Below are 57,671 nucleotides of genomic sequence, written 5' to 3' on the forward strand. Positions count from 1 at the left end.
GTTTTTGGGGAAAAGGTTTTGCCACAGAAGCCGCAATAGCAGCACGTGATTATGGCTTTAATGAACTTAAACTTGATGAGATTATCGGCATTGCAGATATCAATAACCTTGGTTCCATCCATGTGCTTGAAAAAGTTGGTTTGAAAAAAATCTCTGTTTTCGAACACCATGGCATTACACACCATTGGATGAAGGTTGAAAAACAACCATAGATTATCCATTTTTAATTCTATTTTCGCCGTTAAATCGAAAAAACATGGAAACTAAAGATAGCAACGGCAATATTTTAAACGAAGGAGATTCAGTTACCGTTATCAAAACCTTAAAGGTAAAGGGTATGGCAAGTGATATTAAACAGGGTACTGCCGTTAAAAATATCCGTTTAACCGATGATCCGAAGGCTATCGAAGGTAAAGTAAACGGAACAGTTCTGGTGTTAAAAACCGAATTTCTGAAAAAGAAAAACTAATTATCTTTTAATCAACAGGATATCATTATTTTATTGGTTTAGTTTTTGATGGTAAAAAAGGAAATCATTAAACCTTATCATCATGAAAAAACTGATCCTCTGCGCTGTGCTGCTCTTCTTATTGGGCTCATGTAAAGAAAAATTAGATCCGGCAAGCTTTACCAATACCAAATGGGAGCTGACCGAACTACCGGGCTTAACTTTGCCAGCATCAGCAAAAGCAACCCTTAATTTTGCAGATAGTTTAAAAATCAGCGGAAAATCTTTTTGCAACGGCTATGGTGGCAGGGCCGAAATTGCAGATAATAAAATAACCGTTAAAAATGTTTTCGGCACAAAAATGTTCTGTCAGGAAACCGATGCAGCAGAACGCTCCTATCTTCATGCCTTAAACCAGGTAAATGGTGCCAAATTAACCGACAATAAGCTCTATTTATTAAATGGGGATAAAACATTGCTTGTTTTCACCAAAACGAACTAGAATCTTTACAATCATAAAAAGGCTGAATAAAGTATTTTTACTATTTTCGGCCTTTTGAGTTTAACGCAGGAGCGATGCCATCGATAATAGAAGATCTGAAGTTTTTTTTCTCAACCGTAAGAAAAGCATTTAATTTATTTCAACAGAATGATCCTTTACGCCTGGCCGGTGCAACTGCCTTTTTCACCAATTTTGCCCTACCCCCCATCCTCATTATCCTGATCAGGCTTTTTGGTCTGTTTACCGACAGAAGGTTATTGGCCACACATCTTTTCGAACGTTTAGCCAGTATACTCGACAATCAAAGCATCACGCAGATCAGAACTACATTGAGGAATATCCGCGGGATTGATCAGGCCTGGTATGTTACCTTATTCAGTTTTATATTTTTCCTTTTTGTAGCCACAACCCTGTTTAACGTAATTAAAAATTCGCTGGAACAGATCTGGAACATTGCACAGGACAAAAAAGGCATCATCAGCACACTTAAATCAAGGGCCATATCGGTTACCATCATCTTATTGGCCGGCATATTGTTCTTTATCGGATTATTGGCCGATAGTGTACAGGCATATATTGGTGCCTATTTAAAAAATGGCGCCCCTTCAATCGGCCTGATTTTAACCTCAGTAATCAATCAACTGGTATTTGTGGTAATTGTAACTACATGGTTTACTATCCTTTTCAGGTATTTAACCAACGGAAGGCCAACCTGGCGTGCGGCAATTTCAGGAGGCTTATTAACGGGATGTCTTTTTACTGCAGGTAAATACATTTTAAGGATTTTGTTGCCGCTGAGCAATATCAGTAACATTTACGGATCAGCAGGTTCCATTATCGTAATCATGCTTTTCGTATTCTATTCATCGCTGATATTCTATTTCGGGGCTTCATTTATTAAAGCATTAAGTATTGGCAGGGCAACCCCTATTGTGCCCAAAAACGGATCGTTTGCTTACGAGCTTACAGAAGTTGAGCTTGAGAAATAAGAGTAAATGATTAACTTATTGTCGGATGGTAACATCCGACAGCACAAAAAAGTCTATATCTGATGGCTTAAAGTGGCTCTACTTTAAGTCCGGACAGCGAAAAATCATAATCATCACCCACACTTACCTTTTTCATCAAAATTTCAGTATCATTCCTATTGAGTGATGTTATTCTCACTTTGAAAAATACATTTTTTGGTGAATTGATATTGTACTTTTTCACCACTATGCCTTCAATTTTTAGATCTTTTTTCCCGTCAAAAGTCCAGTTTTCATTGGGGCACATGTAATATACAGCATTCCGCCCATCCTGATCTTCTGGAACAGGCATATAAATTGAAACCTTGTCTCCTTTATTAAATTGTTTAAAAGTCGATAATGCAATTTCACTCTGCTTACTATCACAATCTGAAATGGTTTTCCAGTAATCCAGATATACTTTTATCTGGCCTTCAAGATCAATGTTTTTACCATTTAGTTCACGGTGCAATGATGTTATAATTACCGATGAAATATCATCCGGATGGTTAAGGCCCAGCGATTTGAAATAATTGATCAGAGGAGGATTTCTATTTCCCCAAAGCCATTTATTTCTGATCCACATACCGGTAGAAAAATGCATTTCAGCAACTGCTTTAGTTTCTTCCATCTGTTTAAATTCATCCAGTTGGGCTTTTGGGCTACTTTGTTTCAAATATAATATGGCCTCATTTAAATTTTTAGGAGCTGCCTTTTTTTGCTGCGAACTACATGCCACAGCAATCGCACATAATGTAAATAACAAAATAAATTTAGCGCTCATATTAAATCCCGGGATTTGAAATAAAAAAAAAGGTGTTCATTGTTGAAATGAACACCTCTTTAAAGCTAGAAAATTATATTACAAAATCCTATACTCCAGGCCAACTGTAAATAAATTCAGCTTGGTACCCGGATAGCCAGATTTGTTGATTTTAGATAACCCCAATTCGTAACGGGCATCAAAACTTAACTTTTTAATGTCTAAGCCTGCACCAAACTGCCATGCCAGCGCCTGGTTTTTAAAATCGGCTTTGAAAACACTTCCTGCTGCCTGACCGAAACTCTGGTTTTCATCCAATATCAATGAAAACATTGGTCCGGTGTTTAAGCGAAGACCAACTCCGGCAGCTCCAAACTTTGTACCGATTAATAAAGGCACGTCCAAACTGGTGAAATTCACTCTGTTTACCTCTCCTGTTGCATCGCTTACCAGGTTTGCTTTTTTACCCGAAACATAAAGCTCCGGTTGAAAATGAATTCCTGCAGCACCTATCCTAGCCCAAAGTCCGCCATAAAAACCTGCCCGGTTTTTACTGCTAAAAGTGTTTTCACTATCAAATTTAGATAAATTTGCGCCAGCCTTTATACCCAGCTGGAAAGTAGGTAATACCTGTGCACTTGCGAAAAATGCAACAAGTAAAAATGCAACGGTTAAAGATAAAAATTTCATATACAGTTAATTTAGTTTGTGGCGTTGTTAATGGCTTCCTGCTCTTTTAAAGCATCAACATTATTTTTATCGCCGAAATTTTGTGTTTTACCTGCAAAGTAATCTAAAATTCCCGAAATTGTATCTAAGTTATCGGCTAAATTTTGATGAACATCCGGTAAATCTTTTTCCAAACGGCTATCGCCCAGTTCGATATTATCAACTTCAATTTTACCGATTTTCTGAATAAGTGCCTGCTGAGAGTTTTGCAAATCTTCTAATTCACGCACAATCTTTTCCATTAATTCAAACTTCTTTAGAGTATTCATAGGTTCTTATTTTTAAGTTCAACTTTCTTAATAAACCCCTTAGCCCCTATTTTGTTTTATTCCACCCTGCTTTTAACAAATCGATTTGCAAATTTCAAAAACAACTAATAAATTAGTTTAAAATTATCAGCCATGAAACACCTGCTCGTTTTAATCGCATTATTAGGTTTAAATTTAACGCTTTACGCCCAAAATGGCAATGCATTGGATAAAGAAAAACTTTTCGATTTTTACCAGAGTCAGCGTTATGCCGATGCGGCCCAATATCTAAAAAGTATTTATGGCGAAGAGGTTAACGATTTTAAAATTTTAAGCCAGATCGGCTATTGTTTTTTAATGGCCGGAAATAATGTTGAAGCAGAAAAATTCTACAGCAAGGCCTATGCACTTCAGCCGTTAAACCTACCTATTCTCTTTAGTTTGGGCAGCATCAATACCAAAAGGGGAAATACCGAAAAAGCCAAACGTTATTATGGTGAAGTGGTAAAAATAGACAGCAATAACTTTAATGTATATAAGCTGCTGGCCAATATGTACAGCTCACCGAAAGAAGATTCGGTAAAAATAATCTACCTGTTAAAGGCCAATAAAATTAACCCGTTAGAAGGCGATGTTGCTATTGATCTTGCAGAAGTGCATTCGGATTACCAGCAATATGAAAAAGCTTATGGTGTACTCGATATTGCGATTAAAGGCGATAGCGATAACCTGGTATTGCAAAGGGCGAAACTTCCGATAGCCAACCAGCTAAAAAAATATGCGGAAGTGATTGCCTCTGGCGAAAAATTATTAAAAGATGGTGCAGATGCAGGCGTAATAAAAGATGTAGCAAAGGCTTATTATTATACCAAGAAATACCAGAGGGCAATTGATCTATTTAAAATGCTCGAAGCAGCTGCTATGGAAAATGAAGCTACCTTATACTATACTTCACTTAGTTACCGGGCTTTAAAAAATTATGCACAGGCAGCTTTTTATACTAAAAAAACGATAGATGAGGCCATTTCGCCCAATACTTCGAGTTATTATTCTTTATTGGGATTGGTTTATGAGGAAAACAACCAGTTAACACTTGCAAATGCGGCCTATCAAAAAGGCCTTCAGTTTAAAGTTGTTCCTACTTTGTATTACCGCATGGCGGTATTTTACGATACCAGAATGAAACAACCGGGCAATGCGCTTAAATATTATATGCTCTATTTAAAAAGCAAACCGAGTTTGCTAAACGACAAGGAAGAAATCAAATTTACCAAAGACAGGATCGCGCAGCTCAACCTGACTGATTAAACCAAGTCTTCGAAAACAGGTTTTACATTGTCCCAAAATTCGTCAAGAGCAATAATTCTTGGCTTAAAAAAGGAAATGAGATCTGGCCAGTGCTGCTGGTTAAATATGCTAACCCCGCTTATACTGATGGAAATTAAGGAAATAGTTTTGCCAAATTCGTCTGTTGAATCTTTAATCCAGTCCCACTCTTCGTTTACGGTATTGGTAAACATCAGTTTAAATTCTTCGAACTGCTCAAATATGAGGTGCCTGATATCGGCATCGTGATGCGAGAGCTGAATGCTGATAAAAGCTTTTTTATTATCTACATCCATTTTAAAGAAGATGTTCTTTACTCCTGTTTTATAGTTGGTCCAGTTTACGGTAGAACCACCGGCCGAAGGAACGGGTTTCATATATTGCCCGAAACTGATCCAAAACTGTTGACGTAACCTTGCTGATTCTTCTTTACTGTACATTTATTTTTAAGCTTAATTACCGTCATCTCATCTTGCACAAAATGGCATGAGACTTCGGTGCGCTCCCCATTGTTAACAAAATTCAAAAAAAAGTCGTCATCTCGACCGAAACGCAGTGAAGCGGAGAGATCTAACTCGAGACAGATTTCTCGACTCCGTTGCACTCCGCTCGAAATGACGATCTTTTGTGTCTTTTTACCGAAGCTGCAATGATAAGCGATTAATATTTATATTCAAAATGATAGCTACCCGAACCTATTTCTTCTTTTTTATCGGTTTTTGGCAAAATTACCTTAGCAGTTGTATTGGCCGGAACGGTTACATCGAGTTTAAAAATTCCGTTGACAATCGTCCACGATGATTTTATGGTACCATAAGCGGTTTCGAGTTCTGCCGAGGCATTGGTTAATTTACCGCCCGGCCTTGGTGCAATTAAAATTGCTTTATAGCCTGGCTGTGTAGACACGGGATTAATACCGGCAATATTTTTATACATCCAATCGCCGATTGCGCCATAAGCATAATGGTTAAATGAGTTCATATCAGCCGTTTGGAAAGATCCATCCTGTTTAATACCGTCCCAACGTTCCCAAATGGTGGTTGCGCCCATTTTTACCGGGTAAAGCCATGAAGGGTAACTTTCCTGCAATAATAAATCGTAAGCTACATCCTCATGTCCAAACCGGCTCAATACATGGCAAAGATAAGGCGTACCTAAAAAGCCCGTAGTTAAGTGGTTTCCATAATCGCGCACATTATCAACCAGCCTTTGTGCAGCCTGCGCACGTAAATTTTCGGGCAGCATATCAAACTGCAGGGCCAAAACATAAGCAGTTTGTGTATTCGAAATCAATTTGCCGCTCGGCGTCATGTTTTCTTTAATGTAGGCTTCCTTTATTTTTTCCAAAAGGTCGCTGTACTTGGCCACATCATCTGTTTTGCCGAGCACCCTGGCCGCGTTTAATAGCAATTGTGTAGAATGCGCATAAAATGTTTGTGCAATCATGTATTTATCGGTTACCGCCGCGCGACCATCATTATCATCGATCGGGCGGTAGAATAACCAATCACCAAAATGAAAACCGGTATTCCAAAGGTTATTTTTAGACTTTGAAGAAATGTAATCGACCCATTTTTTCATACTGTCGTATTGTGTTTCCAAAAGGCCTTTATCGCCATACAATATATACATGTCCCATGGGATAATGGTGGCTACATCGGCCCAACCTGCAGAACCTGCATCATTCTGGTTTAATACATTCGGTACAACAAAAGGAACGCTGCCGTTTGGAAGTTGGTCTGCAGAAACATCTTTTAACCATTTGGTGAAAAAGCCCGATACATCCATATTATATGCCGCTGTGGCAGCAAATGCCTGTGCATCGCCCGTCCAGCCTAAACGCTCATCCCGCTGTGGACAATCTGTTGGCACATCAACAAAGTTCCCTTTCTGCCCCCATTGAATATTGTGCTGCAATTGGTTTAACAAAGGATTTGATGTGCTGAATTTCCCACTCGTTTTCATATCCGAATAAACAGCAACAGCAGTAAGATCCGATAATTTCAGTTCTCCCGGATAACCATCAATTTTTACATACCTGAAACCCTGGAAAGAAAAATGCGGTTCGAATACCTGCTCGGCTTCACCTTTTAAAATATAATTGTTCTGCTGTTTTGCGGTGCGGAGATTGGTAGTATAAAAATTCCCTTCTTTCGTTAACACCTCAGCATGGCTGATGGTAATTTTTGTACCCGCAGCTCCTTTTGCTTTTAGCATTACCCAGCCAACCAGGTTCTGCCCAAAATCAACCACAGTTTCGCCCACAGGCGTTTTAAATATTTTTAAAGCTTTAAATTCTTCGTGTTTACGCACCTGCGGACCACTCATGCCCACCAGTTTTTCCGGTCCGTTGGCCAGTTCCTGCACGGGTTTCCAGCTGGCATTTTCTTTAAAGTTCGTGTTGTTCCAACCCAACTGTTCAAACCGGGCATCGTAAGTATCCCCATCGTAAATATTGGATGTCCTAATTGCTCCATAACTGGTTTTCCAGCTGTTATCGCTTACAATGGTTTCTTTGCTGCCATCGGTATATTCAACTTCAAGCTGTAGCAACAACGCCCTTGTATTGCCATAAAATTCTTTTTGAGAACCAAAACCGATCCTTCCTTTATACCAGCCATCGCCCAGTGAAACACCAATTACGTTTGATCCTTTTTTCAGTGTTTTACCCAGTTCGTAAACCTGGTACTGGATATGGTTTTTATAACTCGTCCAGCCGGGAGCAAAATAACTGTCGCTTACCCTTTCGCCATTAATACCCGCTTCATACAAACCTTTTGCGGTAATATAGGCCGTAGCAGAGCGCACATCTTTTTTTAAGCTGAATTCTTTTCTGAATAACGGACTGGCTAGCGAAGTATCTTTCCCTTCAACCGCAATCCATTTCGCTTTCCAATCTTCGGGTTTCAATCCGGTTTGAAAGTATTGCATCGGCGACCATGCGGAGGTATTTCCATGGTTATCTTTTACCTTAACCTGCCAGAAATATTTGGTTTTTGATGATAATTGAGGTCCATCATAGGCGATAAGTACCGACTGATCGTTGTTTACAGTCGTTTTCCATAAAACTTTATCAATTTTTGCAGCTGTACCCAACCTGATTTCATAATTACCCTGTTTGGTATTTTTTACATCTGAGATGATTTTCCAGCTGAACCTGGGTTTCGGATTATCAATACTGAGCGGATTTGTTAAATGCTCTACAGTTAAATCTTTTACCGAAATTTTCTGCGCCGATAACTGGTTAACAAAAGAAAACAGCAGGGCAATGGTTAGCATTGCACCTGTGTTACGGGAAATCTTTTTCATAAATGGTTAGTGTTATATTTTTGGTCTTAACACTACGATAATCAGCAATATAATCCGGCCAACCATCCTGCACTGTCATGAAAAATTAAACGTTAAAACAACGCCTATTAACACGCAAAATATTGATAATTAAACAACTAAAGCAAAATCAACAAAGAAATAAAAATTATCTATTCATTAATCTGGCTACATATTTGCCAATGATATCGAACTCCAGATTTACGGTATCGCCAACTTCTACTTCCTGTAAATTGGTATGTTCGAAGGTATAAGGGATAATAAATACCGAAAATTCATCAGCTTCCGAATTAACTACGGTTAGGCTGATACCATTAACACAGGCAGAACCTTTTTCTACGGTTACATTTCCAGCAGTAGCATCGTATTTAAAACGGTATTCCCAACTGCCGTCAAGCGCTTCGCGTTTAACACAAACCGCAGTTTGATCTACATGCCCCTGTACAATGTGTCCGTCTAAACGGGCATTCATCTGCATACATCGTTCAAGGTTGATTTTACTGCCCACCTTTAAACCATCAAGATTGGTTTTATTCAGGGTTTCATCAATCGCCGTAACCGTATGCGTTCCGTCGTTTAAAGCCACTACAGTCAAGCATACGCCGTTATGTGCCACACTCTGATCGATTTTCAACTCATGGCTAATGGCCGACGAAATGGTAAAATGGATATTGGTATGATCGTTTTTGATGGCGGTAACTTCGCCAAGTGTTTCTATTATTCCTGTGAACATTTTGTTGTTTTTTGTTGGGTCGTCATTTTGCCATTCCTTCGTGATCTCAGCTGCCCTGAATTTCACTTCTTCACAAACTCAGAAGAAAGTCGTCATCTCGACTGGAGCAAAGCGGAATGGAGAGATCTATCTCGAGATAGATTTCTCGGCTACGTTACACTCCGCTCGAAATGACGGTGTGGAGGAGTTTTGTTACCAATGAGGATCGCTCAAATTATCTAATATTTCAATCTATTTTTTCTCCAGTCCGAAGTATTTTTAACCACCTCATCACTCATTTTTATATCCTTTTTCTGGAATAATTTAGCGGCAATTACTGCGGCAATAAGTGCTTCTGTTTCATCCTGTGCCTTTAAACTTTCAGGTTTAAAGTATTTGCCTACAAAGTGGGTATCAAAATTACCACTTTTAAAAGCTTCGTGCTGCATTACAAATTTACCAAAAGCCAGGGTAGTTTCTATCCCCGTAATATCATATTCTTCAATTGCCCTCACCATTCTTTCGATGGCTTCTTCCCTATCTTTACCATAGGTGATCAGTTTGGCAATCATCGGATCGTAATAAATGGGGATTTCCATGCCCTGCTCAAAACCATCGTCAACCCTTACACCATTACCTTTTGGGGTATTGTAGGTTTGTAAAGTACCAATATCAGGGAGGAAATTATTGGCCGGATCTTCTGCATACACCCTTAATTCGATGGCATGTCCGCTTATTTTTAAATCTTCCTGGTTAAAACCTAATTTTTCGCCCGAAGCAATTTTAATCTGTTCTTTTACCAGGTCGATTCCCGTAATCAGTTCGCTTACCGGATGTTCTACCTGTAAACGGGTATTCATTTCGAGAAAAAAGAAATCCAGGTTTTCATCCAGGATAAATTCTACGGTACCAGCGCCGGTATAATTTACCGAACGGGCCACGTCTACTGCGCACTTACCCATCTGCTGCCTGATTTCTTCAGTTAAAACCGATGAAGGTGCTTCCTCTACCACTTTCTGGTGACGGCGCTGCACAGAGCATTCACGTTCGAAAAGGTGTACAATATTACCGTGGTTATCGCCCAAAACCTGTATTTCGATGTGCCTAGGCGAAGTAACATAACGTTCGATAAAAACAGCTCCATCGCCAAATGCAGAGGTAGCTTCGCTTACGGCAAGCTGCATCTGCTCTTCAAAATCATCGGCCTTTTCTACGATGCGCATCCCTTTGCCACCGCCACCTGCTGCCGCTTTAATCAAAATCGGAAAACCAACTTCGATGGCACGTTGTTTGGCTTCGTTCACATCCTGAATGGCCTCTTCCGTTCCGGGCACCATTGGGATGTTATATTTTAATGCGGCAGCTTTTGCAGATAGTTTATTACCCATAGTTTCCATTGCCTGCGGCGAAGGACCAACCAAAATCAAACCTGAATCGGCAACCAATTGTGCAAAACCTGCATTCTCGGATAAGAAACCATAACCCGGATGAATGGCTTCGGCCCCTGTTAATTTACAGGCATCGATAATTTTTTCTCCTACCAGATAACTTTGGTTAGAAGGTGCCGGACCGATAAAAACAGCTTCATCAGCATAACGTACATGCAATGCATTACGGTCGGCCTCAGAAAAAACGGCTACTGTTTTGATCCCCATTTCCTTTGCTGAGCGCATAATACGTAAAGCAATTTCGCCACGGTTGGCAATAAGCAGTTTGGATATTGGGGTTATGGGTTTGGAGTTGTTAGGCATATTTTTATATTTATTTCCACCACTTTTCTGATTCTTTTTTAAAAGCTATCTTAGATTCGGGCGAATTATAGTTATGGGCATAGGCCAACTGATAATTTTCCCAACCATTTTTAAGGTATTTCTCATTTACGCTAAACTCACCGGCACCAATATCCAGATCGCCACAACCAGGTATCCTATAATCACCCCAGTTGCATTTTTTGGTGATTTTGCTTTTATAACCTGTCCAGGCCCCTACAAATTCATTATTCGAAAAACCATCGGCCATCATATTTATCGTATCATAAAACATATTCCCCTTTGCATCCAGGGCAAAGTGGGTTGTCAGCTTTCCTTTTATAGAACCTGCTGAAATACTCTTCTGATCTTCGAAGAATAAAATATCAGCAACAATAAACCCCTGTTTAAATTTAGGTTTGTCGCTTTCTTTATAAAAACCGGCTTCGGTAATTTTAATTTTTCCCTGGAAGGAGCATATATTATTTTTCACCATGGTTTTTCCATAGGCAAAATACTCATTCGGTTTTTCGATGTCTTTAATAACGGAGATCAGGTGGATATAAAACCTTTGATAATTGTCGCCAATAAAACCAATGGCTTCCGCAGCTTTTATCTTTTTATTTTCGATTTCTTCATCCAGATCGGCTATACTATCCGAAACCCAGATTTTAGAAAAATCATATTTTGCCGTGCTGGCTACAAAATCTGTATGAGCAACCTGTTGTGCTTTAATCTTAATTGAACACACCAGCAACAAAAAGAGCGCGGAAAGTTTTATTGCTTTCATAGTGATTTTACATTTGGTTATAGCGGGCAAAATATAAGTTTCTGCTTAAAGGTGCAAAATTATTTCGATAGCTTGATCGATCATTTCTGCACTTAAATCCAAATGCGTAACCAAACGTACGGTGCTTGCACTGGTGGTGTTGCAATGCAATCCTTTTTCCTTTAACTGGTTTACAATTTTCTCTGCCGATCCCTTTTCCACCTCAAAAATCACAATATTGGTTTCTACCGGCATTACCGATTTTACATATTTTGCAGTGGCTAAAGCATTGGCCAAAGCCTGCGCATGGGCATGATCTTCTTTTAAACGCGTTACATGGTTATCGAGCGCATAAATACCTGCAGCTGCCAAAAACCCTGCCTGGCGCATCCCCCCACCAAAGGCTTTCCTTATTTTACGCGCTTTGCTGATCATCTGTTTGCTACCCAAAAGCACAGAGCCAACCGGTGCCCCCAACCCTTTGGATAAACAAACCGAAATACCATCGAAATATTTACCATATTCGCCGGCCTGATCACCCGTTGCGGTTAGTGCATTAAAAATACGTGCACCATCCAGATGCAATTTCAATCCTTTTATATTACAAAGATGATGAATTGGTGCAATCTGCGATAAGGTATAACAGCTTCCACCGCCCTTATTCACTGTATTTTCTAAAACTACCAAACTGGAATTCGGGTAGTGGATATTATCTTCATTAATTTCGGGCTCAATCAGCTCCGGAGTTAAGATACCGCGCTCGCCATGTAGCAACCTTACCGATGCTGCCGAGTGGAAGGCGATGCCCCCGATTTCGTAACGGTAAACGTGTGCCGTTTGGTCGCAGATCACCTCATCCATGGGTTGGGTAAAACACTTGATCGCAATCTGGTTGGTCATCGTTCCGGATGGGCAAAATAATCCGGCTTCCATATTAAAAGTTGAAGCCAGTTTTGTCTCCAGGGCATGCACCGTTTCGTCTTCACCAAAAACGTCATCCCCCACTTTTGCACTCATCATGGCATCCAGCATTCCGGCTGTTGGTTTGGTTACGGTATCACTCCTGAAATCTAAAAATCTGCTATTCATTTCGCTATTGGATTGTAAAATATTCTTGATGTTAAAAAAAAAGACCAATGCCTTTTCTGGTATAATTTTAAGGTTTTTCGGCGATTAAACGCCCTATATAGTGTATTTTTTACACACTTAATTTCCGACAACAACAAATTGTTAAAAAATTATTAAAAAAAAGGATACAAAATATAAGACTTTTTATACTTTTATCGTGCTAAAACCAAAAATAAATAAAATGATAGTAATTGCAGACGGCGGATCTACCAAAACAAATTGGTGCTTGATTAACGAGGCCGGCAGAAAAATTTACTTTAACACCGAAGGTTACAATCCATATTTCTCAAAAGGAGATTACATTGTGAAGTCTTTGAATGAGACTCTTCCAGACCACTTGGAAAGAGAGAAATTAACAGCGGTTTATTATTACGGTGCCGGCTGTTCTACACCTGCAAATGTTAAGATTGTTGCTGATGCGATGCAATTGATTTTTACCAATGCAACCATTTTTGTTGGTCATGATTTACTTGCCTCTTCTAGGGCGCTTCTTGGAAACGAGCCGGGATTTGCTGCTATTTTAGGTACAGGAACCAACTCATGCCTTTATGATGGATCAGAAATCACCATGAACATCGATTCTTTGGGTTATTTCCTGGGTGATGAAGGTAGCGGTTCGTACATCGGTAAACGTATTTTAAGCGATTACATGAAAGGTTATATGCCAAAAGGTTTACGTGAAGCTTTTTACGATAACTACGCTTTAACCAACGAAGATATTTTCGATAACATTTACAACAAGCCATTGCCAAACCGTTTCTGCGCAAGCTTTAGTAAATTCTTATACGATTTTAAAGATAGCTACGAGGACTATACTTTTGCAACCATCGATTATGCTTTCACTGCATTTTTCGAAGCTTTGGTAATCCACTATCCTAACTATAAAGACCACAAATTGAACTGTGTAGGTTCGGTAGGTTATAGTTTCCGCGATATTTTAAGTATTGTTGCCGACCGTTACGAAATGGGCGTGGGTAAGATTATCCGCTCACCTATAGATGACCTGGTTCACTATCACTTAGAGTTAGCGCCTAAAGTTTAGTCTTTAGTCCTAAGTCTGGAGTCTTTAGTCCAGAGTCCATATACCATAAAAAAATCCCGGTTTGAAATCAAACCGGGATTTTTCTTTTTATGTAGATTCAATTGCTTTGGTCTTTCAGCTTTAGTCTTTGGTCTTACAAACGCTCCATGCTAAAACGAAATCTCCTTACCAAACAACTTCGCGTATTTACGTTTATCAAAACGGTACAAGGTGGCTGCACGGTACGATACGCCTTTCTGTTTCTCATCAAGTTCTTTTAATACTCCGAAACTAACGATCTTCTTCCTGAAATTCCGTTTATCCAGTTTTTTACCTAAAACCAGTTCGTACACATGCTGTAATTGCGTTAAGGTAAACTTCTCTGGCAGAAGTTCGAAGGCAATCGGCTGGTGTTTGATACGGCGTTTTATCTTCTCTAAACCTTTATCGTATATTTTCTGGTGATCGAAAGCCAGTTTGGGCAGATCGGTAATCGGCAACCAGTTGGCACGTTTTGCGTAGGTACTTATCGGACGGAGTTCCTTATCACCGCCCAAACGGATCAGGGCATAATAGGCAAGCGTAATTACCCTACCCTGCGGGTGCCTGTTCGGGTCGCCGAAAGCATAATACTGCTCCATATAAATGCCGCGTAAACCGGTAAGTTCGTAAAGGATCCGCGCAGCGGATTGATCTAAACTCTCATCAGGCCCAACAATATTACCGGGCAACGCCCACCAATCTTTAAACGGTTCTTCATTCCTTTCGATAAGCAGGATTTTTAGCTCCTTACCATCAAATCCAAACAAAACGCAATCTATCGAGAATACAGAATCTAAATGAGGTAAAATTTGTTCCAAAGTAAAATTTAGTTATTTTAAGCAGATAAAGGTATAACTTTCAATAATAAGTAAAAAAAATAAAATAAATTACTTAGTGTAAAAAATACACACTATATTCGTATTATAAAGATGGAGCCAAATATAAAAAATATAGCTGTATTAACTTCTGGAGGCGACGCCCCAGGAATGAATGCTGCAATTAGAGCTGTTGTTCGTACCGGAATTTATCACGGCATTAATATGTTCGGGGTAATGCAGGGTTACCAGGGTTTAATAACCGACAACATAAAACCAATGGACGCCCGTTCGGTAAGTAATATTTTACACTTGGGTGGTACCATATTAAAAACTGCTCGCTGTTTAGAATTTAAAACAGACGAAGGTCAGCAGATTGCCTATAACAATTTAAAGAAAAACGATATCGACGGACTAGTGGTTATTGGTGGCGATGGAACCTTTACAGGTGCCAAACGCTTTTCTGAAACTTTTGGTGTTAAGGTAATCGGTATACCGGGCACAATTGATAACGACTTGGTAGGATCTGATTTTACCCTGGGTTACGATACAGCCATTAATACGGTGATCGAAGCGATCGATAAAATCAGGGATACTGCAGATGCGCACGACCGTTTGTTCTTTATTGAAGTAATGGGACGCGATTCGGGCTGTATTGCTTTAAGGAGTTCGATTGCCAGCGGTGCCGAAGCAGTATTGTTACCCGAAAAAGAAACCAGTGTAAACGAACTGATTGAAAAACTGGCCTTAGGTGCTGCAACCAAAAAATCGTCGAGTATTGTAATTGTTGCCGAAGGGCACAAACAGGGCGGTGCTTACGATATTGCAAAAAGGGTAAAGGAAACTTTCGATCATTACGACACCAAAGTAACCATCCTTGGCCACCTGCAACGTGGCGGTAGCCCGAGCAGTTTCGACAGAATTTTGGGCAGCCGTTTAGGTTTTGCGGCAGTAAATGCGTTAATTGCAGGCGAAACGGAACAAATGGTCGGTTTAAAAGGAAATGAAATAAAATTAACCAGCATAAGAGAGGCTTTAACGGCTCACTCCTTCAAATTAGAATCTGATTTATTGGAAATGACCGAAGTACTTTCGATATAATATGATAGCAGTTGTTTACAGCGGATCTAAGACGGCGTTTTGGAAAATCACCCAAAACGGACAGGTAGTGGCACACTGCAATACTACCGGCTTAAACCCCTGCTTTGTTGATCCGAAAACGATCTTACAGATTTTAAACAAAAAAGTTGCCCTGGTAAACAATGCCGAAAACATCAAAAAGATTTATTTCTTCGCCGCCGGGGCATCATCAGCAGACAGAAAAGAGGAACTGGCCAAAACCCTTTCATCATTTTTTAAATACAGCAAAGTTGTAGTAGAAAATGACCTTTTCGGTGCAGCCATTGCTGCCTGTTATAACCAGCCTGGTATTGTAGGCATGCTGGGCAGCGGTGCACATTGCGCCTATTTCGATGGAAAAAAACCGCTGAACAATAACTTCGGATTAGGCTATATCCTCGGAGACGAAGGTTCATCAAATTATTTCGGAAAAATACTCCTGAAAGAATTTTTAAGCCAAAAAATGCCAAAGGATATCGAAGCCAAATTTACGTTAACGCACAATCTAGACCGCCCTCAGATATTAGAACGTATTTACAATAAGCCACAGGCAAATATATTTCTGACCTCGTTTTTCGATTTCATTACCCAGAACAGCAAACACGAATATATCCGTAGGTTGATTGATGAGGGATTTGAAAAATATTTCGAAACCTACATTCTGCCAACCTCTCAAAAACATAAAGGCAGCGAGCTGCATATTGTAGGCAAGGTAGCTGCCGAACTGGAAGACAGGTTAAGGCTTACTGCAGGTAAATACGGACTAGAAATTAAAAGCATTATTAAAGAACCAATACAAAATTTACTAAAACATTACACTAATTAACAAAAACAATGAGCAAAATTGGAATAAACGGCTTTGGCCGTATTGGCCGACTGGTTTTCAGAGCCGCATTAAAAAGAGGATTGGATATTGTAGCGATCAATGATTTGATCGAGCCAGATTATATGGCATACATGTTAAAATATGATACTACCCACGGTAAATTTGATGGTACCATCGAAGTTGTTGACGGTAACTTAGTTGTTAATGGTAAAACAATCCGTGTAACCGCTGAAAGAAACCCAGCAGATTTAAAATGGGACGCTGTAGGTGTTGAAGTGGTAATCGAATCAACAGGTTTATTCTTAACCCGCGTTGATGCTGAGAAACACATCGCTGCAGGTGCTAAAAAAGTAGTTTTCTCTGCTCCTGCAAAAGATAGCGATATCCCTACTTATGTAATGGGTGTTAACCACGATAAATTAACTGCAGATCAAACTATCGTTTCTAATGCATCTTGTACAACCAACTGTTTAGCGCCTATTGCTAAAGTATTAAACGATAACTTCGGTATTGTTGAAGGTTTAATGAGTACTATCCACGCAGTAACTGCAACACAAAAAACAGTTGATGGTCCTTCGGCTAAAGACTGGAGAGGTGGCCGTGGTGGTTTCTCTAACATCATCCCTTCTTCTACAGGTGCTGCTAAGGCAGTAGGTATGGTTTTACCTGAATTAAAAGGTAAATTAACCGGTATGTCGTTCCGCGTTCCTGTTGCTGATGTTTCTGTTGTAGATTTAACTGCACGTTTAGAAAAACCAGCTACTTATGAGCAGATCAAAGCAGCTATGAAAGCAGCTTCTGAAGGCGAATTAAAAGGTGTGCTTGCCTACACTGAAGACGAAGTTGTTTCTTCTGACTTCATTGGTGATGACCACGCTTCTATTTTTGATGCAAAAGCTGGTATCTCATTGAACGATAATTTCGTTAAAGTGGTATCTTGGTACGATAACGAGTGGGGATATTCTTCTGCTTTAGCTAAATTCGTAGAATATTACGCTAGTTTATAATAAAAAAGCGCTTAAAGCGCTTTTTTAAATGCGATAAAAGGCAACATTATTCAATTAATGTTGCCTTTTTGTTTTAAACATAATTTTCATCTATAAATTATATTTTATTTTAAGCCTAAAAAATCATTTTCACACAAACACACACTTAAAAAACATCATAAAAAATAAAAAATAGTAAAAAATCATATAAAAAATTGATAAAAGTCATTTTTAAATAGAATTTTGAGACAATTTGACTATACAACATCATAATTTGATAATATTTAACAATTATTTAACATATTTTTGAGCTATATTTGCAATACAGTCGTTTTTAAAAGCAAAATCCACGAGAAAAAGATTAGTAAATAAAAAATGACAGAAAAAAAACTTAAATTTTTCTTAGTGTATTTTTTACACTATCAAATTTTTTCCTATATTTGTAGAGTAATAAACGGAACGATGTTTATTCACATTAAAAAAGATAAATCATTTTCTTGAAAAACTCCGGTTTAGATAGAAGATTAAAGACAAAGCCTGGCTCATAACAGGTTTATATTTGGTTAGAAAAAAGAGATACGTCTGGATGGAGTATCTCTTTTCTTATTTTAGGGGAAACGAAGTATACCGGATATAACTACATCCACCAATCTTTTTTCTTTGCAGCACCTTTAGTTTTAATAATAGCAGGATTAGGAGCCATATTTTTAAGTCTTATATCAACCCAACCATTTTTCATATACTTTTCCGAAACATTAAACTCACCAGCACCGATATCGAAATCACAATTAGAATTTGGTACGCGATAATCTCCCCAGTTACATTTTTTCGACAGCCCGTTATCATAAATTTTCCAGGCACCCACAAACGCATTATTAAAGTACCCGTCAGAATTTATATTGATGTTATCATATTTCAAGCTGTTATTTTTATCCAGGTACCATTTCGTTTTCAGGATTCCGGAAAAAACGCCAGCATATTTCTGCACTTTATCCTCAAACAATTCGTATTTGGCAATCAGTAAGCCCTGCGTTTTGGCAATACCTTTAAATTCATCGTCAACTCCAAAGTTTACACGCTTTGATTCCTTGATTTCCTGAATGGTTATCTTTCCTTTAAAACTACAGACATTCCCTTTTACGCTAGATTTTCCTTTAACCACGTACTGTGCCGGATTAACAGGATCTTTAACAATTTCCAAAAACTTAATCAAGATCCTTTGATGTTCATTCCCAATTATCCCATAAATCAAATCATTTTCGGTATGCAACCATAAATCTGAAAAGTTATATTTTACAAACTGCTTAGTTTTATCGACAGGAATTAGCGGTTCTCCATTCATAATATCCGTATGGCAGATCGACTGGGCATATAATTGAACAGAGCAGAGAAATAAAATGGCAAATTTTATATATTTCATAGTTTGATATGATTTATTAAGATATTTCTATTATCAATTCTTTAGTATAACCATTATATTTTTCACTGATATATCCATGTGGATTACAGATTACTTCAGTTTCAGCGATTTTATACCTTACAGGCGTATGGATATGCCCATGTATCCAATACATAGGCTTGTATTCTGCAATCATATCTTCAAGGTTTGAAGCATATGCAGAAGATATGGGATCAGCTTTACACAATGCAGGAAGCGATTTTATACTCGGTGCATGATGTGTGATGACCACATTTTTATAGCCTTTTGATTCGGCAAGACTATTTTGCAGCCAGTTTGTAGAAATCTGATGGATTTTATAGGTATCGATTGTCCTCAACTTAGAATAAGATGGATCACGCCTGATTAATTTATAATCATTCATCTTGCCCTGGCAAATGATCCCATACTCTACCGGACTACCAAACAGGGAAAAATCGGTCCATAAAGTTGCTCCATGAAACCTGATGCCTTCAAATTCCATAAAATTATTTTCCAATACATGAACATTTGAATCCTTAGACAGTTCTATTATTTTACGTAAGGTATTTGGGTAAGTACCTTTATAATATTCATGGTTACCTAAAACATAAATTACGGGTTTATCAGGAATATTTTCTTTGATCCACACAATACCTTTCGTACCAAGGTTAATATCGCCAGCCAGAATAACCAGATCCGCATTTTGGAAACTCAATTCCGAAATACCAAATTCGTGATGCAGATCGCTGATTACCTGTATTTTCATTTATTCTGATTTTTGCCTTTATGTTTTAAATTATTTACATTCTGCATCGATTCTTTTTTGCGCATCTGTTTCTCCAAGCGATTTCGCTTTTGTCCAATCCATGCAGGCGCCACTTTTATCGCCAAGATTAAATTTCGTATTTCCCCTGTTGTAATATGCAAGGCCATTATCAGGCTCCAACTCTATAACACGATTATAATCTATTAATGCCACGTCGTATTCACCGGCATCATCTTTATTGGTGGCTCTGATCAACAATGCATCAGTATAATCAGGATCTATTTCTAAAGCTTTGTCATAATCTCTCCGAGCAGCTTTATAACTATAAATCATCTCTTTACAATAACCCCTGGCCTGCCAGGCTTCTTTCATTTTAGGTGATGATTTTATTGCCACCGAAAAATAGATGATCGCTTTACCAAAGTTTCTTTTGTTAATTTCGTTAAGACCTTCATTATAAAAATCAACAGGAACTTCGGGGTCGGCTTCGAGATAACTTAAACTGCCTGGATCCGATAATGCACCATAACCATCCAACCTACAATCAAACTCATAACCTTTACAATATAAATCGATCACCCAAAACATTAAATCCTCTTCGGTGTAGGGCAAGGCGGTGGCTGTACCCGTTAAAATCCAGTGATCATCATCCTGAACGGGTTTTTCGAATTTAAAATCATAATTCTCCTGCAAAAAAGTACTTAATGTATCCAGCTTTTGCGAGCTGTCTGAAATAAAGTCTATATCAAACTTTGCTAGGGCGTAATCTTTAAAACCATCCTTCAGCATTCTTTTATAAACATTAGTGGCAACATACTTTTCTTCAGAATAACCACTATTAAACTCTTTTTTGGTAAAAAATCTACTATCCATTCCTTTATCTGATTGACTATAAACTGTTAATGATAAAAATAACAACAATAACCATATACCTATTTTTTTCATTTTAAATGATTACCTATAACCAGCAAAGAAAGCCTACTCATGTTACTTCATAATTAAACAATCGATAATTCAATTAATTTTTCTGGTGATAAAATAACCCAACCCTATTACCAAACAAAATACAACAACCGATTCGATATGTAAAGGTGACGATTGAAGAGAAACGGCCCATGATGAAAGGATAATATCTTTTCCTAAACCACTAAATAACAATAATAGCTCATTTATTAAGTTTGCGGTTAATATTAATAGCCCAAAAGCTAAACGCCAAAATCTCGCTTTCCGGAAATAGACGAACCAAAGGCTTTGTGTGGAAAACAGATATACCAATAGAAAAAATAAAATTTCGAACAAAAACAGGCTAAAGTTGTGACCTATAAAAGCGTATGATTCATATTCACTACCTGACAACCAGCCCAGTATTAAAATTAGAGGAAACTGCAAAAAATAGGCGATTCCTACTATCCTGATCAGCCAGGTAACAGCCACATCGGCTTTGCAAATGAATTCGTTTTTCCTAAAAAAGAAGAATCCAATACTCCAGCAAGCGTAAATTAATATGAGTTCGTGAAGGATACGGTATGGCAAAAAACTATTTAACATTGATGAGCATTAAAATTTAGAGTATGCAAATTACCAATTAATTACTTTTTCACCTAACCAGTTTATCTTCCGATTATTTTATGCCTCCAAACTGCAATTACATTGGTATCTGCATGATGCTCTTCTGGATTATTTTCAATAAGCAGTTTTTTAATCTCATAAGCTTTTTCAAAATTATCGATCAAGCCTTTAGCATTTAAATCAGAGGGCAAAAATGATTCATCAAAACCACCACAATTGGTTAGGGCACTGATACTAAAATCCTGATCCAATAATTCATAACCAACAAACTCGTATCCATCCACCGGAATATCGTTACATGGTTTATCTGGCTCTACAACCACAGCAAGCAAATTAAATTTACCACCTGGTATCATCCGTTTAAAAACATAATCAACCGTTGTAAACAGATCTGTTTGATAGAGATCAGAGATATGAATAAAATCCCAATCCGTTGCGTCATTGTAATCCGGCTTCACCAATACCTCATTCAACATTCCATCAAGCGAAACGAGCTCGGTTAAATGCGGTAACCTGGCCCATTGGATATAATCATTCCACAACATACCCTCCTGATTATAATACTGATCATAAGTACCGCGGGCAGTATATAAAAATGTCATTATTTTTTGTTTTTAATCCCATCAGCAAATTAACACATCGCAAAGATGTAATCATTGCCATAAAATATAATTGATACTACAAAGAAATTACTTTTGATGCACTTACCATTAACATCAGGCTTTCATCAGGAAAACCAACATCCGTTACTTCTACATTAATAAAAAGCCATATTTTCATTTACGGTATTTATTTGTTTACAAGTTCCCAGATTCCCAATTTTTCCAGCTGTTATTGGGCTTCTGGGTCGGTTTCCAATTCGCAGTATCCCTTGTTACAAGAATCTTGGCAATCAATTTATAAAGCTCCTGCCCACTCGGTAATACTTTATCATCGTAATGGCTTGAGTAGTGAAATTTGTCTATTGTCATTAATTTGGGAATATCTTTTGGGATATGCTGACGGATATCATTGTCTGTTGCACTGATCAATTCGGGGTCCGTTTCGTGCAGGTACCTTATAAAATCTGGGAAACCGATCAATTTATTAGGATTATCATATTCTTTAACCTTAATGCCCAGCTTTTCATAGTCGAGGTAATTATTGTTAAATGGCACAATTTTATCGCGGACCTTAATTTCCTTTATATCCCTGGCAATTATTTCGAAGCTTTCTTTACCTTCCTTGTCTTCAATTCTTGCAAATTCATCGGAATCAATGAGTGTTATGTCTGCCGTATTGCTGATATAGGTTGTTTCCTCAAATTTTTCAACAGAATAATTGATGCAGTTCCCAATGTAATCGAGTTCTATCGAAGCAGCAGTTGCGCGATTTTGATAACCGCTTTTTTCAAAAACTACCGCCCAACGTTTGTCATCGGCAAATAAATGGATCCTGTTGCCTGCCGTATTGAAATAACCGTGTTCAAGATCAAGGAAAAAGTTATATTTAATATCACCATGTTTTCCTGCAGGATAATATTTATCCGGAATGTCTTTAAATGACAGATCGAGTTGTTCCAATATTTCTTTTTCTGTAAACCTTACTACGCTACTTTTTGTGGGGTCGTGTGTTATTTCCCCGAAACAAGCGCATAATAGTAGCATTGTTGCGATTAGCAATCGATCCATTCTATACAATTAATTAAATATGTTTTTTTTTGAATAAAAAAAATGCAAACATCATTGCCACAAAATACAATTGATACTGCAGAGAAAAGTACTTTTAATCGCTTTACCATTAACAACCGGCGCTTTCCAGCCTTTTAATTTAAAAAATTTAGCTTTTATTTTAGCTTCACAGGCTTTGGTGAGGCTTTCGTCAGGAAAACCAACATCAGTGATGTTTCCCTGTTCGTTGATAAGCAACAGCATTTTTAATTTAGTTGGCGGATAACCACTGTTTTTAAAACCCTCCTTGCTCATCAAAGGCGTTACTTCAGCACTTAAATATCTATAAAATCCCCTAAGCCCATCTTTTGTATAGCTGGGCAAAGTACTTTCGTAATCAGGTTGAGGAACAGCTACTGTGGATATGCTGGTTTTAATCTGCGTATAGCCCTTATATGAGCATAGGGCAATTAAAACCAAAAGAATGAGCGGAGCATTTTTCATTTAATGAAGGTATAAAAAAAATCATCAAACCACTTCAATACCCAAATGCCTGTAAGGTGCCAATGCGACATCTGCAGGGTCGGTTTCGGTGATGATTACATCTACATCGGTAACCGGACAAACATAATAAGGTTCAACGGTATTTATTTTTTCGAGCGCCGAGAGCGCAATGGTTTTCTGTGCCTGCATGATCATGGCGTTATTCAGCTGGGCATCTTCATAGATAATGGAGGTAATGCCCATGCTATGATGCAAACTGCAGATGCCGAGCACACAGATATCGGCCCTCACTTTTCTAAAGGTATCAACAGTATCCTGCCCCATGGTGGTAAATGCAGTTTTATGCAATCTTCCACCGGCAAATATCACTTCGGCGCTCGGATGGTCTTCCAAAATGTTAGCCACCGGAAAACTATTCGTAATGATGGTAATTTTTAAATCTTTTGGCAATGCAGCAGCAAGGGCAACAACGGAAGTACCTCCATCAAAAAACACCACCTGGCCATCTTTCAAAAACTGTAAAGCTTTATTTGCGATAACCTGCTTATGCTGCTGATTGTATTTTTCGCGCTCCCTGTAGTGCTGCGGAACAGGCGAATGGGAAATTGCACCACCCCTAACGGCACGCAGCAGTCCTTGCGAATCGAGTTCCTTAATATCGCGCCGTACGGTATCTTCCGATACATTCAGCAATGTACTCAATTCATCCAGCCTTACCTTACTGTCTTTTTCGATGTTATCTATTATGATCTGTAAACGCTCTTCCTTTACCATAAAAATGCAATATATTGCAAATATAAGAATTTATTCGAATTTAAATTTGCAATATATTGCAATATTAAATACTTTTGTTGCAAAATATAGCAAACCATGAAAAAGACAATAGGCATTGATATGGATGGCGTACTGGCCGACATTGAAGATCACATATTACAAACCTACTATACAGAAACAGGCATTTTACTTACACGTAATGATATTAAAGGCAAACAGGAAGAAGAACTTTTTCCGGATAGGGCCGTAGTAATGAATATCTGCAACAGGGTAGGTTTTTTCAGAAATTTACCGGTTATGGAGGGCGCAATTGAAACGGTGAAACAGCTAATGGAAGATTATGAGATCTACATCGTTTCGGCCGCAATGGAATTCCCCTTATCACTTTTCGAAAAACACGAATGGCTGGCCGAACATTTCCCTTTTATCGGCTGGAGAAATATTATCTTCTGTGGCGATAAAAGTATTATAGATACCGATTATTTAATCGACGATCATTGTAAAAACCTCGATTTCTGTAAAGGAAAGCCCTTAATGTTTACTGCGTTCCACAATGTGGATAAAGATCACCACCAACGCATCAACCATTGGAATGAGGTACCGGCTTTGTTAAAACAACTGGAAGAGGAAAACCTGACATTGGCATAATGAAACCCACCAAATAAAAAAAGGATGTAGCCGCTGGCTACACCCTCTATCTAAATTAACGCTCTCAACTATGAAGTTGATATAAGGCTCTCACCCCTTATGCCTACAATATTACGGCAGAAAGATTAAGATTTGATGAAGATTTTAATTTACTGCAAATATTTTTTGGTTAATCGCCACCACAGCCGCCACAGCTACCGCACGAACTTCCACATGATGAACCGCAGGAACTGGCCCCTCCTCCGCTATCGCCGCCCCTATTTCTTTCAGCGTTAGCCAAAGGAATCAAACTGACTGATAATACGGCCGAACCATATAGAAAATAGTCCCAACGCCAATCGCGGTTTTCTTTTATTGCCGGTAGAATAGTTTGTTTATAAAGATTTGGGATGGCAAGACTAAAAAACTGCTGATTGAGTTTATAGAGGTAGTTTATTGTAAAAATGAGCAGAAGCCCCAGTAAAATTGCGATTTCAACAACAGGCTTATCCCTCGAAATACCTGTAATAAGACGAATCAACGAAAACATGATTAGGGCAGCAAAAACTGTAAAATTAAGATAAAACAGCTTTGCAAATGGCTGTGATTGATTCAAATACCACTTCAATTGGTCCATGCTCCTTGCGGTATTAGTAAAAATAGATTTAGCCCGCAATCTCTGGAGCAGCTCGCGATAAAAAATATTGCCATGGTCTTTTAAAACCGTAATTACCTGAAGTTGTTCACCGGAAAGACGATCGTTTCCATTTGAAATACGCACCCGCTGATCTGATCCAACACTTATTATACCATCGTTTATCAGTTCGCTTATTGTTCCATTGATAACATCATCCAATTTTCCGCTTTTAAGATAAACCAGTTCGAATGGTTGAAGATGGTAAATAAAGGCCTCCTTATTAAAACTGCCGGCCAGCTGTTTAAACCTATTCTTTGTATATAAATTAAGAATAACATAAGCAGGAAGTATTAATCCAAGCAAACCCAAAATAAAATATGGATTATCGATATGGATATAAAGCGGTTTGAGCAGGTAATAAAAAGGGACAATCAGTAAAATAAAAGCTACTACACCATAAAGCGCAAAAAGGTCCGCGGTAATTTTAGCCGGTTTAAGTTTTAAACTGCCCAGCATGGTATCGTTCTGCCAAATATCTCCGGGTTGTTCGCCAAAATTGGCACCATAAAGTTTTTGGGTTTGATCTGCTGCTCTTTTAAACCGCTCAAATTCTGCTTTATTGTGCGTAGAGGGAACATGTTGGATAACTTTACCGAGCAGGGAACAGAAATCGTGGTAAGATTGGCTAAAAATGAGGTGCTGGTGCCAAACGATATCAACAATTGCAGCAGGCGAAACCATCACGTCAGAAGTGGCCGCGAGGTACATAAATTTTTTATACTCCAGAATGGCCTTTTCGGTAAAATCTCTTGTCCAGCGGTTCTCACTGGCCAATCTGACCGAAAAAGAATATTCGCCCGATGGATGATCGGGATTAAATTGAATGATCTTATCCCAGAGCGCCTCGTTCATAACAGTTTGTGTTATTTCTCAAATTCAAGCCATTTCCCCATCTTTTTCCATGGGAGGCAAAGTAAAATAAACAATAGTTCAAGTAGTATTTCCATACTATAAATATAATACAAATAAGGTTTAAATACATAACCCGCATGAGTTACCTTCATTTAGAGGGATAGTTTTGGATAAAAATCGATATGAACACAGAGGAATTAATGCGTTCGATATCAAAAAATACTGTCATTTCCAGCGGCCCAGATAACTATCGGGGGTAAAGCAGTCGAGAAACGAATTGCTCAGCGAAGCTAAATCTATTTCGAGATAGATCTCTCCGCTACACTGCGTTTCGGTCGAGATGACGCCAGATAATAGATCATTAAATAATGTCAAATGTAGCGATGTGCAGCGTAGACCAAACAATGATATTAACCTCACACCAATTCCTTTACCAATTTACTGCGTATGCGACTCAGTGTTTCGAGGCGCATACCCAGATAACTGGCAATACAGCGCAACGGAACTTTTGACACATCAAAAGAATTTAATTCCAGAAATTTTTCATAGCGACGTTCTGCAGAAGGAATACGGGCGAGTATCGATCTTTCTGATGCAGCGTGGTATTGCAATGCCAGGATTTTCCGCCCGATTACATTGGTTTCGGGATGGATAGCGTATAACTTATCAATCAAAGCACGGGGAATGGGTACGAGTTCGGAATTTTCGAGCGCCTGCAAATATTCAATAGATGGCTGAATACTCTCATCCGGATGCTGTATAGCCCCGATAAATTCGTTTCCCAAACTAATCCAGGTAGTGATTTCTTTACCATCATCTTTGATAAAACCTCTTACCAGACTGTTTACCACAAAAAAAACATCGTCGTTATTATCAATCGGCGAAAGAATATACTTGTTCTTTTTAACCTGTATAGGCTGAACATTTTTTTCGATTTCCTGAATAAAACCCGGCGTTATCGGGCTCAAACTGCTGAAATAATTCAATACAGCATTCACTAAAAATACCTTTCGGGATTCAAGCATACAATATAGGGATAGACTTTAGACCTTTAATTATAGCAAATCCAACTGAAACTTGAAAATAAAGTAGATTATTGAGACGATTGTGCTGTTAAAAACTTATTAAACGGTAGTTTTCCTGATGTTTTGGAGCGTGATCTGATAAATCCAGCTAAAAATACGCAACTTTGTTGCATCATAAAGATCGAAAGATTTCCATACTTCGCAAAAGGTCTGATCCAAAATCAATTTTGCCTTTTCCTCGTCATTTACTTTCCTGATAATCGCACCATAAATGGCCGCAGCGTATTGTTTGTACAGCAATTTGAATGCTTTGCCATCCTGATTTCTCAGCTGATCAAAAAAGATTTCCTCGTTTGATAACCAAACTTTTAGACTGGAATCCTGATCTACAATCCGGTTAACTGGCACATTCATAATAAATTGATATTATAAACTGAACCATGGATACCGTTGATTTGTTTAGTTCACACTGATTAATCAAACAACCACACAGAGTACCCCTAAAAGTGCTAAATTAAAAGTAACATTTCGGCCGCCTGCTTTTTTTGGTAACCAGGTAATAACCAACCGAAACCTCATGCGAACCGTAATCATAATTAGCCAGTTTATTTAAACTATAATCATAAGCATAACCGATACGCAGGTTCTGCCGGATAAATAATTCGCTGATAAAACCAATGGCTGCACGATCGCGCAGGTTGTTATCCAGGTTTCGCTTTGGATATATTTTAACAGAAGTACGGTAAACAGCTCCGAGCCAAAAACGTTCCTTTACCAGTAAAAAAGCATTCAGATCCAATGAAGTAGGTCCGTGCAGGTCATCTTTGATCAAAAAAGTTGGCTTAAAAACAAATTCATCATTCAATGGCAGCGCAAAACCAGAGGTTAAATAAAAATGTGGCTGCACTTTAACATTAAGCAGGCTATAATCGTTAAAAACCGACAAGGATTTAGACAAAAGATTATCGGCAGAAAAACCAATAAAAAATTTCTCATTAGAGTAATGGATGCCGGCCCGGATATCAGGCATCACTTGGCTTACATTCCCTGTTGGAATACGGCTATCGCCCTGTTCAATCGGGTCGAGCAGGTTGCCATTTAAACTGGTTTGTATTACTCCCACGCCCAGACCAAAGGCGAGGATATTTGTCTCAGTACGATCTAACTTTATGCGGTAGGCAAAATTCGCTGAGGCATTTAAAGCACTCTGCGCCCCGATTTTATCTTTGGTAATGATGGCGCCTATACCCAAACTTTCGTCATTAATGGCTTCATCAGCCGAAATAGACAGGGTTTGCGGTGCACCTTTAACGCCGGTCCATTGTGCCCGTGCGAAGGCCTGCAGATAAAGCTCCTCTTTGTAGCCGGTATATGCGGGATTGATATACATCCCGTTAAAAACATACTGACCAAACTGCGCATTCTGTTGGGCATGAAGTTTAAAAAACGCCATGCAGACCATAAAAACAAGAACGACTTTTTTTAAGCTCATCATATCAGTTTAATTGTATTTACCTAATAATGGTGATATAACCTTTATATTCAAGCCAATCGGTATTACCATTTTTCACCTTAACCACATAGAAATAAGTCCCATCACTTAATCCAGGCGCGGTCCAGTTATTGAGGTATTTGTTTGATTGATATACCGTACTTCCCCACCTATTGATTACCGTTACTTCATTAAACTCAAAAGATTCGAGGTTTTCGAGATAAAATGTATCGTTTTTCCCATCCCCATTGGGTGTAAATACATTTGGTATCCTTAAACCCGAAATCTCTTTCAAATCGGTTGAAGTATTATTTGATAACACGGGATCATTTTCGGTTGCCGTTACAGTTGCGGTATTGCTTACCATGCCAGGTTGTTTTGCCCTTACATGCACCACAAGCTCTGCAAATTTTCCATTGCCCAAAAGATCTATCCCCCATTGAATAGTTCTTGTAGCCGGATCGTAAATGGCAGTTCCATCTGTTGGCTGGGCCAAACTTTCGAAAATGAGGTTATCTGGTAAAACATCCTTCACTTTTACGAATGTGGCATCATCTGTACCGTTATTCCGTACATCCAGGTAGTAATCAAACACCTGGTTACTCAGTACATTTTTGGTTTCCGAGCGCTTGGTGATGGCTACATCAGCCACAGGTGTACTGATTACCTCTACTTCTATCTCATCAGAAGATTCAGACTCGCAGTCTAAACGGTTTATTGCGGTAACCTTATAAATTCCTGCTGTTGCGGTAACGAGTTCCTGTTTGGTCTGGCCGGGCACACGCTTCCCATCCTTGTACCAGATGTACGAGGAAGCCCCCACCGAATTTGCGCGCAACGAAACCGCCGATCCTTTTTTGATCGTGATTTTCGGCCGCCCATTGGGTACGGTCTGGCTAAATCCTATTATAGATGAAAATAATAGAAAAGCCATAAACAGGAAGGTATAAAACCTAAGCCTCATTTACAGATTTACAAACAGGAAAAATGGATTAAACGATATTAAAAAGTAACCGGGGTAGCTTTTCCAGAAATCAACGCAGGTGTAATGGTTGGTTTGGTTGGTTTAGGCGTTACCGTTACATCATGATCTACCGTTTGTGCACAATATTTATTGCCGTTAATTTCGTAACCTACTTTTAAGCGGTATTTTGTAGTACCCACTGTAGGCGAAACCGGTGTATAATCTTTTTGGGTTGCACCGGCAATTGCGGTTTCGGCTGTACCAACAACAGTATACCATTGATAAGCTAAACTGGTAATGGTAGGATCTTCGGGATTGGTAATTGTTCCAATCTGGGCAATCGGTGTTTCCACACAAAAATCGGCCGCGGCAAAATTGGGCACCAATGGCTGAAGTACATAAACCGGGATTTCCTGCATGTCTGACTCGCAGGATCCTGCGGCAGTAGCTTTCGAGCTTAAATAATAAAATCCATTTTTTAAAATGGCAGCGGGAATCTGGTTCCCACCGGTTAAAGTAATTAAGTCTGGTGGTGTTGTGGTTTGTGTAGCACTGTATCTTACAATCCAGTTTTGGCCTGGGGCTGGTGCAGGCAAGGTAAGATCGGAACCTTTACAGAATAAGTTAACGCCTGTAGTGGTTGGTGTAACGGTAACCTGTGCCGAAACGCGTAAGAAGTTACATATCAGCAATAATGCGATTACGAATAAGCTCTTTTTAATTGTACTGTTCATGGGGAATTGTTTTTTAGTTTGTTTAATTTTTTAATATTGAGATGTTATGGGCAACAGCACATGTGGCGCTGCCGGTTTTGGGTTTATTTTAATTGTGAAATTGATCTGGGTACTGCAACCATCGGCATTTTTGATGGTTAGGATACCTGAATGCGTTCCTGTTGCGGCATCAAAAGGAACCGTAAAAGGTATATTTCCAGGCGGTAAAGCCTGATTATTTATTGCTGTAAATCCGGCAGTGTTCCAACTGATGCTGTAAGTTGTTGGATTATTTAAAGGATTGTTATAACTTAATGATGAACTGGTAAAACCTGAGCAGATTTCGGGCGCTGCCCCTAATGTTAAACCTGGAGGTGCTGCAACGGTTAAATTAAAATCGGTAGAATTTGTACAAACAGCTGGTCCATCGGGAATAGTATACCTAATTACTGTTGTTCCGGCAGCAACTCCAGTTACTTCTCCTGTACCTGCATTTACCATCGCAATAAGCGGATTGGTACTTAACCATGTGCCGCCAGGATTTACATTATTTAAAGTAGTGGAAGAACCAATACAGATTTTATTGATGCCTGTTGTTGTGCCTACAGTGGCAATCGGCTTTACCTGGATGGCAAGCGCTGCACGGCTGGCACTTACGCAGCCTGTGATTTGGTTTACCGCCTCAACATAATAAGTTGTGTTTGCAGTAAGCGCAGGTGTTGTATAAGTGGTACCGGTTTGTTTTAAGTTCCCGCCGGTAACCGCATCGTACCATTTATAAGTGATACCCGGAAGTGGATTATCGACCGAAAGATTTACAGCTGAGCCACTGCACGAAATTACATTGGTAACCGAAACAGTTGGCAGAGGATTAACCTTTAACGTTACTTTTACCCGTTCGGAAATAGAGGAAATACAATTATTACGCCTCGATTCTACATAATAAACGTAATCGCCAACAGGTAATACACCCAAATTATAAGAACTGCCGGTAAATAGTGGCGTGGGAGTATTTTTATCAGCGTACCATTTATAGGTAGTACAATCCTGCAGGTTATCAATAGATAGAATAGTGCCCTGGCCCGAACATACATTACCGGCATAAAGCTGTTGCCCGTTAATCAACGGTATGGGCTTGGGGATTACCTTGGTTACATTATAAATATGGAGTTCGGCACCAATCGCCAATACACCTCCCCATGATATTTTTACACGGTCGAAAACTGCCGATACCGGAAAAGAAACCTCATACTTAGTGGTACCAGCAATCGGTTTAACCGTTACATTACCATTATTAAAAGCGCCACCCGCTGTAGCATTTCCCAGGTAAGGCTGAATGGTGAAACCACTGAACAAGCTTAGGCCTCCGCCACCATCGTAAACAATTTTAATAGAGTCGAGCGGTTGACTTTCTTTAGCAAATATTGCTGTTATAAATGCCTCATTGGCAGCCTGAAGCCCGGTGTTAATGGTTGCATAAGTGGCGTAAGCAGGATCAGCATCTATAGCAGCATACGGATTACTTACCGAAGCTGTAGCATTGAGAATGCCGGCACCGTTTACCCCTGCCAATACATCAATACCTTTATCACATTCGATATCCAAAGGGTTATCTTCTAAAATATAGGCTCCGTATATCTCTGCCGATACCCCCAGAGAAGCCGCTGCCGTAACCTTAATATAAACACCATTATAGGCCTGGGCAGGAGTTAAAAAAAGTTCGATTGCTCTTCCACCGCCCAATACACCTGCTATTGGATTGGAATATAATGCTGTACGCGTAGCTGCTTTGGTATTCGTATCAAAATTGGTAAAAGTTCCGATTTCGATTGTTCCTGACAGACTTAAAGCAGCTGCAGGACTGGATACTTTTACTATCACAGTTTTATTTGCAGGAATCAGACGTTTACCCAAATCGGTACCATCTGTACTAAACTCCAGAAACTGTGTAACGGATGATGTACTCAACAAACTATTGATAGAAGATGTAGAAGCTGTTGACGGATCTGAATCAGCTGCTTTTGATCCATTGGTTAGGCTGGCAGATGCTCCCAATCCCCGGATAATCTGCGAATCCTGAAAACTAGCGTATACGCGGCTTTGATTCGTACACAACTGTGCATACAAAGGCCCTGAGAGGACCAAAAACAGTCCCAAGAATAAGAATAGACAAAAAAACCGCTTCAATTTGTTTGGGAGAGCAAAAATTCAGGGTTATGTTTGGTTACGTAAAAATGGAACGAACGGTTTTTCGAACATTCATTTTATTCATTTTTCAACCAACACAAAACTAATCAACGCTCATGTAATCCATGTTAAGAAAACATGCAACCACAAACAAAAAGCAAACAAATTAGGAATATTTATACGATTTTCAGGAGACTACCGTTAGAAGTAGCATTTAGGTCTTCTGCTTTTAGCTGTTTGCAGGTAATATCCTATTGATATTTCGTGCGAACCATAATCATAGCTACCCAATTTATTTAAACTATAATCGTAACCATAGCCAATCCTCAGGTTTTCGCGCACAAAGAATTCAGCAATTAAACCAATAGCGCTCCTCGCCCTTAAATCAGCCTGCAGATCGGGTTTTGGATAGAGCTTAACAGATGTTCTGTACACTCCGCCCAACCAGAGCTTTTCTTTGATCATTAAAAAAGCATTCAGGTCTAACGATGTTGGTCCGTTCAGGTCATCTTTGATCAGAAACGTTGGTTTGAACATAAAATCGTTATTCACCGGAAATACCATACCCGCAGTGAGGTAAAAATGCGGTTTCGCGGTAATGCTGAGTAAATTATTATCCCTAAAAACAGGAAGATATTGCGTAAGCAGGTTATTGGCTGAAAAACCTACAAAAAATTTTTCGTTGGAGTAATGTACTCCTGCCCTTATATCGGGAACAATCCGGCTTTCGTAACCCGTAGGGATCCGGTTGTCGTTTATTTCGCTTGGGTCTAATAAGCTGCCGTTAAGCCCCATCTGCAATACGCCTAGTCCGATCCCAAATGCAAGTACATTGGTTTCGGTACGGTCGAGTTTAATTCGGTAAGCAAAATTACCGGATAAATTGAGCGAGGTTTGCGCACCGATCTTATCTTTAGTTACCAAAAGGCCCAAACCGAGACTTTCTTCTTTAACGGCCTCATCAACAGATATAGAAAGCGTTTGCGGTGCACCCTGTATACCGGCCCACTGTGCCCTAACAAAAGCCTGCATGTAAAGTTCTTCTTTATAACCTGCATAGGCCGGATTAATATATAAACCATTGAACACATATTGCCCGAACTGTGCGTTTTGCTGGGCGAACAAACACAAACAGATTAAATTAAATAATGCCGTTAAAATTATCTTTTTCATATCCTCACCTTTTAACTTTCATCTATCTGATCACGGTAACATAACCTTTAAATTCCTGCCACTGCCCATTGGTAGCTTTTACCTTAAGTATGTAGAAATACGTTCCATCTACCAGGCCGTTGGCGGTCCAATCGTTTAAATAACCATTTTTCTCATATACCGTACTCCCCCAGCGGTTAATAATGGTTAGCTGGTTTTCGATGTAACGATCGAGGCGTTCGATAGAAAAAGTTTCGTTTTTACCATCGCCGTTCGGCGTAAATACGTTCGGGATTTTAAGTCCGGTAATTTCCTTGGTATCAACCGAGGTATTGTTCGATAGATCAGGATCGGGTTCATTGATGGTAACCGTGGCACTATTCACTACATTACCAGGTTTCATGGCCCTAACGTTAACAACCAGCTCAACAAAACTGCCATTGGCCAACGAAGGTATGGCCCACGAAACCGTTCGGGTTTGTTCGTTATAACTTGCAGTACCTACAATGGTGGGATCAACGCTTACAAATGTCAGGTTTTCAGGAAGATCATCCTTCACCTGTACATTGGTGGCCATCCCGAGGCCATTATTGCGCACCAATAAATTATATTTAAAAACTTCGGTATTGATTACCTGTCTGTTCTCTGATCTTTTTAGGATGGAAACATCAGCTGAGATAACCGATTCCATAATCACCTCCATTTCTTCTGAAAGATCGGAACTGCAGCCGCCAAGGCTAAAAGTAATCACGGTATATTTTCCTGCGGTGCTTACCACATAATCCTGTTGGGTAGCACCAAAAATAGCATCACCATTCCTGAACCACTGGTAAGAGGTTGCCCCTGTACCGTTGGCCCTGAGTTTAACCGTAACGCCCGGTTTGAGGTTAAGCACATTGGGATTGTTAGATTGCGCAAAGCATGCTACCGCTGGGAGCAGCAGCACGCTAAACACAATTATCCCTAACCTGCTAAACACCATGGCGGTTAAACTTTATAACTTAAGGTGCTACAGCAATTGTTGCTTTGCCTGGTTTAACAGTAACCGTAATGGCTTTTGAAGCTGTAGCGGTACAACTTGTAGAAGGCACAATAAGCGCAGAACCAACTGCATATTTACCCTCTGCAGTAAATACATAGGCTTCTGGTGCAACTCCTGCTTTTAAAGTAAATAGTTCGTTATTGGTTCCCGAAACGGCTCCTAAGGTTGTAGGATCGCTCACCGCTACACCACCTTTGGTTGCTGTCCAGGTGTAAACCAAAGAAACGCCAGCCGGCAAAGTAAGACCTGCATCTTTACTTGCTGTAATTACAGTAGAAGCGGTTTGATCGGTACAGTAAACACTTCCTGGGGCATTCACTGTAATGGCAGGAGGAGGAAGCTTTTCTACAACAGTATTATCCGATGCATCACTCGGACAAAGATTTGCATCAGCCGGTATTACCTGAACGGAGTACGTGTGCGTTCCGGCAGTTAATGTGGCAGGCACATTAAAAATGGCATCTGCTGCTACATTGTAAGTTACAGGGCCTTGAGCAGTACCATCAACCGTCCAGATAATTTTATCACCGGCCACTGGTGTATATCCGGTAAATGCTGGCGTAAGTTTTACCGTACCTGTTCCGCACAGGTATACATTTGGTGTGGTTTGTGCAAATGCACCAATCGGCAATAAGAACATCAGGAATGCAAAGATCCTTAAATAGTTTTTTGTAGTTTTTTTTGTCATGGCTTTAATTTGTTAGGGATGAATGATTTATTTCTTTTTTAATTAATAGATACTGTTGGTTTGTGCGGTACAAGCTTTACCCTAAAACTGAAAGGGATGGTGCGCTCGCAGCCATTTGCATTTTTAATGGTTAAATTCCCCTGGTACACGCCAACGGGTGTAGTAGCGGGTATATTGATGGTAATTTCGTTTGCCGGCAAAGTTTGGTTCGAAACAGCGGGAAGTACTCCCCCAAGCCACGAAATGCTGTAGCTAATGGGATCGAAAACCGGATTGGTATAGGTAAGCTTTGTTGAGCTCAGGCCCTCGCATATTCCCGGATCGGGGCCAAGGGTTAAATTGGGTTGCGGATTTACGGTTAAATTAAAATCAACCTTTTGCCCGCAGTAAGTAGCGTCGTCGGCAACTGTGTAGCTGATTACCGCATTACCTGCAGCAGCGGCTGTAACCAAACCCGCAGCATTTACTGTTGCAATAGCCGCATCACTACTGCTCCATGTACCACCCGGATAGGCATTGGTAAAGGTTAAACTTGTTCCAGCACACATGGTTGCCGAACCAACAATAGCAGGTACAGGTGCATATTGTTTTACTTTAACCTCTACAGCCTTAGCGCCACCTGCATTTTTACATCCCGTTAGGGTATTTACAGCTTCAACATAATAAGTTGTGGTAGCGATAAGGGCTGGCGTGGTATAAGTTGTACCCACATTAAATGGCGTACCACCGGAAGACGATACATACCAGTTGTAGGTAAAACCCGCATCAGGACTGGTAACCGCAAGCGTTGTTGCAGAACCGCTACAGATTGTTGCTCCCGGAACAGCAAGTGTTGGCAAAGGATTAACTTTTAGCTTTACCCTCAATCTTTCTGATACAGCAGTGATACAATATGTTCTGCTTGCCTGAACGTAATAATTATATTCGCCGGCAGCAAGGGTTGATGGCGGCGTATAGGTTAACCCTGTACTTAATAATGTACCTCCTGTTTCGGCATCGTACCATTTATATTCGGTACAGGCTTGTGCATTTTGAACAGAAAAACTTGCCGTTCCACCCTCACAGATGGTTTTCTCATCTGTTGTTGAGGGATCTACCAATGTTCTCGGCTTTGCAAGTTTACGTTTGATATCATAAATCCTTAAACGGCTAAATGCACCCGTAAGCCCACCCATCGAAATTTCTAAACGATCGTACACATCTGTTACAGGAAAAGTTAAGGTGTATTTGCTGGATGACCCGGGGAATAAATTTAGGCTCAAAAAAGTTCCGGTATTATCAAAAGCAGGTCCTGCTTTTGCTCCATTTAAATAGGGCTGTATGGTAAAACCTGTTAAAAGGCTAAGATTTAAAAGTCCCCCGCCCGGATTTTCGAGCACAATGGTTACAGAATCTGCAGGTTGCGAAGGTTTGTTGAAAACGGTTGTCAGATAAACCTGATTCAGGATAGAAGCCCCCACATCAATCAGGGCAAAACTATTGGGATCTGCATCAATTGCATTAAACGGATTGCTCACCGTACCCGTTAAGTTAGCAATCCCCCCAAGCGGTGTTGGTTTTACCCCCGAAAGCACATCAATGGTTTCATCACAGTTAATCGAACCTGTGCTTAGCTCCATGATATAGGCATGGAATACTTTCATCGATAAAGCTGTAGAGAGTACCGCCCCGGCAATTTTGACATAGATTCCGTTAAAATCCTGTGTAGGTGTTACCGTAATTTCTACTTCTCCCCCTCCGCCTATTACGCCGGCAATGTTTGCTGAGGTATAAATCGGATTCCTTGTTGCGTCGTAACCCGGATCGTATCCGTAACCGATTAAGGGCTTGCTCCCAGCAACGGCATGCAGATCAGTAAAACTCCCAATCTCAAAGCTGCTCAAAAGCCCCAACAATTCTTTTGGTAATGCCAGTTTAACCGTTACAGGCGTATTTGCAGCAATGGTTCGTTTGCCTGCATTGGTACCATCAGTAGTAAATTCGAGAAACTGTGTGGCCGAACCTGTAAGGTTCAAAAGTCCTATCGGAACCGATAGTGTTGACGCATCTTTAACCTGCCCATTAACAGCATTTGGCGCATCAGCAATACTACCATATAAATTTGCACCTAAAATGCCCAGCCCATCAATATATGAACCTTGAAAGTTAGCATAAGTCCGTGCTGTATTTTCACACTGTGCATATAAATATACAGGCATACAGCAAAACACAAATACCAGGAAGGATAGACAAGAGCGCCTTTTCAATACTTTCGGGATGTGACGTAAAACGGTTTGTTTGTTGACACAAAAGTATGTCGGGCTGCGGCCATATTAGCCGTTCACTTTATTCATTAAACCCTTTAAAAATACGTAAAATGCTGTTTTGTTGACATTTATCAACAACCTGAAGTTTTAGGGTCAAAAGCTAAGACAAATTACCCTTTGCAAAAAATTTCCTGATACAGGCTTGATTTATGATTATTTGGAAGCTCATAATCCCAATTAACCGGCACAAAATTTATTTAGCAAATAATACTTGCAAGAGAAAAGAGTTATCGTATCTTTGCACCCTCTCTGGAAGCTTCCACTCCAGGGTTTAAGAAAGCTTTCCAGCAATGGGAGGCTTTTCTTATTTTAAGCAAACAGAATATCCATGGTAATCTCTTTTTGTACCAAACCCGGATAGCTTATATCATTCTTTACGCCATAAGTTGTAATCATGGTTAAAAACAACGCTTTTCTTGTTCCGGTTTGCGATTGGAATACCATTAGCTTGTTATTCAACTCTTTTTCGTAAGACTTACTGATTTCAAAAGGTGCAACCGAAAACTTCATCTCGCAGATATTGATACAGGAATCGTTACGGTCGATGAGGAGATCGATCTGCGCACCCTGCTCCTCTTTATTTTTGGGTAGATAACGCCATACCGAAATTTCGGCATAAACATTTTCTATCCCTATTGCTTTTTTTATCTGTACGATATGTTTCATGCAGATACTTTCGAAAGCGTAGCCGCTCCAGCTTTTCCACGAAGTACCCGAATAAAATTTTAGCCAGGTACCCGCCCCTGTTGCTTTATTGCCATCTATAAATTTCAGGTAAAAAATAGAATACTCGTCGGTAAGTTTATATAAAGCATCTTTAGTGCTTTTACCAAAAGGAATATATGGTGTAATGAAACCGGATTCGGCCAGTTCGGCAAGCAATTGCGTGGCATAGCCACCACTGCTTAATTTACAGGCATTGATAATTTCGGTACGTGTTAAACCTTTGCTCTTTTTAGCCAGGGCCTGTACAATATCGATATGGTTTTCGGCTTTATCGAATAAGGAATAGTATAGGTTCTTAAATTCTTCGAGCAGCAATCCATCCTTCGTAAAAAATAACCGGTCTATAATCTGCGCAACACTTTCGCCCGGTTCTATTTCTTTAAGGTATTGGGGTATGCCGCCCATGGCCATATAAACCTGTAAGAGCTGGTATTTATCGAGTTTTATTTTCCTATGTTTAAGGTATGCTGCTGTTTCGCCAACTGTAAAAGGCAACAGCCTGATCCTTCTGGTAACGCGGTTATGCAGACCGCCGCGGTTATTGATTACTTTATTGATCATCCAGGAGGCAGCCGAGCCACAGATCACCACAATAAGTTTTTTTTCTTTGGAGGCCCAACTGTTCCAGAAGTTTTCGAAAGCAGGCAAAAAACCTGAACGGGCGGTATTGATCCAGGGAAATTCGTCGATAAAAATGATTGTTCTTTCCTTTTTAACTAAAGGCGTAAGGTATTGGGTAAGCATCTGGAAAGCTGCAATCCAACTCTCGGGTTTGGCAAGCGGAAGCCCACCGGTTACTTTGGTTAGTGCCAAACCAAAGTTTTCCAATTGCTGGTTTAACGTTGCATGGTGGATCCCAGAAAATTCGAATGCAATATCCTTACTAAAGCCATTCCTGATCAGATAAGTTTTTCCAACCCGCCTGCGCCCATACATTGCAATCAGTTCGGCCTCGCCTGATTTTTCAATCTTGCTTAACAGCAATTTTTCATCAGTTCTACCTACAACCTGTTCCATAAACCATTAATTTATAACAACAAAGGTAATAAATTAATGAGTTTTGGCGCAATATAAAAAGCTATATCACGCCAAAACTATGTTTTTTATGGTAGTTTTGGCGCAATATAAAAAGCTATATCACGCCAAAACTATGTTTTTTATGGTAGTTTTGGCGCGATATAAAATTAAAAAGGGTTATTTGCTTTTGAAAATTACCACAGCTAGAGGTGGTAGATCTACGATGATTGAGTATTCCTGACCATTATAACCTTCGAGATTTGGCACAATATCGCCACGGTTATTAATACCTCCACCGTAATAAACAATATCGTCGGTATTGAAAATTTCTGTCCACTTGGTTTTAAACGGAACGCCGATTTTATAATTCTCGCGTACTACAGGCGTTAGGTTAATGGCAATTACCAAAGTATCTTTTGCCTTTAGTCCTTTACGCATGTAAACAAAAACCGATTCGTTTGCATTATCGGCATCAATCCATTGGAAACCTTCGTAACTAAAATTAAAATGATACAATGCAGGCTCTTTGCGATACAGGAAGTTTAAAGCTTTAACCGTTTCCTGCATGCCTTTATGCGGCGCGTATTGTAATAAATGCCAATCGAGCGATTGGGTAAAGTTCCATTCGCTGGTTTGGCCAAATTCGTTCCCCATAAACAGCAGTTTTGCTCCAGGGTGGGTAAACATATAACCATAAAGTGCCCTTAAATTGGCAAATTTCTGCCAATCGTCGCCAGGCATTTTATATAACATAGGCGATTTACCATGCACCACTTCATCATGCGAAAAAGGCAGCATAAAGTTTTCGGTAAAGGCATAAGTCATACTAAAGCTTAACTGGTGGTGATGGTGTTTCCGGCCAAGGGTATCAACTTTAAAGTACTTCAGCGTATCGTTCATCCAGCCCATCATCCATTTCATGCCAAAACCCAAACCGCCATTATGCACCGGATGGGTTACCCCCGGATAAGTGCTGCTTTCTTCGGCAATGGTCTGCACACCTTCAAAATTGCCATAAACCGCTACATTTAAGTCCTGAAGAAACTGGATGGCGCCAATATTTTCGCTTCCTCCATATTCGTTGGTTGCAGCATCGGCATCTTCCCTTGAGAAATTAAAATATAACATCGAGGCCACGGCATCAACCCTCAAACCATCGGCATGGTATTGATCCAGCCAGAATATGGCATTACTGATGAGGAAAGAACGTACCTCATTACGATCGTAGTTAAAGATGTATGATTTCCAATCGGGATGGAAACCTTTACGCATATCGGCGTGCTCGTACAGGTGCGTACCATCAAATTCATATAAACCATGCCTATCGCCCGGAAAATGCGAAGGTACCCAATCCAATATTACGGCGATATTGGCCTTATGTAATTCATCGATCAGGTACATTAAATCCTGCGGGGAACCATAACGCGAACTTGCCCCAAAATATCCGGTAATCTGGTATCCCCAGCTCGGGAAAAATGGAAATTCCATTACAGGCATTAGTTCTACGTGCGTAAAACCCATTTCCTTAACATAAGGCACAAGCCTTCCGGCCACTTCCCTACAGTTTAATACGCGCTCGGGATTATCAGGATCGCGCTCCCACGAACCCAGATGTATCTCGTAAACAGAAATCGGCTGGTCTAAAGCATTTAACTTTGCCCTTTTATTAAGCCAGGCTTTATCTTTCCAGGTATAATCGGTATCCCAAACAATACAAGCCGTTTGCGGCGGATGCTCCCATCTGCGCGCATAAGGATCGCCCTTTAAATGTTCAGACTCATCAAAACCCTTAACAAAATATTTATATACCTCGCCTTTGGCAATACCCGGTATAAAACCCTCCCAGATACCCGATTTATCCCAGCGTTTGTACAGCAGATGTGATCCGTTGTTCCAATCGTTAAAATTACCAACCACACTTACCTTAGTGGCGTTTGGTGCCCAAACAGAAAAATAAGTTCCGGTTGTAGCCTCAACAGTAATTAAATGAGAGCCCATTTTTTCGTACAGCCTAAAATGTTTTCCAACAAGAAAAAGATCAATGTCGTAATCGGTAAATAAACTGTGTGCCCAAACGGATTTCTTCTTATCGATTTTAGGTAACGCTGCTTTTTTTGCAGGAACTTTTTTTGCTGACATAGATATTTTGGCTAGATAAATGAAGCCCCAAACACTAAACAGCATTTGGGGCTAAATGTTACAGACTTAAAATCTGAATTTCCAAGAAATTTTTATTGCACTTGAAATGCAGGATATTCTGATCGTCGGTATAAAAATCTTTCACCTCTTTATTATCGATGATGATCTTTTTAACCTGGAATTTTACGCCGATAATATTGCAAACATAAAACTCATAGTTAGGTGTATATAAACCTTCGCTACGCTGATTAACCTTAATGGTCTGGTTATCGCCTTTAACGGTAAATTTCTTTTCAAGGTAAATATCCTGTTCGTAGGCAAAAGTATCGCCATGATCTTCGTACATGTACGAATTCACTTCGTAATCGCTGTGGTAGATATTCAGGATTACTTCGGTAATTGATTTTTCATCCACATATTGCATTACCGGATACTCAGGCAAAACAGAACCTGCACGCACAAACATCGGCATACTGTCTATCTTGGCATCAACGGTATATTCGTTACCGCCATCCAAAATTTCGTTGGTCCAGAAATTGTACCAGGTACCTTTTGGCAGGTAAACCCTTCTTGATATGGCGCCCTGTTCTAAAACCGGACAGATCAGCAATTTATCGCCATAGCAAAATTCATCCTGGCGGAAACTGTTGCTGATATTTTCCTGCTCGAGCATTACCAATGGCCTTAAAATTGGAAAGCCATAACGGTGGTGTTCCCAGAAAACAGAATACAGGTAAGGCATTAAACGGTACCTTAATTCGATAAACTTACGGTTAATATCTTCGAAAAACTGACCAAAGCTCCAGGGTTCGCGTTCGGCTGTATCGCCGGCAGAGTGTGCACGCATAAACGGAGAAAATGTACCCAACTGGATCCAGCGGGTAAATAATTCGCCATCCGGCTCGCCGCTAAATCCGCCGATATCAGTTCCACAGAAAGGAACACCCGAAACAGATAAACGCTGGCATTGGATATTGCCGATCTTTAAATGCTCCCAGGTAGCAATGTTATCACCTGTCCATACACTGGCATAACGCTGCATACCCGAATAACCAGCCCTTGTAATGGTAAACGGGCGTTTATTGCGCATCAGTTTTTTAAGCCCTTCGTAAGTAGAACGCACCATCTGCATACCGTAAACATTGTGTGCTTTACGGTGCGAACCGCGGTAACCATCGTAATTATGGCGTACATCGTTAGGGAAAGTACCCGAACCGAATACAGCAGGCTCGTTCATATCATTCCAGAAACCTGCAACGCCCATATCTACCAGTTCCTTGTACAGGTTGCCCCACCAGGCACGTACTTTAGGGTTGGTGAAATCCGGAAACTGGCAACGGCCCGGCCAAACGTGCCCTTCCATATAATAATCGTCGCTGCGGCGACAGAAAAATCTTTTCTCTTTACCTTCCTTAAAAACCCAGTAATCGTCATCTACCTTAATTCCCGGATCGATCATCACCACGGTTTTAAAACCATCATCAGAAAGTTCTTTGATCATCCTCCTCGGATCAGGAAAGTATTTTTTGTTCCAGGTAAAACAGCGGTAGCCATCCATATAATCGATATCCAGATAAATGGCATCGCATGGGATTTTACGCTCCCTGAACTGTTTGGCTATTTCTTTAACTTTTGTTTCAGGATAATAACTCCAACGGCACTGCTGGTACCCCAAAGTCCATTTTGGAGGCATCGGGTGCGTTCCGGTTAGGGTTGCATACCGTTTTACCACGTCCATAATGTGCGGTCCGTGGATATAATAGTACTGCAGTTCGCCCCCATCGGCCCAGAAACTGGTTTTGTTTACATCCTCGCCCCCGAAATCGAAATACGATTTAAAAGTATTATCGAAAAATATACCATAAGCGGCCTGGTTATGCAAACCGATGTAAAAAGGTATGGTACGGTATAAAGGATCCTGGTTCCAGCCGAAAGAGTAGGCATCGGTATTCCAGTTTTCGAAACGGCGGCCTCGCAGGTTAAAATTGCCCGATTTATCGCCTAAACCAAAGAAATTTTCTTCGGGATGGCATTTTTTTGTGGCATAAATATAATAACCGCCAAAATCTACATTCTCTTCCCAGTGCATGGAATTGGCTTCATCAACCATCATTACATTGGTAATATTATCGTGGAAAGAGATGTGGAAATTTGCTTTTTCTATTTTACAGGTTACGGCGTGCGTAGAAATAGTATAGTGATCTTCCTGTTCCTGCATCTTAAAAACAGAAACTTTCTGGTCTACTTCCGGTACGGCATAAGAGAAATCATCCAGAAAAACACCGTGTGGTGCCAGGCGTACCCTGATGATATCATCGCTTACCACCCTTACTTCTACCCTGGCATCGCCATCAGAAAAATAAAAGCGGTTGCCTTCTTTTTTTACTTTTTTAACTGCCCCAAGGTACTGTTTAACAATTGGTTTTACCGATATATCAACCGGATTGTTTAAATGCTGTATTTCCTGTTCTTTCTCGATCAGTTCTCCGGCATCATTCGGTTTGTCGTTTTGCGCTTCCATCCTTATATTCAAATTTTAAATTCATACCTCTTAAACTGGGATGTGCTTAAGAAAGTACTATAATACAAATATTTTATAAAAGGGATGTAGCTTTTTTATAAAAGATAAATTTAGTAGTGTAAAATTAACACTAACCTGTGGTATATTAACATTAAATTGAATTCTTTAATAAAGGGAAAAAGTTTATTTGCAGTAAAATTTTTAAGCTCCTTGCCTGACGCGATCGTCATGTTGAACTTTTTTCTTATTACTCGTTTTTATATTTTTCAAAAGTTTAATAGCTAATCGTGGTCAGCATCTTTCCCACTAGATAGACCCTGAAATAAATTCAGGGTGACGACTATAAGTAAAAAAGCCCTTCATACTTAAAGTAAGAAGGGCTTTTAAGCGTAATCAGATTCTTATGGATTAAAGGTAAGGGCCAGGTAATAAATTGCCCCTGCCGATGGATTTCCGTAAGAAGTGAAATAATACTTGTTGAGTACATTAGAACCGCCCAGTTTAATTACCGATTGTACCGAAGGTATCCTTAAACTAACCTGTGCATCCAATGAGCTGTACGCAGGCACCTGACCTGATGCAAAAGAAGAATTCCAGTAGAACTGATCCTGCCAGCGGTAGGCAAGGTTAAAGCCAAAGTTTTTAATGATTTCCTTATTTCCAAAACCCAGGTTATAACGGATTTTTGGTGTATTGAAATCGTTGATATAATTAACAGGAAGATCGCCGATTTTATTATAAGAAACGTTACCGCTGATGGTGTATTTACCTACCAGGTAATCTAAACCCAAAGCAGCACCATAAGAAGTTACTTTACCTTCTGCATTTACCGGAACACCGAATTTCACAAAACTTCCGCCGCCAACATTCTGATAAACATCAACCGCAGTGATAAAATCTTTATAGATATTGTAATAACCATAAGCATCAACCAGTAAATTAGGAAGTACCAAACCTTTATACCCCAGTTCGTAAGATTGAACACTCTCCGGACGTACCCCTCTCGAATCGAAATTATACTGTTGTAAAAGTGCCGAATTAGGTGTGCCGGTTGCAGCTGCAGAAGCCAGATAAGCCCTATAACTTACATCAGTATAAGGTTTATTGGTATCCAGATGATATTTGTTAAACATAATTTCAGGCAAACCACCGATCAATCTTTGCGAACCGCCACCTACTGAAAGGTCGATGTATTGGTTCTGTGTAGTTGGATTACGGTAACCGGTTTGGTAAGAAACCCTGATATTGTTGTTTTTTGCTACCGTAAATACACCTGTTATCCTTGGAGTAAACCTACCCTCAAAATTCTGGCTTTTATCGTAACGGCCAGCAAAAGTAAATTTAACCTTATCGTTAAAAAGTTTTTTACCGATCTGTCCGAATGCGCCGTATTCTTTAATATCGATAGAATTGGTTAAATCATTAAAAATTGTACCTGCTGAGTTTAAATCATATAAACGGTACGATGCACCAACCTGAAACTCTATCACTTTATTAAAGAGGTTGGTAAAGTTATACATCCCCTCATAATGGTATAAATTTGACTTATCATCGAATTTCGCACCATAAATACCCTTGCTAGGATCAGAATTACTGATGGTGGTGTTCATGATATTATTTTTTGCCACTTCAAACTGCGGACTGCCCGGTGCAAAACGTCCCTGATCGGCAACACTTCTCGCAAAGGCCTGTGCCTGTGCATCTGTTTGCCCTGCCGCTCTTGCACCTACATAATTACCGATATACTGCGGGAACCAGGTAGTTGATGGTTTTGATAACTCATTGATATAACTACCCAAAATAGAAGAAATATAAGAATCGCCCGAACGCTCTTGAGTAGTATATGCTTTAAGGAAGAAATCTTCGCCTTTTAATTCCAATTTGTATTGGCCGATATTAAAATTACGTAGCGAATAACGGTCGGATCCGGTATATACCGAAGTTCCTGTACCCCAATTGGCCTGTCCAACGACCTGTACTGTATTGCTGATGTTATAATATAACGCACCCGATGCCTTTAGCGATTTGGTACCATAATCAACCAGATTTTCTTCGTTATAACCTGTTCTTGAAATATTCTGATTTGGGATCAATCCTGCATTTAATCCAGCATAAAAAGGTTGTGTTTGAGCATTTGTAGCAAGAAAATTCGTAATCTGCGCTGGTGTTGGTATTTGCCCCCCTGTTGCTAATCCGTAATTTTTAATAAATGTTGCAGTTCCTGCTGCCAATACGTTCTGAGCCACATTACGCATATTCTGGCTCACCTCATCACCGTAAACATTGATACCATCGTAATTTGGATCGCTGTTCCTATCCCCTGATTTTGCAGTTCTTGATACCCTGTCGAAATTTGAATAATTGTTTCCATACCAATCTTTGGCCTGTACAAAAGAAAATGCCGCTTTTACCCCAAATTTATTGTTCCATGATTTTGCCATGCGTACATCCAGTTGGTTAAAAGGCTGCACAGTACTATTATCGTCGTTAACATGGTTTATTCCTGTTTTATACTGAAAACTAGCGCCAGGATATTTAAAAGGGTCTTTTGAGGTCATTAATAAGGTACCATTAATACCACCCGCACCATAAAGGGCTGATGAAGCACCAGGTAACAACTCTACATTATCAACGTCAAGTTCGGTAATCCCCACAATGTTACCTACAGAGAAATTCAATCCCGGTGCCTGGTTATCCATTCCATCAATATACTGGTTAAAACGGGTATTACCGTTAGAATTAAAACCACGCGTATTGATCGATTTGAAAGTTAAACTCTGCATGCTGCTTTCTACACCTTTCATATTGTTCAATGCATCGTAAAACGATGGTGCAGCAATCTCCCTGATGGTAGCAGCGCTCATACGCTCAATTGAAACAGGCGATTCCAGGATCCGTTCTGGTGTACGCGAGGCCGAAACCACCACATCTCCACCCAGTACAACAGCCGTTTCCAACTCCAGGTTAATACCGGTTGTATTACCCGTTATCTGCTGTTCTACCGTACCAAAGCCTACGTAAGAGGCAACCAAAGTAAAGGGTACTTTTGCTGTTGTGCTAAAACTGAAACTACCGTTGCTTGTGGATGCCGTACCGCCCGATTGGCCTTTGATGGTTAAACTTACGCCTGCGAGGCCTTCTTTCGATTGCTTATCTTTTACGGTACCGCTCACCGTAATGCTCTGTGCCTGTGCCACAATATTAATTGTGCACATCAATAATAACACGTAGAAGATCTGTGTAAAAATTCTGCTCATAAAAGATTGTTAATTTGGTTACCTAACTAGTTAGTTGAACTGTTGATTTGTATGATTAGTTACATAAACTTAAACTCTTTTTTTGAATTAAACAAATTATGTTAGCATAATAATATCAATTCAAATTATAATTTTGATTGATATACAGTTTGTTGTATTTTGCATTAAACATAAACCGTCATTTTGCGCTATCTTAGTAAACTGACTTGTTAGCTAACCATTATGAATAAAATTAAGGCCTTACTCTGCATCATCATCCCGATAGCATTAGCTTTTTTATTTAATACCAAACTAGGGAGTACGCCTCCGCTGTTAAAATTCCTAAATCCTTTTATGGGTTTCTGGCAAAATGCAGAGAACAATCATTTTATGTTTAACCATAAAGCGAAGATTAAAGGTGCGATAGATAAAATTGAAATTGTGTTCGACGACCGTATGATCCCTCATATTTTTGCACAGAACGATCATGATCTTTATCTGGCGCAGGGTTATGTAACGGCTATGCACCGTTTGTGGCAGATGGATTTCCAGACCCGTTTCGCTGCCGGAAGGATTAGTGAAGTAGTGGGCAGCAAAGCCATTGAGGTAGACCGTTACCAGCGCAGGATGGGCATGGTTTATGGCGCCGAAAACTCATTAAAAGGTATGATGGCCGACCCTAAGGCCAAGGAAATGATTTTGGCCTATACCGAAGGGATTAATGCCTACATTAAAACATTATCACATGCCAATTATCCCTTAGAATATAAAATACTCGATTTTAAACCGGAAAACTGGACACCTATAAAATGTGCGCTGTTGCTTAAACAGATGTCGGCGGTTTTAGCCATGGGATCAGACGAGTTTTACATGACCAATATCCTTAAAAAATTCGGTCCGGATATTACCAAAGATCTCTTCCCTGATTATCCTTTCCGTGAAGATCCGATTATCCCTGTTGGCACTAAGTGGAATTTCTCACCGCTGCCTATACCTAAAACTCCTGAAAGCTTTACGCAGGCCCAAACCGGCGAAGTAAAAACAAAAGAAAAAGTAGAGGGCATCGGCAGTAATAACTGGGCATTATCAGGTGCTAAAACAGCTTCCGGCTACCCGATTTTGGCAAACGATCCGCATCTTGATTTAACACTTCCTTCTATCTGGTACCAGATCCAGTTGCATGCGCCTGGAGTTAATACCTATGGTGTTTCGTTACCTGGTGCACCCGGTGTAATTATCGGTTTTAACCAGAAAATTGCCTGGGGTGTAACCAACGTGGCAGCTGATATTTTAGACTTTTATCAGATCAAGTTTAAAGATTCGACACACAACCAATATTGGTACAACAACCAATGGAAAGCGACTTCAAAGCGCTTAGAAACCATTAAAATCCGCGGTGGAAAAGATGAGATAGATACGGTTTATTATACCCATCACGGACCGGTTGTTTATTTCCAGAAGCCCAAATATGGCCGCGCAGATAATGTACCTGTTGGCGACGCTTTAAGGTGGATTGCCCATGAGCAATCGAACGAGTTAATGACATTTTATTACCTCAACCGTGGAAAAAATTATAACGATTACCGCAAGGCTTTAACTTTTTATACTGCACCGGCACAGAATTTCGTTTTTGCCAGCGTTGATAATGATATTGCCATCACACCGAACGGTAAATTCCCGTTAAAATGGAAAGATCAGGGTAAATTTATCCTTGATGGTACCGATCCGGCATACGATTGGCAGGGCTGGATCCCAAATGCACAGAATCCAACGGTAAAAAATCCGCCACGCGGTTTTGTGAGCTCCGCCAACCAATCATCAACCGATACCACTTATCCTTATTACATTAACTGGGAATTTGCTCCTTACGAACGTGGCAAAAGGATTAACGACAGGTTAACAGCCATGAACAAAGCCACTTTGGATAGCATCCGCTTAATGCAGACAGATAATTACAGCATTTTAGCACAGAACCTTGTCCCTGCTTTATTACCATTGTTAAATAACGAACAGTTAAATGCTACGCAAAAGGAAGCATTATCTTATGTAAGCAAGTGGAACAAACGTTATGATGCGAATGAAATTGCAGCCAGTGTTTTCGAAATATGGGCAAAACGTTTGTCATACGATATCTGGGCCGATGAGTTTGAGGTAAAAGGAATCCCGATGCGTTACCCATCCCGCGACCGCACAGTTGAAATGATCCTGAAAGAGCCCAATGCCACATGGTACGACAACATCCATACGGCTAAAAAAGAAACATTAGCTGATCTGGTAAACGAATCGTTTAAATATAGCTGCGATAGTTTGGAAAGGCGTTTTGGTCCGATCAACAAAGACTGGGACTGGGCAAATGTAAAACAGAGCAACGTACCCCATCTGGCCAAAATACCTGGATTTGGATCGAAGATTTTACAGATCGGTGGTGCAAAATCGACCATTAATGCCCTTGGCGAAAGCAACGGACCATCGTGGAGAATGGTAATCGAATTGGGCAAAACACCAAAAGGACATGGCGTTTATCCCGGCGGACAATCGGGCAATCCTGGAAGCAAATTCTACGATAACATGCTCGATACCTGGGCAAATGGCAAATTATACGACCTGTTCTACATGCAAACACCTGATGATAAATCGGGTACAATTATTTCTCGTTTAAAAATTTCTAAATAAGCTAAAATGGTTTTCATCGTTATCGCAATAATCTGTTTTTTTCTGCAAATGATTGCCCCTTGGTGGGTTATCATCGTCATTTCTTTTGCTACCTGTGGCATTATTGGCAAAACGGGTAAAATTGCCTTCTGGCAATCGTTCCTTGCCATTTTCTTATTATGGATCGGTTACGCCCTGTTTAAAAGTTTACCTAACGATAACCTGCTTGCTGGCCGCGTAGCCGTAATGACGGGCATAAAACTATGGTGGGCATTAGTATTGGTTACCGGCTTTTTAAGCGGTTTGGTTGCGGGCATCAGCGGTTATTGTGGTTACCAGTTCCGTATGGCGATGTTAGCGAAAAAAACTGACGAGAAAATAGCATAATGCTTTGTACTTTTGCAGCGTGAATTTAACAGCTGAAGATATATTTTCGATAAAAAGTGCCAATGAGTTTAACTCAATTGCTTTAAATATTTTTAAGTTACAGGCCCAAAACTGCAACGTATACCGCGAATATATTTTTCATTTGGGCATTGATGCCGATGAAATAACAGAAGTAGCACAGATTCCATTTTTACCGATCAGCTTTTTTAAAAGCCATTCGGTTTTAAGCAGTACCGGCCCTATTGAGGTTACTTTTAGCAGTTCGGGCACAACGGGTATGGTACAGAGTAGCCATCATGTAACCGAGGTAAAACTTTACGAACAAAGTTACCTGCAGGCTTTCACCGAGTTTTATGGACCTGTTAACGATTATTGCTTTTTAGCCTTGTTACCCTCTTACCAACAGCGCTCAGGCTCATCATTGATTTACATGGTGAATGATCTGATCGAAAAAAGTAAACATCTACAAAGTGGTTATTTTCTATACAACCACGATGAGTTATTGCAAACCCTGCTCGATTTAAAATCTAAAAAACAGAAAACAGTTTTAATCGGGGTTACTTATGCCCTGCTCGATTTTATCGAAAATTTTGATATCGATTTCCCTGAACTGATTGTGATGGAAACCGGCGGTATGAAAGGAAAACGTAAGGAAATGGTCCGCGAAGAACTCCATGAGCAGTTAACCAAAGGTTTTGGCGTAAAAACCATTCATAGCGAATATGGGATGACAGAATTGCTATCTCAGGCTTATTCCTTAGGCGAAGGCATTTTCAATTGCCCTAACTGGATGAAAGTAGTGATCCGCGATACCAACGACCCATTAAGTTTAATGCCAAATGGCAGAACAGGCGGTATCAATGTAATCGATCTGGCCAATATTAATTCCTGCTCTTTTATTGCTACGCAGGATCTGGGCAGGATCAATCCCGATCAAAGCTTTGAGGTGCTGGGCAGGTTTGATAATGCCGATATCAGGGGCTGTAACCTATTGGTACAGTAATTAGTTTACCTTATCCGAACAGTTTGCGCAAAGGCCGGTAGCAATCAGGTTTAAATGTTCTACTTTAAAACCTGTAGGCACTTTTAATGCCGGAATTTTAACGCTATCCAAACAGTAAATTTTGTGGCAGTTATCGCAGTTAAAATGCACATGTTCATCATGATGCTCGTGCGCACTGCATCCATCAGAGCAGATGGCGTAATTAGCCGTTCCCTGTTGATCTAAAACCTTATGGATAATTCCTTTTTCTTCAAAAGCCTGCAATACACGGTATAAAGTAACGCGATCGGCATCTTTGCCCATTACCTGCTCTAAATAAGGCTGCGAAGTTGCAGAATCACGCCCACTCAAAATTTCCAGCACCTGCAAACGCGGTGCGGTCCTTTTTAATCCGTTCTTAACCAAAAGTTTTTCGAAACGCTCTGTTTTATTTTCCATAGCAATACAAAAATAAGCAATTAATTAATGAGTTTGGCATTTTTGATGGTGATTGGTGGTGCATAGCTCGCATCTTTCTGCTCCAGCTTCAAAATCCCCTTTACATGTATCGGTTTTTCGCTGTAAGCTGTAGCGCTTTCCATTTCGATCATGATCATTACCGGAACGCCGTTCTGTCCGCAAAAGTAACATTGATTGATCGGCAGTGTGGCCAATAAGAATTTCTGTTGTTTCTGCCCGCTTTTTATCGGGATCAGATAACCTGTAAGATCAAATTCACGGTTATCAAAACGTTTAATCGATTCAGAAAACATTGGGAAGAGTTCATTTTTTTCGGTCAGTTCAAATTTTACAGAACCGATTACGTCCCAGTTTAGCGAACGCAACTGATCGTTCGGATTATGCTTTTGCGTTTGCGCCAAAGCAACATTTCCAAATAACAACAGCAAAATAAAATATAGTTTTTTCATTTTTTCACGGCATCTAATAGAAAAAAGGTAGACCGGCTATCGCCCGAATCATTGATTACGAACTTTCCCTTTAAGGTAATAGGTTCTTCTGTCCAGGTAACCGATTTTAATGTTTTGACTTCAATCATTGATGGAATATCGCCTGTACCACAATACGGGCAGGAAGCAACAGGCACGATCGAAAACATAAACTCGGTAAAACTATTGCCCACCTTGGTTGGGATAATAAAACCGGGCAGTTCGATCACTTTATTATTGATCGCCTTTAATGCCGGTGGAAAAATGGCCTGCCATACCAGTGGTTTAACCTGTTTATCGTATTTCAGGCCGATCAGGTTCCAGGTGGGCGTACGCATATCGGTGTGTACATTTTCCTGCGCAACAACAGAAAAAGAAATCAACATCAATAAAACCGTTATATATTTTTTCGTCATAACTGTTTTGCATTTAAAAGAAAAAACTCACTCCTGTCATCGCCCGAATCATTGATAATGAAGATCCCTTTCAGTTTAATCGGTTTTTCGGTAATCGGGATTGCGGTTAACATTTTTACCTGGATCATCGATGGGATATCGCCTGCGCCGCAATAAGGGCAGGAGGCAATCGGCACGATAGAGAACATGAATTCGTTAAATTTCGAACCTACTTTTGTGGGGATAATATAACCTGGCAGTTCGATAACCTTATTGTTTAAAGCTTTCAACTTTGGGGGAAAAATGCTTCCCCATTTACCGGGTGCAAGTTCTGCATCGTACCTTAGGCCAATTATATTCCAGGTTGGCGTGCGCATGTCGGTATGTACCCGAACCTGCGCTGCCAATACCTGAACACCTAAACATAAAACAACCCAAAAAACTAATTTCTTCATTATATTAACGGTCTTTCGTTAAAGTTGCAGCAATATCAACCTTATAAATCTGCATGGCCGGAATAAGCGAAGCCAAAGAGCCGATAAACAGGCCGATCCAGATTAAATAAATTTCCTGCGGAACAGCGGTAAGGCCCGTTAATTTTGCTTGCGACGATTCCTGATAAGCACCAATTACCTCTAACGCCGCATGGCCGATCAATAAACCAAAGCAAGCCCCTACCACCGTAACCAAAATACCTTCGAACATGACCAGAAAAAAGAGTTTCGATCTGGATGCCCCAAGGCAACGCATAATGGCCAGGTCGTACTTACGCTCTTTCATTGCATTATAAAGACTGATGAAGATACTTAACGCCGCAATAGCCATAATAAATACCGCAAACCACTGTAAAGTATCAATACCAACCCCGATCAACGAAAACAACCGGGCACTTTCCATCGCGGGCGAGGCGGCCTGCATATTGGTACTCTGATTTACCATTCTTGGAAAAAGGATGACCGACATGGGCGATTTATACTGGATCAACAGCGCAGTAATCTGTTTATCGTTAATCTCTTTGGCTTCTGCGGCCGAAGAGTGATGCTGCACTTGCTCGTGTTTTTCTTCATGCATTTTGTACACACTGCCAATATTGGTCAGGATCAGGTTATCGGTAATGTTTCCCTCTGGCTTTAAAATTCCTTTCACCACATAAGCATGCTGTTTATGGATGTCGCCATTGCCGGTTAAACCATGCGCTCCGAAAAAAGAATCGCCGATTTTAAGTTTCGATGATGAAGCTACCGTACTGCCGATGGTTACTTCTAAATCCTTTTGCCAAAAATTGCCCTTCAAGATAGATAAACCATAGAGGTGACTGAAAGAAGTATCAGTTCCTACAATGCGGTAACCGTTATAATTATCGCCCAGTGCCAATGGAACAGCGCGTTTAACCATAGGATTGTGGGCTAATTTATAGGCATCAGTAGCCGGAATATTTCCTGTTGGGTAATCGATATGATAAATACTGCTTAATATTAACTGTAACGGACTCCCTTTTGCCCCTACAACGAGATCGATGTCTTTTGCATTTTTTTCGAGTTTATTGCCGATCTGATTGGAGGCAAGAAAAAGAATGGATAAGATACCCACACCAAAGGCGACCAGAATAATATTCAGTATGGTGGTCAGTTTATTCCTTACGAGGTTTTTGCTGCTGATTTTAAAAATATTCATTAGAGTAGATAGGTTTTAGCAATATGTTCGCGAACCCTTTGATCGTGCGTAGCAATAATCAGCGCAGCCCCATTATCTTTCGCCTGGGTAGTGAGCATCTCTATCACCTGTGCCGCATTTTCATCATCGAGGCTCGAGGTAGGCTCATCGGCAATCAACAGATCGGGTTTATTTACCAGCGCCCTAGCCACCGATACCCTTTGCAACTGCCCCTGGCTTAATTCATCAGGATATCTTTTGGCCAATGCCTCAATACCAAGGTCTTTTAATAGCAAAAGGTTGCGTTCATGATCAATGGGCATAGCTGCCATTACCGCAGCAAGCTCGAGGTTATCGAGTACATTAAGGGAACGGATTAAATGCGGCCTTTGAAAAATAATGCCGATATGCCTTCCTCTAAAACGGTCCATTCCCCGGGCAGATAAACTGTATAAATCAGTATCATTGATCAGGATTTCACCCTGGGTAGGCTTTAAAAGGCCCGAAATAATATGCAACAGGGTACTTTTCCCGCAACCCGAGGCACCGAGTAAAAGCCATTGGTCCATATCCTCAATCCGCCAATCCGGGAATTTTATCTTTCTCCCTTTCTCATAAACATGGGATAACGACCTGATATTAATCATGATGCAATACTTTTTGTACTTTTTTAACGGTGATGTTTTTAATGGCGTAGCGGCGGTAAAGTTCTATACCATCATTTGTACCATGCTTACATGCCGGATTAAGCATGGTGATGAACAGCAGGGCAGGGATAAAAAGGATTTTATAATTCTTATGCATATAAGATATTTTTTAGTGCTGGTGGTTTATAGGACAACTTTTAAGCATCCGAAGGTTGATAAAATGGGCAAGGGTAATGGTAAAGCCACCTAAAGGAACCAGAATAGGCTCCAGGAATCCGATCCCCGAAAAGTGTCCGAATGCAATGCAGGCGAATCCGGCAATAAGTATCAAAATAGGTGTTATGCGGTGGTGCTGTTTGCGGTAAGCTGAACTTAAACTCCATATCCCAAGGAATAACGAAATCACAATCATCGTAATTTCAACAGCATTATTGGCCAGAAATCCCATTCCCCACATTGGCAGTACGGTAATTAAAAAAGGTAAAGCTGCGCAGTGTATGGCACAAAGTGTTGAGGCAGTGATGCCGATCCGGTCGAGGTTGATTTTGTAGCTTCGTAATTTCATTAAAATGTATTTATTGCACAAATATAAAAGCAATGTTGTTGCAATTAAAATATTCAACGCTATATTTGCAACATAATTGCATTAACATGATAAAGAAATTACCCGTTACCGTATTAAGCGGTTTCCTGGGCAGTGGTAAAACCACTTTACTAAACGCTATTTTAAGGAACAAACAGGATTTAAAAGTAGCCGTAATTGTGAATGATATGAGCGAGGTGAACATCGATGCTGCGCTGGTTAAAAACCAAAATACCTTATCCAAAACCGAAGAGCGGCTGGTTGAAATGAGCAATGGCTGTATCTGCTGTACTTTGCGCGAAGACCTGATGATTGAAGTAGAGAAACTGGCAAAAGAAAACCGTTTTGATTATTTATTGATTGAAAGTACGGGAATATCAGAACCTATTCCTGTTGCACAGACCTTTTCGTTTATTGATGAAGCCTCGGGCATAGATTTGAGCAGGTTTAGCAACCTGGATACCATGGTAACCGTGGTTGATGCCTACAATTTCTACAAGGATTTTGGCTCGGCCGAAAAGCTGGCTGATAGGAATATGGTTGATGATGAGACCGATAGGCGCACCATTGTAAACCTGCTTACCGACCAGATTGAATTTGCCAATGTAATTTTACTGAATAAAACCGACCTGGTTAGCGATGCGGATATTAAGGTATTAAGGGCTTTGATCACAAAATTAAACCCAGGGGCAAAAATTTACCAAACGCGTTTTGGCGAAATAGATCCTACCCTGATTTTAAATACAGGATTGTTCGATTTCGATTCCGCATCTGAAGGTGCCGGCTGGAAAAAAGAACTGGAAGAAATACACCTACCCGAAACAGAAGAGTATGGCATCAGCTCTACGGTTTTCCGTTCTAAAAAACCCTTTCACCCTGAAAGATTATGGAATTACATCAACAAGGAGTTTCCCCAGCATGTAATCCGCTCAAAAGGTATATTTTATCTTGCAGCCATGCCCGAACAGGCCATTAATTTTTCGCAGGCAGGCGGTTCGTTACGCATCGATCCGGCCGGTGTTTGGTGGGCAAGCATGGATCTGCAGGAACGCGAACAGTATAGCGATTATTTAGAGAACAGGGCAGAAATACATGCCGATTGGGATGGTGATTTTGGCGACCGTAAAAACGAACTGGTTTTTATAGGTCAGGATATGGACAATGAGGAGTTGAAAAAATCTTTAGAAGCCTGTTTATTGACACCCACTGAAATACAACAATATAAGTCGAAAATGAGCTTTAACAACCCATTTGGGCAGGTGATAAGTTAAATTGGGCATAATAGTAGATAAAATGAACAAAATGGTAGTTTTTGTACTACAATATTAACTTTTATTTTGTTTAAATTTGGTTTATCCCAACAAGCCAACTTATTATGATCCCATCCGAAGAATTAACCCTGGTTAAAAGCCGCTTATCCTGTCCGAAGTGCAAAAACTTCGAAACTTACAGGGTACCGAGAGGTTTTATCTTTAAAACACTTATGCCATTTATCTCAGTAAAGAGATATAAGTGTTATAAGTGCTTTAACAAGTTTTACGTATTCAATTAACCTCTATAAATATTGCAAACTCATTTAAGCCACTCATAGTGGCTTTTTTGGCTATGGGCAAAACCTATTACTTTAATAATACTGCTTGCTGCAATTTTTTAAATACGTATTCCTTATAACTCGCCCCTATCGGCAGTTCCTTTGTGCCAATTTCTATATCATAATTGGTAAAAGCACTTATTTTTTTCATGTTAACGATAAACGAGCGATGGATCCGCAAAAATTCTTTACCGCTAAGTTCTGTTTCCAGATCGCCGATTTTGTACTTCGCGGTAATCTTTCTATCCGCAC

55 protein-coding genes (1 of these 55 running past the window's edge) are annotated in these 57,671 nt (G+C 40.0%); 14 read left to right on the forward strand and 41 right to left on the reverse strand.

The features are described 5' to 3' along the window. The 4 genes from B2V92_RS20720 to B2V92_RS20735 form a co-directional block, all read left to right on the forward strand. Positions 1-212, forward strand: a 212-nt coding sequence (locus B2V92_RS20720) for a GNAT family N-acetyltransferase (RefSeq protein ID WP_293311844.1), incomplete at its 5' end; no start/stop codon positions are given. Positions 213-256: 44 nt separating this feature from the next. Beyond that, entirely contained in the window at positions 257-469 is a 213-nt protein-coding gene (locus tag B2V92_RS20725; protein ID WP_025144571.1) for an alkylphosphonate utilization protein, read from the forward strand. Between the two features lie 82 nt (positions 470-551). Further along, on the forward strand, positions 552-950 hold the full coding sequence (locus tag B2V92_RS20730; RefSeq protein ID WP_293311847.1) for an META domain-containing protein: 399 nt from the start codon (positions 552-554) through the stop codon (positions 948-950). A 74-nt stretch (positions 951-1,024) separates the two neighbouring features. Next, complete coding sequence (locus B2V92_RS20735; protein ID WP_293311849.1) at positions 1,025-1,939, forward strand: YihY/virulence factor BrkB family protein; 915 nt, start codon at positions 1,025-1,027, stop codon at positions 1,937-1,939. A gap of 67 nt (positions 1,940-2,006) precedes the next feature. Here B2V92_RS20735 and B2V92_RS20740 read toward each other — a convergent pair whose 3' ends face one another. From B2V92_RS20740 to B2V92_RS20750, 3 genes are all read right to left on the reverse strand, one after another. Beyond that, positions 2,007-2,741, reverse strand: coding sequence for a DUF6794 domain-containing protein (locus B2V92_RS20740; protein WP_349681444.1), 735 nt, complete (start codon positions 2,739-2,741; stop codon positions 2,007-2,009). Positions 2,742-2,819: 78 nt separating this feature from the next. Beyond that, entirely contained in the window at positions 2,820-3,410 is a 591-nt protein-coding gene (locus B2V92_RS20745) for a porin family protein (RefSeq protein ID WP_293311853.1), read from the reverse strand. Positions 3,411-3,421: 11 nt separating this feature from the next. Continuing rightward, the gene (locus tag B2V92_RS20750) at positions 3,422-3,718 is read right to left on the reverse strand and encodes a hypothetical protein (RefSeq protein ID WP_293311855.1); all 297 of its coding nucleotides are present in this window, start codon (positions 3,716-3,718) and stop codon (positions 3,422-3,424) included. A 132-nt stretch (positions 3,719-3,850) separates the two neighbouring features. On the opposite strand from B2V92_RS20750, the gene B2V92_RS20755 reads away from it, so the two are divergent. Then, the gene (locus B2V92_RS20755; RefSeq protein WP_293311857.1) at positions 3,851-5,005 is read left to right on the forward strand and encodes a tetratricopeptide repeat protein; all 1,155 of its coding nucleotides are present in this window, start codon (positions 3,851-3,853) and stop codon (positions 5,003-5,005) included. Here B2V92_RS20755 and B2V92_RS20760 read toward each other — a convergent pair. The 6 genes from B2V92_RS20760 to B2V92_RS20785 form a co-directional block, all read right to left on the reverse strand. Continuing rightward, positions 5,002-5,463 (reverse strand): DUF4268 domain-containing protein, encoded by a 462-nt coding sequence (locus B2V92_RS20760; protein ID WP_293311859.1) that lies wholly within the window; start codon positions 5,461-5,463, stop codon positions 5,002-5,004. The genes B2V92_RS20755 and B2V92_RS20760 overlap by 4 nt on opposite strands. A 220-nt stretch (positions 5,464-5,683) precedes the next feature. After that, the gene (locus B2V92_RS20765) at positions 5,684-8,332 is read right to left on the reverse strand and encodes a glycoside hydrolase family 78 protein (RefSeq protein WP_293311861.1); all 2,649 of its coding nucleotides are present in this window, start codon (positions 8,330-8,332) and stop codon (positions 5,684-5,686) included. 166 nt (positions 8,333-8,498) lie between these two features. After that, on the reverse strand, positions 8,499-9,083 hold the full coding sequence (locus B2V92_RS20770) for a riboflavin synthase (RefSeq protein ID WP_293311863.1): 585 nt from the start codon (positions 9,081-9,083) through the stop codon (positions 8,499-8,501). Between the two features lie 218 nt (positions 9,084-9,301). Then, on the reverse strand, positions 9,302-10,813 hold the full coding sequence (gene accC / locus B2V92_RS20775; RefSeq protein WP_293311865.1) for an acetyl-CoA carboxylase biotin carboxylase subunit: 1,512 nt from the start codon (positions 10,811-10,813) through the stop codon (positions 9,302-9,304). Positions 10,814-10,823: 10 nt separating this feature from the next. Beyond that, positions 10,824-11,600 (reverse strand): hypothetical protein, encoded by a 777-nt coding sequence (locus B2V92_RS20780; protein ID WP_293311867.1) that lies wholly within the window; start codon positions 11,598-11,600, stop codon positions 10,824-10,826. A 45-nt stretch (positions 11,601-11,645) separates the two neighbouring features. Next, the gene (locus tag B2V92_RS20785; RefSeq protein WP_293311869.1) at positions 11,646-12,668 is read right to left on the reverse strand and encodes a threonine aldolase family protein; all 1,023 of its coding nucleotides are present in this window, start codon (positions 12,666-12,668) and stop codon (positions 11,646-11,648) included. A 220-nt stretch (positions 12,669-12,888) separates the two neighbouring features. Here B2V92_RS20785 and B2V92_RS20790 point away from each other — a divergent pair, with 220 nt between their 5' ends. Further along, positions 12,889-13,749, forward strand: a complete 861-nt coding sequence (locus B2V92_RS20790) for an N-acetylglucosamine kinase (RefSeq protein ID WP_293311871.1) — start codon at positions 12,889-12,891, stop codon at positions 13,747-13,749. Between the two features lie 149 nt (positions 13,750-13,898). On the opposite strand, the gene B2V92_RS20795 is transcribed toward B2V92_RS20790, so the two are convergent. Then, entirely contained in the window at positions 13,899-14,588 is a 690-nt protein-coding gene (locus B2V92_RS20795; RefSeq protein WP_293311873.1) for an NUDIX hydrolase, read from the reverse strand. Between the two features lie 111 nt (positions 14,589-14,699). On the opposite strand from B2V92_RS20795, the gene pfkA reads away from it, so the two are divergent. From pfkA to gap, 3 genes are read left to right on the forward strand one after another with little or no spacing between them, the layout of a single operon-like run. Further along, positions 14,700-15,686 (forward strand): 6-phosphofructokinase, encoded by a 987-nt coding sequence (gene pfkA / locus B2V92_RS20800; RefSeq protein ID WP_293311875.1) that lies wholly within the window; start codon positions 14,700-14,702, stop codon positions 15,684-15,686. Between the two features lies 1 nt (position 15,687). Continuing rightward, positions 15,688-16,530, forward strand: a complete 843-nt coding sequence (locus B2V92_RS20805) for a hypothetical protein (RefSeq protein ID WP_293311877.1) — start codon at positions 15,688-15,690, stop codon at positions 16,528-16,530. 8 nt (positions 16,531-16,538) lie between these two features. Beyond that, complete coding sequence (gene gap / locus B2V92_RS20810; protein WP_090499152.1) at positions 16,539-17,537, forward strand: type I glyceraldehyde-3-phosphate dehydrogenase; 999 nt, start codon at positions 16,539-16,541, stop codon at positions 17,535-17,537. A 616-nt stretch (positions 17,538-18,153) separates the two neighbouring features. On the opposite strand, the gene B2V92_RS20815 is transcribed toward gap, so the two are convergent. The 7 genes from B2V92_RS20815 to B2V92_RS20845 all read right to left on the reverse strand — a co-directional run bounded on the left by B2V92_RS20815 (position 18,154) and on the right by B2V92_RS20845 (position 24,198). Continuing rightward, entirely contained in the window at positions 18,154-18,936 is a 783-nt protein-coding gene (locus tag B2V92_RS20815; protein WP_293311881.1) for a hypothetical protein, read from the reverse strand. A gap of 16 nt (positions 18,937-18,952) precedes the next feature. Then, the gene (locus tag B2V92_RS20820) at positions 18,953-19,702 is read right to left on the reverse strand and encodes a metallophosphoesterase (RefSeq protein ID WP_293311883.1); all 750 of its coding nucleotides are present in this window, start codon (positions 19,700-19,702) and stop codon (positions 18,953-18,955) included. Between the two features lie 30 nt (positions 19,703-19,732). Continuing rightward, positions 19,733-20,647, reverse strand: coding sequence for a tetratricopeptide repeat protein (locus B2V92_RS20825; RefSeq protein ID WP_293311885.1), 915 nt, complete (start codon positions 20,645-20,647; stop codon positions 19,733-19,735). A gap of 665 nt (positions 20,648-21,312) precedes the next feature. Beyond that, positions 21,313-21,873 (reverse strand): hypothetical protein, encoded by a 561-nt coding sequence (locus B2V92_RS20830; RefSeq protein ID WP_293311887.1) that lies wholly within the window; start codon positions 21,871-21,873, stop codon positions 21,313-21,315. 195 nt (positions 21,874-22,068) lie between these two features. Then, positions 22,069-22,917: a DUF7003 family protein gene (locus tag B2V92_RS20835; protein WP_293311889.1), complete on the reverse strand. Its 849-nt coding sequence runs from the start codon at positions 22,915-22,917 to the stop codon at positions 22,069-22,071. A 75-nt stretch (positions 22,918-22,992) separates the two neighbouring features. Next, the gene (locus B2V92_RS20840) at positions 22,993-23,424 is read right to left on the reverse strand and encodes a hypothetical protein (RefSeq protein ID WP_293311891.1); all 432 of its coding nucleotides are present in this window, start codon (positions 23,422-23,424) and stop codon (positions 22,993-22,995) included. A gap of 24 nt (positions 23,425-23,448) precedes the next feature. Continuing rightward, entirely contained in the window at positions 23,449-24,198 is a 750-nt protein-coding gene (locus B2V92_RS20845) for a DeoR/GlpR family DNA-binding transcription regulator (RefSeq protein WP_293311893.1), read from the reverse strand. A gap of 96 nt (positions 24,199-24,294) precedes the next feature. Here B2V92_RS20845 and B2V92_RS20850 point away from each other — a divergent pair, with 96 nt between their 5' ends. Further along, on the forward strand, positions 24,295-24,846 hold the full coding sequence (locus B2V92_RS20850; protein WP_293311895.1) for a 5' nucleotidase, NT5C type: 552 nt from the start codon (positions 24,295-24,297) through the stop codon (positions 24,844-24,846). Positions 24,847-25,015: 169 nt separating this feature from the next. On the opposite strand, the gene B2V92_RS20855 is transcribed toward B2V92_RS20850, so the two are convergent. From B2V92_RS20855 to B2V92_RS20925, 15 genes are all read right to left on the reverse strand, one after another. Then, on the reverse strand, positions 25,016-26,374 hold the full coding sequence (locus B2V92_RS20855; protein ID WP_293311897.1) for a glycine-rich domain-containing protein: 1,359 nt from the start codon (positions 26,372-26,374) through the stop codon (positions 25,016-25,018). A 416-nt stretch (positions 26,375-26,790) separates the two neighbouring features. Next, positions 26,791-27,399, reverse strand: coding sequence for a Crp/Fnr family transcriptional regulator (locus B2V92_RS20860; RefSeq protein ID WP_293311899.1), 609 nt, complete (start codon positions 27,397-27,399; stop codon positions 26,791-26,793). 99 nt (positions 27,400-27,498) lie between these two features. Next, entirely contained in the window at positions 27,499-27,813 is a 315-nt protein-coding gene (locus B2V92_RS20865; RefSeq protein ID WP_293311901.1) for an RNA polymerase sigma factor, read from the reverse strand. 100 nt (positions 27,814-27,913) lie between these two features. Continuing rightward, positions 27,914-28,894, reverse strand: a complete 981-nt coding sequence (locus tag B2V92_RS20870) for a type IX secretion system membrane protein PorP/SprF (protein ID WP_349681445.1) — start codon at positions 28,892-28,894, stop codon at positions 27,914-27,916. Between the two features lie 16 nt (positions 28,895-28,910). Continuing rightward, positions 28,911-29,825, reverse strand: a complete 915-nt coding sequence (locus B2V92_RS20875; protein ID WP_293311903.1) for a gliding motility-associated C-terminal domain-containing protein — start codon at positions 29,823-29,825, stop codon at positions 28,911-28,913. Between the two features lie 68 nt (positions 29,826-29,893). Next, a complete protein-coding gene (locus tag B2V92_RS20880) occupies positions 29,894-30,589 on the reverse strand; it encodes a hypothetical protein (RefSeq protein ID WP_293311905.1) in 696 nt (231 codons plus the stop codon). 30 nt (positions 30,590-30,619) lie between these two features. After that, positions 30,620-32,683 carry an immunoglobulin domain-containing protein gene (locus B2V92_RS20885; protein ID WP_293311907.1) on the reverse strand — a complete coding sequence of 688 codons (2,064 nt, stop codon included), beginning with the start codon at positions 32,681-32,683 and terminating at the stop codon, positions 30,620-30,622. Between the two features lie 273 nt (positions 32,684-32,956). Further along, on the reverse strand, positions 32,957-33,928 hold the full coding sequence (locus B2V92_RS20890) for a PorP/SprF family type IX secretion system membrane protein (protein ID WP_293311909.1): 972 nt from the start codon (positions 33,926-33,928) through the stop codon (positions 32,957-32,959). A 22-nt stretch (positions 33,929-33,950) separates the two neighbouring features. Next, positions 33,951-34,802: a gliding motility-associated C-terminal domain-containing protein gene (locus tag B2V92_RS20895; RefSeq protein ID WP_293311911.1), complete on the reverse strand. Its 852-nt coding sequence runs from the start codon at positions 34,800-34,802 to the stop codon at positions 33,951-33,953. A 106-nt stretch (positions 34,803-34,908) separates the two neighbouring features. Further along, positions 34,909-35,637: a hypothetical protein gene (locus B2V92_RS20900; protein ID WP_293311913.1), complete on the reverse strand. Its 729-nt coding sequence runs from the start codon at positions 35,635-35,637 to the stop codon at positions 34,909-34,911. Positions 35,638-35,675: 38 nt separating this feature from the next. After that, positions 35,676-37,835: an immunoglobulin domain-containing protein gene (locus B2V92_RS20905; protein WP_293311915.1), complete on the reverse strand. Its 2,160-nt coding sequence runs from the start codon at positions 37,833-37,835 to the stop codon at positions 35,676-35,678. Positions 37,836-38,252: 417 nt separating this feature from the next. After that, positions 38,253-39,686 (reverse strand): AAA family ATPase, encoded by a 1,434-nt coding sequence (locus tag B2V92_RS20910; protein WP_293311917.1) that lies wholly within the window; start codon positions 39,684-39,686, stop codon positions 38,253-38,255. Positions 39,687-39,863: 177 nt separating this feature from the next. Then, positions 39,864-41,825: a 1,4-alpha-glucan branching protein GlgB gene (glgB, locus tag B2V92_RS20915; protein WP_293311919.1), complete on the reverse strand. Its 1,962-nt coding sequence runs from the start codon at positions 41,823-41,825 to the stop codon at positions 39,864-39,866. A gap of 58 nt (positions 41,826-41,883) precedes the next feature. Further along, positions 41,884-44,346, reverse strand: coding sequence for a glycoside hydrolase family 31 protein (locus B2V92_RS20920; protein WP_293311921.1), 2,463 nt, complete (start codon positions 44,344-44,346; stop codon positions 41,884-41,886). Between the two features lie 401 nt (positions 44,347-44,747). Beyond that, a complete protein-coding gene (locus tag B2V92_RS20925) occupies positions 44,748-47,603 on the reverse strand; it encodes a TonB-dependent receptor (RefSeq protein WP_293311923.1) in 2,856 nt (951 codons plus the stop codon). A gap of 222 nt (positions 47,604-47,825) precedes the next feature. Between B2V92_RS20925 and B2V92_RS20930 the strand changes: the two genes are divergently transcribed. From B2V92_RS20930 to B2V92_RS20940, 3 genes are read left to right on the forward strand one after another with little or no spacing between them, the layout of a single operon-like run. After that, entirely contained in the window at positions 47,826-50,255 is a 2,430-nt protein-coding gene (locus B2V92_RS20930; protein WP_293311925.1) for a penicillin acylase family protein, read from the forward strand. Between the two features lie 6 nt (positions 50,256-50,261). Beyond that, the gene (locus B2V92_RS20935) at positions 50,262-50,621 is read left to right on the forward strand and encodes a hypothetical protein (protein WP_293311927.1); all 360 of its coding nucleotides are present in this window, start codon (positions 50,262-50,264) and stop codon (positions 50,619-50,621) included. A 19-nt stretch (positions 50,622-50,640) separates the two neighbouring features. Further along, positions 50,641-51,624, forward strand: a complete 984-nt coding sequence (locus B2V92_RS20940; RefSeq protein WP_293311929.1) for an acyl transferase — start codon at positions 50,641-50,643, stop codon at positions 51,622-51,624. Here the strand turns inward: B2V92_RS20940 and B2V92_RS20945 are convergent, their stop codons facing one another. Genes B2V92_RS20945 through B2V92_RS20980 form a run of 8 tightly spaced genes read right to left on the reverse strand, consistent with a single transcriptional unit; the run spans position 51,625 to position 55,810 of the window. Beyond that, positions 51,625-52,062, reverse strand: a complete 438-nt coding sequence (locus tag B2V92_RS20945) for a Fur family transcriptional regulator (protein WP_293311931.1) — start codon at positions 52,060-52,062, stop codon at positions 51,625-51,627. Positions 52,063-52,082: 20 nt separating this feature from the next. Beyond that, a complete protein-coding gene (locus B2V92_RS20950; protein ID WP_293311933.1) occupies positions 52,083-52,532 on the reverse strand; it encodes a hypothetical protein in 450 nt (149 codons plus the stop codon). Beyond that, the gene (locus tag B2V92_RS20955; RefSeq protein ID WP_293311935.1) at positions 52,529-52,966 is read right to left on the reverse strand and encodes a hypothetical protein; all 438 of its coding nucleotides are present in this window, start codon (positions 52,964-52,966) and stop codon (positions 52,529-52,531) included. The genes B2V92_RS20950 and B2V92_RS20955 overlap by 4 nt, the downstream gene beginning before the upstream one ends. After that, positions 52,963-53,400 carry a hypothetical protein gene (locus tag B2V92_RS20960; RefSeq protein WP_293311937.1) on the reverse strand — a complete coding sequence of 146 codons (438 nt, stop codon included), beginning with the start codon at positions 53,398-53,400 and terminating at the stop codon, positions 52,963-52,965. Before B2V92_RS20960 ends, B2V92_RS20955 begins: the two co-directional genes overlap by 4 nt. Positions 53,401-53,404: 4 nt before the next feature. Continuing rightward, positions 53,405-54,619, reverse strand: a complete 1,215-nt coding sequence (locus tag B2V92_RS20965; RefSeq protein ID WP_293311939.1) for an ABC transporter permease — start codon at positions 54,617-54,619, stop codon at positions 53,405-53,407. Then, complete coding sequence (locus B2V92_RS20970; RefSeq protein WP_293311941.1) at positions 54,619-55,245, reverse strand: ABC transporter ATP-binding protein; 627 nt, start codon at positions 55,243-55,245, stop codon at positions 54,619-54,621. Before B2V92_RS20970 ends, B2V92_RS20965 begins: the two co-directional genes overlap by 1 nt. Next, positions 55,238-55,402 (reverse strand): hypothetical protein, encoded by a 165-nt coding sequence (locus B2V92_RS20975; protein ID WP_293311943.1) that lies wholly within the window; start codon positions 55,400-55,402, stop codon positions 55,238-55,240. Before B2V92_RS20975 ends, B2V92_RS20970 begins: the two co-directional genes overlap by 8 nt. Positions 55,403-55,414: 12 nt before the next feature. Next, positions 55,415-55,810 (reverse strand): MerC domain-containing protein, encoded by a 396-nt coding sequence (locus B2V92_RS20980; protein WP_293311945.1) that lies wholly within the window; start codon positions 55,808-55,810, stop codon positions 55,415-55,417. A gap of 86 nt (positions 55,811-55,896) precedes the next feature. Between B2V92_RS20980 and B2V92_RS20985 the strand changes: the two genes are divergently transcribed. Next, positions 55,897-57,099 carry a GTP-binding protein gene (locus B2V92_RS20985; protein ID WP_293311947.1) on the forward strand — a complete coding sequence of 401 codons (1,203 nt, stop codon included), beginning with the start codon at positions 55,897-55,899 and terminating at the stop codon, positions 57,097-57,099. Positions 57,100-57,447: 348 nt separating this feature from the next. On the opposite strand, the gene B2V92_RS20990 is transcribed toward B2V92_RS20985, so the two are convergent. Further along, positions 57,448-57,671, reverse strand: partial view of a LytR/AlgR family response regulator transcription factor gene (locus B2V92_RS20990; RefSeq protein ID WP_293311949.1) — the end only. It continues 493 nt past the right edge of the window; the window shows 224 of its 717 coding nt (coding positions 494-717); its start codon lies off the right edge, out of view — the gene reads right to left on this strand; it ends in the stop codon at positions 57,448-57,450.

This window comes from Pedobacter sp. UBA5917 (genome assembly GCF_002432345.1).
Classification (GTDB): Bacteria; Bacteroidota; Bacteroidia; order Sphingobacteriales; family Sphingobacteriaceae; genus Pedobacter.

What these genes read in the sequence shown, in the direction of transcription:
- B2V92_RS20880 (WP_293311905.1), bottom strand. Translation starts at nt 30,589, where the DNA reads ATGAACAGTACAATTAAAAAGAGCTTATTCGTAATCGCATTATTGCTG.
- B2V92_RS20855 (WP_293311897.1), bottom strand. Translation starts at nt 26,374, where the DNA reads ATGAACGAGGCGCTCTGGGATAAGATCATTCAATTTAATCCCGATCAT.
- B2V92_RS20965 (WP_293311939.1), bottom strand. Translation starts at nt 54,619, where the DNA reads ATGAATATTTTTAAAATCAGCAGCAAAAACCTCGTAAGGAATAAACTG.
- B2V92_RS20725 (WP_025144571.1), top strand. Translation starts at nt 257, where the DNA reads ATGGAAACTAAAGATAGCAACGGCAATATTTTAAACGAAGGAGATTCA.
- B2V92_RS20985 (WP_293311947.1), top strand. Translation starts at nt 55,897, where the DNA reads ATGATAAAGAAATTACCCGTTACCGTATTAAGCGGTTTCCTGGGCAGT.
- B2V92_RS20840 (WP_293311891.1), bottom strand. Translation starts at nt 23,424, where the DNA reads ATGAAAAATGCTCCGCTCATTCTTTTGGTTTTAATTGCCCTATGCTCA.
- B2V92_RS20735 (WP_293311849.1), top strand. Translation starts at nt 1,025, where the DNA reads ATGCCATCGATAATAGAAGATCTGAAGTTTTTTTTCTCAACCGTAAGA.
- B2V92_RS20975 (WP_293311943.1), bottom strand. Translation starts at nt 55,402, where the DNA reads ATGCATAAGAATTATAAAATCCTTTTTATCCCTGCCCTGCTGTTCATC.
- B2V92_RS20890 (WP_293311909.1), bottom strand. Translation starts at nt 33,928, where the DNA reads ATGAAAAAGATAATTTTAACGGCATTATTTAATTTAATCTGTTTGTGT.
- B2V92_RS20755 (WP_293311857.1), top strand. Translation starts at nt 3,851, where the DNA reads ATGAAACACCTGCTCGTTTTAATCGCATTATTAGGTTTAAATTTAACG.
- B2V92_RS20875 (WP_293311903.1), bottom strand. Translation starts at nt 29,825, where the DNA reads ATGGCTTTTCTATTATTTTCATCTATAATAGGATTTAGCCAGACCGTA.
- B2V92_RS20960 (WP_293311937.1), bottom strand. Translation starts at nt 53,400, where the DNA reads ATGAAGAAATTAGTTTTTTGGGTTGTTTTATGTTTAGGTGTTCAGGTA.
- B2V92_RS20970 (WP_293311941.1), bottom strand. Translation starts at nt 55,245, where the DNA reads ATGATTAATATCAGGTCGTTATCCCATGTTTATGAGAAAGGGAGAAAG.
- B2V92_RS20905 (WP_293311915.1), bottom strand. Translation starts at nt 37,835, where the DNA reads ATGCCTGTATATTTATATGCACAGTGTGAAAATACAGCACGGACTTAT.
- B2V92_RS20745 (WP_293311853.1), bottom strand. Translation starts at nt 3,410, where the DNA reads ATGAAATTTTTATCTTTAACCGTTGCATTTTTACTTGTTGCATTTTTC.
- B2V92_RS20865 (WP_293311901.1), bottom strand. Translation starts at nt 27,813, where the DNA reads ATGAATGTGCCAGTTAACCGGATTGTAGATCAGGATTCCAGTCTAAAA.
- B2V92_RS20820 (WP_293311883.1), bottom strand. Translation starts at nt 19,702, where the DNA reads ATGAAAATACAGGTAATCAGCGATCTGCATCACGAATTTGGTATTTCG.
- B2V92_RS20945 (WP_293311931.1), bottom strand. Translation starts at nt 52,062, where the DNA reads ATGGAAAATAAAACAGAGCGTTTCGAAAAACTTTTGGTTAAGAACGGA.
- B2V92_RS20760 (WP_293311859.1), bottom strand. Translation starts at nt 5,463, where the DNA reads ATGTACAGTAAAGAAGAATCAGCAAGGTTACGTCAACAGTTTTGGATC.
- pfkA (WP_293311875.1), top strand. Translation starts at nt 14,700, where the DNA reads ATGGAGCCAAATATAAAAAATATAGCTGTATTAACTTCTGGAGGCGAC.
- B2V92_RS20845 (WP_293311893.1), bottom strand. Translation starts at nt 24,198, where the DNA reads ATGGTAAAGGAAGAGCGTTTACAGATCATAATAGATAACATCGAAAAA.
- B2V92_RS20870 (WP_349681445.1), bottom strand. Translation starts at nt 28,894, where the DNA reads ATGATGAGCTTAAAAAAAGTCGTTCTTGTTTTTATGGTCTGCATGGCG.
- B2V92_RS20805 (WP_293311877.1), top strand. Translation starts at nt 15,688, where the DNA reads ATGATAGCAGTTGTTTACAGCGGATCTAAGACGGCGTTTTGGAAAATC.
- B2V92_RS20785 (WP_293311869.1), bottom strand. Translation starts at nt 12,668, where the DNA reads ATGAATAGCAGATTTTTAGATTTCAGGAGTGATACCGTAACCAAACCA.
- B2V92_RS20910 (WP_293311917.1), bottom strand. Translation starts at nt 39,686, where the DNA reads ATGGAACAGGTTGTAGGTAGAACTGATGAAAAATTGCTGTTAAGCAAG.
- B2V92_RS20835 (WP_293311889.1), bottom strand. Translation starts at nt 22,917, where the DNA reads ATGCTACTATTATGCGCTTGTTTCGGGGAAATAACACACGACCCCACA.
- B2V92_RS20980 (WP_293311945.1), bottom strand. Translation starts at nt 55,810, where the DNA reads ATGAAATTACGAAGCTACAAAATCAACCTCGACCGGATCGGCATCACT.
- B2V92_RS20780 (WP_293311867.1), bottom strand. Translation starts at nt 11,600, where the DNA reads ATGAAAGCAATAAAACTTTCCGCGCTCTTTTTGTTGCTGGTGTGTTCA.
- B2V92_RS20825 (WP_293311885.1), bottom strand. Translation starts at nt 20,647, where the DNA reads ATGAAAAAAATAGGTATATGGTTATTGTTGTTATTTTTATCATTAACA.
- B2V92_RS20900 (WP_293311913.1), bottom strand. Translation starts at nt 35,637, where the DNA reads ATGACAAAAAAAACTACAAAAAACTATTTAAGGATCTTTGCATTCCTG.
- B2V92_RS20920 (WP_293311921.1), bottom strand. Translation starts at nt 44,346, where the DNA reads ATGGAAGCGCAAAACGACAAACCGAATGATGCCGGAGAACTGATCGAG.
- accC (WP_293311865.1), bottom strand. Translation starts at nt 10,813, where the DNA reads ATGCCTAACAACTCCAAACCCATAACCCCAATATCCAAACTGCTTATT.
- B2V92_RS20790 (WP_293311871.1), top strand. Translation starts at nt 12,889, where the DNA reads ATGATAGTAATTGCAGACGGCGGATCTACCAAAACAAATTGGTGCTTG.
- gap (WP_090499152.1), top strand. Translation starts at nt 16,539, where the DNA reads ATGAGCAAAATTGGAATAAACGGCTTTGGCCGTATTGGCCGACTGGTT.
- B2V92_RS20815 (WP_293311881.1), bottom strand. Translation starts at nt 18,936, where the DNA reads ATGAAATATATAAAATTTGCCATTTTATTTCTCTGCTCTGTTCAATTA.
- B2V92_RS20830 (WP_293311887.1), bottom strand. Translation starts at nt 21,873, where the DNA reads ATGACATTTTTATATACTGCCCGCGGTACTTATGATCAGTATTATAAT.
- B2V92_RS20770 (WP_293311863.1), bottom strand. Translation starts at nt 9,083, where the DNA reads ATGTTCACAGGAATAATAGAAACACTTGGCGAAGTTACCGCCATCAAA.
- B2V92_RS20925 (WP_293311923.1), bottom strand. Translation starts at nt 47,603, where the DNA reads ATGAGCAGAATTTTTACACAGATCTTCTACGTGTTATTATTGATGTGC.
- B2V92_RS20950 (WP_293311933.1), bottom strand. Translation starts at nt 52,532, where the DNA reads ATGAAAAAACTATATTTTATTTTGCTGTTGTTATTTGGAAATGTTGCT.
- B2V92_RS20935 (WP_293311927.1), top strand. Translation starts at nt 50,262, where the DNA reads ATGGTTTTCATCGTTATCGCAATAATCTGTTTTTTTCTGCAAATGATT.
- B2V92_RS20765 (WP_293311861.1), bottom strand. Translation starts at nt 8,332, where the DNA reads ATGAAAAAGATTTCCCGTAACACAGGTGCAATGCTAACCATTGCCCTG.
- B2V92_RS20850 (WP_293311895.1), top strand. Translation starts at nt 24,295, where the DNA reads ATGAAAAAGACAATAGGCATTGATATGGATGGCGTACTGGCCGACATT.
- B2V92_RS20750 (WP_293311855.1), bottom strand. Translation starts at nt 3,718, where the DNA reads ATGAATACTCTAAAGAAGTTTGAATTAATGGAAAAGATTGTGCGTGAA.
- B2V92_RS20955 (WP_293311935.1), bottom strand. Translation starts at nt 52,966, where the DNA reads ATGACGAAAAAATATATAACGGTTTTATTGATGTTGATTTCTTTTTCT.
- B2V92_RS20730 (WP_293311847.1), top strand. Translation starts at nt 552, where the DNA reads ATGAAAAAACTGATCCTCTGCGCTGTGCTGCTCTTCTTATTGGGCTCA.
- glgB (WP_293311919.1), bottom strand. Translation starts at nt 41,825, where the DNA reads ATGTCAGCAAAAAAAGTTCCTGCAAAAAAAGCAGCGTTACCTAAAATC.
- B2V92_RS20740 (WP_349681444.1), bottom strand. Translation starts at nt 2,741, where the DNA reads ATGAGCGCTAAATTTATTTTGTTATTTACATTATGTGCGATTGCTGTG.
- B2V92_RS20930 (WP_293311925.1), top strand. Translation starts at nt 47,826, where the DNA reads ATGAATAAAATTAAGGCCTTACTCTGCATCATCATCCCGATAGCATTA.
- B2V92_RS20860 (WP_293311899.1), bottom strand. Translation starts at nt 27,399, where the DNA reads ATGCTTGAATCCCGAAAGGTATTTTTAGTGAATGCTGTATTGAATTAT.